Origin of the sequence: Paenibacillus sp. PastM-3, from assembly GCF_029893965.1 — a bacterium.
Taxonomy (GTDB): domain Bacteria; phylum Bacillota; class Bacilli; order Paenibacillales; family Paenibacillaceae; genus Paenibacillus_AQ.
Window position 1 is genome coordinate 1 of sequence record NZ_JARXXP010000001.1, and the last position, 57,671, is coordinate 57,671.

The 57,671-nt window shown below is 49.5% G+C and carries 42 protein-coding genes and 2 pseudogenes; 19 read left to right on the top strand and 25 right to left on the bottom strand.

The genetic code is table 11. The features are described from left to right. Nucleotides 1–253: 253 nt before the first annotated feature. Nucleotides 254–466 (bottom strand): hypothetical protein, encoded by a 213-nt coding sequence (locus M2108_RS00005; RefSeq protein WP_277471558.1) that lies wholly within the window; start codon nt 464–466, stop codon nt 254–256. 211 nt (nt 467–677) lie between these two features. Here M2108_RS00005 and M2108_RS00010 point away from each other — a divergent pair, with 211 nt between their 5' ends. Further along, nucleotides 678–1,091 carry a VOC family protein gene (locus tag M2108_RS00010; RefSeq protein WP_277471559.1) on the top strand — a complete coding sequence of 138 codons (414 nt, stop codon included), beginning with the start codon at nt 678–680 and terminating at the stop codon, nt 1,089–1,091. 29 nt (nt 1,092–1,120) lie between these two features. Here M2108_RS00010 and M2108_RS00015 read toward each other — a convergent pair whose 3' ends face one another. From M2108_RS00015 to M2108_RS00025, 3 genes are all read right to left on the bottom strand, one after another. After that, a complete protein-coding gene (locus M2108_RS00015) occupies nt 1,121–2,488 on the bottom strand; it encodes a hypothetical protein (RefSeq protein WP_277471560.1) in 1,368 nt (455 codons plus the stop codon). A gap of 509 nt (nt 2,489–2,997) precedes the next feature. Beyond that, entirely contained in the window at nt 2,998–4,164 is a 1,167-nt protein-coding gene (locus tag M2108_RS00020) for a GyrI-like domain-containing protein (RefSeq protein ID WP_277471561.1), read from the bottom strand. A gap of 53 nt (nt 4,165–4,217) precedes the next feature. Then, nucleotides 4,218–5,486 carry a helix-turn-helix domain-containing protein gene (locus M2108_RS00025; RefSeq protein WP_277471562.1) on the bottom strand — a complete coding sequence of 423 codons (1,269 nt, stop codon included), beginning with the start codon at nt 5,484–5,486 and terminating at the stop codon, nt 4,218–4,220. Nucleotides 5,487–5,594: 108 nt separating this feature from the next. On the opposite strand from M2108_RS00025, the gene M2108_RS00030 reads away from it, so the two are divergent. After that, nucleotides 5,595–7,562 (top strand): flagellin N-terminal helical domain-containing protein, encoded by a 1,968-nt coding sequence (locus tag M2108_RS00030; RefSeq protein ID WP_277547442.1) that lies wholly within the window; start codon nt 5,595–5,597, stop codon nt 7,560–7,562. Nucleotides 7,563–7,600: 38 nt separating this feature from the next. Here M2108_RS00030 and yaaA read toward each other — a convergent pair whose 3' ends face one another. The 3 genes from yaaA to M2108_RS00045 form a co-directional block, all read right to left on the bottom strand. After that, a complete protein-coding gene (gene yaaA / locus M2108_RS00035) occupies nt 7,601–8,368 on the bottom strand; it encodes a peroxide stress protein YaaA (RefSeq protein ID WP_277471563.1) in 768 nt (255 codons plus the stop codon). 162 nt (nt 8,369–8,530) lie between these two features. Continuing rightward, a complete protein-coding gene (gene gnpA, locus M2108_RS00040) occupies nt 8,531–10,690 on the bottom strand; it encodes a 1,3-beta-galactosyl-N-acetylhexosamine phosphorylase (RefSeq protein WP_277471564.1) in 2,160 nt (719 codons plus the stop codon). A 12-nt stretch (nt 10,691–10,702) separates the two neighbouring features. Beyond that, complete coding sequence (locus tag M2108_RS00045) at nt 10,703–11,722, bottom strand: glycoside hydrolase family 88/105 protein (protein ID WP_277471565.1); 1,020 nt, start codon at nt 11,720–11,722, stop codon at nt 10,703–10,705. 309 nt (nt 11,723–12,031) lie between these two features. On the opposite strand from M2108_RS00045, the gene M2108_RS00050 reads away from it, so the two are divergent. Together M2108_RS00050 and M2108_RS00055 are read left to right on the top strand one after the other, a co-directional pair. Beyond that, complete coding sequence (locus tag M2108_RS00050; protein ID WP_277471566.1) at nt 12,032–12,973, top strand: AraC family transcriptional regulator; 942 nt, start codon at nt 12,032–12,034, stop codon at nt 12,971–12,973. Between the two features lie 76 nt (nt 12,974–13,049). Beyond that, nucleotides 13,050–13,139: a putative holin-like toxin gene (locus M2108_RS00055; protein ID WP_221800447.1), complete on the top strand. Its 90-nt coding sequence runs from the start codon at nt 13,050–13,052 to the stop codon at nt 13,137–13,139. Between the two features lie 228 nt (nt 13,140–13,367). Here M2108_RS00055 and M2108_RS00060 read toward each other — a convergent pair whose 3' ends face one another. The 10 genes from M2108_RS00060 to M2108_RS00105 all read right to left on the bottom strand — a co-directional run bounded on the left by M2108_RS00060 (nt 13,368) and on the right by M2108_RS00105 (nt 27,420). Then, entirely contained in the window at nt 13,368–14,534 is a 1,167-nt protein-coding gene (locus M2108_RS00060; RefSeq protein ID WP_277471567.1) for a DUF4317 domain-containing protein, read from the bottom strand. Between the two features lie 136 nt (nt 14,535–14,670). Beyond that, the gene (locus tag M2108_RS00065; RefSeq protein WP_277471568.1) at nt 14,671–15,408 is read right to left on the bottom strand and encodes a hypothetical protein; all 738 of its coding nucleotides are present in this window, start codon (nt 15,406–15,408) and stop codon (nt 14,671–14,673) included. 313 nt (nt 15,409–15,721) lie between these two features. Then, nucleotides 15,722–17,143, bottom strand: a complete 1,422-nt coding sequence (locus M2108_RS00070; RefSeq protein WP_277471569.1) for a stalk domain-containing protein — start codon at nt 17,141–17,143, stop codon at nt 15,722–15,724. Nucleotides 17,144–17,374: 231 nt separating this feature from the next. Continuing rightward, complete coding sequence (locus tag M2108_RS00075; protein WP_277471571.1) at nt 17,375–18,631, bottom strand: carbohydrate-binding domain-containing protein; 1,257 nt, start codon at nt 18,629–18,631, stop codon at nt 17,375–17,377. 150 nt (nt 18,632–18,781) lie between these two features. Beyond that, on the bottom strand, nt 18,782–21,865 hold the full coding sequence (locus M2108_RS00080) for an EAL domain-containing protein (RefSeq protein ID WP_277471572.1): 3,084 nt from the start codon (nt 21,863–21,865) through the stop codon (nt 18,782–18,784). 181 nt (nt 21,866–22,046) lie between these two features. Further along, the gene (locus M2108_RS00085) at nt 22,047–22,841 is read right to left on the bottom strand and encodes a hypothetical protein (RefSeq protein WP_277471573.1); all 795 of its coding nucleotides are present in this window, start codon (nt 22,839–22,841) and stop codon (nt 22,047–22,049) included. Between the two features lie 77 nt (nt 22,842–22,918). Continuing rightward, nucleotides 22,919–24,022, bottom strand: a complete 1,104-nt coding sequence (locus tag M2108_RS00090; RefSeq protein WP_277471574.1) for a slipin family protein — start codon at nt 24,020–24,022, stop codon at nt 22,919–22,921. Nucleotides 24,023–24,801: 779 nt separating this feature from the next. Next, on the bottom strand, nt 24,802–25,719 hold the full coding sequence (locus M2108_RS00095) for a glycerol kinase (RefSeq protein ID WP_277471575.1): 918 nt from the start codon (nt 25,717–25,719) through the stop codon (nt 24,802–24,804). 80 nt (nt 25,720–25,799) lie between these two features. Then, nucleotides 25,800–26,516 (bottom strand): restriction endonuclease, encoded by a 717-nt coding sequence (locus M2108_RS00100; protein ID WP_277471576.1) that lies wholly within the window; start codon nt 26,514–26,516, stop codon nt 25,800–25,802. Between the two features lie 265 nt (nt 26,517–26,781). After that, the gene (locus M2108_RS00105; RefSeq protein WP_277471577.1) at nt 26,782–27,420 is read right to left on the bottom strand and encodes a DNA-binding protein; all 639 of its coding nucleotides are present in this window, start codon (nt 27,418–27,420) and stop codon (nt 26,782–26,784) included. Between the two features lie 167 nt (nt 27,421–27,587). Here M2108_RS00105 and M2108_RS00110 point away from each other — a divergent pair, with 167 nt between their 5' ends. After that, nucleotides 27,588–27,935, top strand: coding sequence for a helix-turn-helix domain-containing protein (locus M2108_RS00110; RefSeq protein ID WP_277471578.1), 348 nt, complete (start codon nt 27,588–27,590; stop codon nt 27,933–27,935). A 77-nt stretch (nt 27,936–28,012) separates the two neighbouring features. Here M2108_RS00110 and M2108_RS00115 read toward each other — a convergent pair. The 4 genes and pseudogenes from M2108_RS00115 to M2108_RS00130 all read right to left on the bottom strand — a co-directional run. Then, nucleotides 28,013–28,123, bottom strand: a pseudogene (locus M2108_RS00115) (TatD family hydrolase); the annotation flags it as partial. A gap of 91 nt (nt 28,124–28,214) precedes the next feature. Then, nucleotides 28,215–30,629, bottom strand: a complete 2,415-nt coding sequence (locus tag M2108_RS00120) for a restriction endonuclease-like protein (RefSeq protein ID WP_277471580.1) — start codon at nt 30,627–30,629, stop codon at nt 28,215–28,217. Further along, on the bottom strand, nt 30,601–32,787 hold the full coding sequence (locus tag M2108_RS00125) for an McrB family protein (RefSeq protein ID WP_277471581.1): 2,187 nt from the start codon (nt 32,785–32,787) through the stop codon (nt 30,601–30,603). Before M2108_RS00125 ends, M2108_RS00120 begins: the two co-directional genes overlap by 29 nt. A 315-nt stretch (nt 32,788–33,102) precedes the next feature. Then, nucleotides 33,103–33,336: a nuclease-related domain-containing protein gene (locus M2108_RS00130; protein WP_346780781.1), complete on the bottom strand. Its 234-nt coding sequence runs from the start codon at nt 33,334–33,336 to the stop codon at nt 33,103–33,105. 951 nt (nt 33,337–34,287) lie between these two features. On the opposite strand from M2108_RS00130, the gene M2108_RS00135 reads away from it, so the two are divergent. Beyond that, entirely contained in the window at nt 34,288–35,508 is a 1,221-nt protein-coding gene (locus M2108_RS00135) for an IS256 family transposase (protein ID WP_280776820.1), read from the top strand. Between the two features lie 119 nt (nt 35,509–35,627). Here the strand turns inward: M2108_RS00135 and M2108_RS00140 are convergent, their stop codons facing one another. Then, nucleotides 35,628–35,837, bottom strand: a complete 210-nt coding sequence (locus M2108_RS00140) for a NusG domain II-containing protein (protein WP_277469256.1) — start codon at nt 35,835–35,837, stop codon at nt 35,628–35,630. 85 nt (nt 35,838–35,922) lie between these two features. Between M2108_RS00140 and M2108_RS00145 the strand changes: the two are divergent. The 4 genes and pseudogenes from M2108_RS00145 to M2108_RS00160 all read left to right on the top strand — a co-directional run. Next, nucleotides 35,923–36,267 (top strand): annotated as a pseudogene (locus M2108_RS00145) (chromosome condensation regulator); the annotation flags it as partial. Between the two features lie 105 nt (nt 36,268–36,372). Beyond that, the gene (locus M2108_RS00150; RefSeq protein WP_277469015.1) at nt 36,373–37,293 is read left to right on the top strand and encodes a PadR family transcriptional regulator; all 921 of its coding nucleotides are present in this window, start codon (nt 36,373–36,375) and stop codon (nt 37,291–37,293) included. Between the two features lie 223 nt (nt 37,294–37,516). Further along, nucleotides 37,517–38,659, top strand: coding sequence for a chromate efflux transporter (gene chrA, locus M2108_RS00155; RefSeq protein WP_277469257.1), 1,143 nt, complete (start codon nt 37,517–37,519; stop codon nt 38,657–38,659). A gap of 187 nt (nt 38,660–38,846) precedes the next feature. Beyond that, nucleotides 38,847–39,266, top strand: a complete 420-nt coding sequence (locus M2108_RS00160) for a GNAT family N-acetyltransferase (RefSeq protein WP_277469016.1) — start codon at nt 38,847–38,849, stop codon at nt 39,264–39,266. A gap of 69 nt (nt 39,267–39,335) precedes the next feature. On the opposite strand, the gene M2108_RS00165 is transcribed toward M2108_RS00160, so the two are convergent. After that, complete coding sequence (locus tag M2108_RS00165) at nt 39,336–40,688, bottom strand: MATE family efflux transporter (RefSeq protein ID WP_277469017.1); 1,353 nt, start codon at nt 40,686–40,688, stop codon at nt 39,336–39,338. Between the two features lie 135 nt (nt 40,689–40,823). Here M2108_RS00165 and M2108_RS00170 point away from each other — a divergent pair, with 135 nt between their 5' ends. Both M2108_RS00170 and M2108_RS00175 read left to right on the top strand, forming a co-directional pair. Beyond that, the gene (locus M2108_RS00170; protein ID WP_277469018.1) at nt 40,824–41,507 is read left to right on the top strand and encodes a TetR/AcrR family transcriptional regulator; all 684 of its coding nucleotides are present in this window, start codon (nt 40,824–40,826) and stop codon (nt 41,505–41,507) included. A 406-nt stretch (nt 41,508–41,913) separates the two neighbouring features. Beyond that, nucleotides 41,914–46,707 carry a LamG-like jellyroll fold domain-containing protein gene (locus M2108_RS00175; protein WP_277469020.1) on the top strand — a complete coding sequence of 1,598 codons (4,794 nt, stop codon included), beginning with the start codon at nt 41,914–41,916 and terminating at the stop codon, nt 46,705–46,707. A 98-nt stretch (nt 46,708–46,805) separates the two neighbouring features. Here M2108_RS00175 and M2108_RS00180 read toward each other — a convergent pair whose 3' ends face one another. Beyond that, nucleotides 46,806–47,120: a winged helix-turn-helix transcriptional regulator gene (locus M2108_RS00180; RefSeq protein ID WP_277469022.1), complete on the bottom strand. Its 315-nt coding sequence runs from the start codon at nt 47,118–47,120 to the stop codon at nt 46,806–46,808. Nucleotides 47,121–47,326: 206 nt separating this feature from the next. On the opposite strand from M2108_RS00180, the gene zwf reads away from it, so the two are divergent. The 3 genes from zwf to M2108_RS00195 all read left to right on the top strand — a co-directional run bounded on the left by zwf (nt 47,327) and on the right by M2108_RS00195 (nt 51,268). Further along, entirely contained in the window at nt 47,327–48,853 is a 1,527-nt protein-coding gene (gene zwf, locus M2108_RS00185) for a glucose-6-phosphate dehydrogenase (protein WP_277469023.1), read from the top strand. A gap of 53 nt (nt 48,854–48,906) precedes the next feature. Further along, entirely contained in the window at nt 48,907–49,800 is an 894-nt protein-coding gene (gene gnd, locus M2108_RS00190; RefSeq protein ID WP_277469024.1) for a phosphogluconate dehydrogenase (NAD(+)-dependent, decarboxylating), read from the top strand. A gap of 187 nt (nt 49,801–49,987) precedes the next feature. Continuing rightward, nucleotides 49,988–51,268, top strand: coding sequence for an L-cysteine desulfidase family protein (locus M2108_RS00195; protein ID WP_277469025.1), 1,281 nt, complete (start codon nt 49,988–49,990; stop codon nt 51,266–51,268). Nucleotides 51,269–51,370: 102 nt separating this feature from the next. Here the strand turns inward: M2108_RS00195 and M2108_RS00200 are convergent, their stop codons facing one another. After that, entirely contained in the window at nt 51,371–52,126 is a 756-nt protein-coding gene (locus M2108_RS00200) for a DeoR/GlpR family DNA-binding transcription regulator (protein ID WP_068720942.1), read from the bottom strand. A gap of 385 nt (nt 52,127–52,511) precedes the next feature. Between M2108_RS00200 and M2108_RS00205 the strand changes: the two genes are divergently transcribed. From M2108_RS00205 to rhaD, 4 genes are all read left to right on the top strand, one after another. Then, the gene (locus tag M2108_RS00205; RefSeq protein WP_277469027.1) at nt 52,512–53,663 is read left to right on the top strand and encodes an iron-containing alcohol dehydrogenase; all 1,152 of its coding nucleotides are present in this window, start codon (nt 52,512–52,514) and stop codon (nt 53,661–53,663) included. A gap of 30 nt (nt 53,664–53,693) precedes the next feature. Continuing rightward, nucleotides 53,694–55,166: a rhamnulokinase gene (rhaB, locus tag M2108_RS00210; RefSeq protein WP_277469028.1), complete on the top strand. Its 1,473-nt coding sequence runs from the start codon at nt 53,694–53,696 to the stop codon at nt 55,164–55,166. A gap of 82 nt (nt 55,167–55,248) precedes the next feature. Beyond that, nucleotides 55,249–56,505, top strand: a complete 1,257-nt coding sequence (gene rhaA, locus M2108_RS00215; protein WP_277469029.1) for an L-rhamnose isomerase — start codon at nt 55,249–55,251, stop codon at nt 56,503–56,505. A gap of 90 nt (nt 56,506–56,595) precedes the next feature. Further along, on the top strand, nt 56,596–57,441 hold the full coding sequence (rhaD, locus tag M2108_RS00220; protein WP_277469030.1) for a rhamnulose-1-phosphate aldolase: 846 nt from the start codon (nt 56,596–56,598) through the stop codon (nt 57,439–57,441). The last annotated feature ends 230 nt before the right edge of the window (nt 57,442–57,671 follow it).

Below are 57,671 nucleotides of genomic sequence, written 5' to 3' on the forward strand. Positions count from 1 at the left end.
TACGTGGCATGGAAAAAAGAAAAAAGGTAGCTGAAAGTAACTATATCCGGCTAACCTCGTTTAAAGAGAATTTACACACAAATATGGACTTGACCCACGCGGGCGAAATCAGAGGCATTTTTCCCTTTATTATTCCACACTCTAGCCAACCGTCCATACTCCGCCACCCTAACACTCAAAATCCGTATGATTCACCCTATTGTACTCCTGGACCAGTTCTTCATACTTCTCTACCTCACGCTCCAGCATCCATTCAAATAGCGACTGCACCTGCCCAAAATATCGGGCGGCACCACTCCACGTATCCGTAAATTTTGTCCTGCTCGTCCGTATCCTTTTTGAGATGGGCATGCTCTACCCGACTTTGCAGCTGGACCATCAAGGTGTATATCGTGTCATCTTTACCGGTAAACGTATGTCTAATATCATAGAACAGCTCCAAGCCCTTCCTTCTCCACGTACTCATACCGGAACCCTCCACATTTTGTTCATTATAGTAATCATACCCCACATAAGCAATATGGTAGAATATTGAAAAAAGCACAGATGGAGCTGGTGATTTGTACACAGAGCAAGGTTACATACTAAGGGTACTGACAGCGCTAGAGCTTGAAGGGTTGTCCAGAACCATTCCTTATCTATTTGAACTTTTTCAATTATAAAGGAGCTGCATATCCATGCTTGTTACGCCTACCCTGCATTTTTACGGACAATGTGAAGAAGCAATCGGCTTATATCAAAAAGCGTTTGGTCTGCAAATGAATTACCTCCTGTATTATGCAGACGCCGATCCGCAGGACTGGAATTTCAGCTTAACTTCTGAGCAGCAAAGCTATGTATATCATGCAGAGGCTCTTATCGGCAAACAACGCATCATGCTGGCGGATGAAATCGGACGGGAGGCGCCCGGGAACACCGCTCTTTTTCTGACCATTATCTTTGAAACTGACGATCAGGTAAAACAGGCCTACGAAACGTTAAAGGAAAGCGGGAGCATCATCCAACCTTTGCGCACAACGACATACAGCTCCTGTATGGCTTCCGTTGTAGACAAGTTCGGCTTCCGCTGGGGACTGATGACGGAGGATTAAGAAAAGAGGGCGGATTACCGCCCCCTTCATCAAAGCTTGGACAGCTCGTCCAAAAAAGCCGGCTTGTTGAAATATTGCTCCTGCAGCTGCTGAATGATGGCGGACTGACTGGACTTGCCGGCCAGCTTTCCGTAGCGTTTAAGCATCTGACAGACATTCCAATACTTCTTCCTGTTGAAAGCTGCAGCGGCGGTGTCATAAATATACTGACTGTATACTTGTTCCACTTCCGCTTTATAATCTGACGACAACCGTGCTGCATACTCCTCTATCGCATTTGGATTAGCTTGTACATAAGATAGCATCTCTGCAAGGTCATTTTTATCCGAAATCAGCTGCAAATAGAGCGCATGGGTAGACCATGTGTCCGATTTTTTAAGTTCTGCCAGAATGCTGCGGTAAAAATCCTCCTTATTCCCATCAGACAATGCTTCAAGTTCAGCGTAATATTCATAGCCCCCATCTAGCAAAAGCTCCTTAGCCAGCAGCTTCTGCTCTTCCTTCAGCGATAATGCTTTATAGGCTTCGTATCTCGCCTTTTTAAAGTCGGATCTGTCTCCCGGATAGCTTGCTTTATGCCGTTCCCCTTGCTCTGCCAACTGGATTGCCCGCTGGTAGTCGCCCGCCTCCATGCTTTTCTGTATGGCCAATTTTCTAAATGATTTCAGATGAAGATGCTCCTGTATAAACTTATCTGCTTCTTCTGCGGGGCTATATTTTTCAATAAGCTCAAACTGAATTCCTTGCAACGCCTCATTTGAATACTCTACGTACTCCTTACCGGAATTGGCTGCAAGCTGCACTCCGATAGCTGCCAGCAATTGTTCTCTGCGCTTCTTCTCATCAGCAAATACAGTACATATCCGCAGCAGAGTAACCGGATAATCATCCCAACCGTCAAATACAGCATTTCGGCTCATTGTAATCAGACGTGTTAAAAAATGCTCCCGCACGGACTCATCCGCCGTCCGCTGACTTTCAGCAAGCCCGTCAATCTGATCCAAAACCTCATCTACCAGTGCCCCGACCTCACCGTCCGAGTCATCCGCATACTGAAACGCCTCCACTCCTTCTTCCAGCACCAATAAGGCCATTTCCAGCTTCACTGTATCATCGCTCACACTGCTCTTACTCTCCAGCAAAGCCATTAGGTCTGCTGCGAAGCTGCTTGTTTCCCGGTAAGGTATGAAGCCCTCCCTGCCTGTGTACTGCTTTACGATCGTTTTTATAAGCTTTTGGAAGGTTTTAAGCAGGCGCGGTTGATCCTCTGTACCATATTTTAAAAGAAGCGTATTCTTAAATACCTCATCCTGCCCGGCAGCCTCAGCAATAATTGCAATTAATTCTTCTTTGGACAAATCTCGCAGTACTTCTTCTAACTTGCGCTGGTTCGCCATAGCTGTTCACACTCCTGGAGGTTTTAGTCTGTTAGCTCCATCATACCAGCTATACTCCTGGTACTTTTCAATATCCATTCCTGCAGATTTCTTCACAATTTAAAAATATCACTGAGCACAGTTATTACATTCTCTTTCTCGTTTTTTTGATACAGTTATCTTCTTGCTATTAAGCCGATCACGTTTTAGTAGAAACATGAGCTCTATGCCGCCCTCTGCTCCATAGAACCGGATCACTTGAAATAATCCGATAGCTAAAAATACCACTCCAAAAATTACATCAAAATAAATTTTGCATCTCTGACGAACAGCAGCTGATCACCCATTGTTTTCCGGATTGCTTTTCTCCGTATGATTACAGTTGTACACCAGATTAATATAATTAGAGCAACTACAATAGGAACACCCTTCCCGCCGGGAAGGGCCTAATCTTTCATTCTTCATCTTTCATTCTTCATCTTTCATCCTTCATTCTTCATCTTTCATCTTTCATCTTTCATCCTTCAATCTCACATCATCATCGGCACAAACACCGAAGCCGCATTAGCCTGCCGGAACCGGGCGATCACCTTCCTGCTCCAGTCGCGCTGATACTCGGGGTGCCCGGACAGATACAGCTCCTCCAGATGATTGAATGCCGCATCATAAGGAATACCGGGATTATCGCCGTTCACCTCAAGCTGGCTGATGTGCAGATAGAGGCCGCCCGGAAGAGTAAGCTTTTCTACGCAATCCGGTAGTCCCGTGAAGGAGCTAACCCTTGTTCCGAAGCAGGAATTGTATTGCCCCTCCTGACCGCTGTCCACCGGAAACCCGTAGTAATCATGCAGATAATATTTTGCTGCTTCCGTGGCAAACACCTGATCCTGCACGCCAAAATACTTCGTAATCACAAACTCCTCGCTGTCCGGCAAAGTCATGCTGCAGGCGATCTTCATCTCGGGAAGAGTAACGGCCTTATAGCGCAGGGAGGCGTAGCGTTCAGCTACCGTCTGTGCCGTCATAACCGGTTCATATTTGGTAAGAATCTCCCCCGTGTCTTCATATGTATTGAACCCGCAGCCGGCAGGATTATACACATAGCTGGTATCCTTGCGGAAATCATTCACAAAATACTCATCCGCATGCATACGCTCCCCGTAACCCGGCTCTCCTTCCCGCCCGCCCTCATTAATCAGCACCTTGGCATACCGGCAAGCTGGCACTGTAAGCGTCTCCGTATACTCCGGCAAATAGTCAGGCAGGCCCTCCAGACTGTCCACCTCATAGCCCACAATCACCTTGTAGTTACCGTCACCTTTAACCTCAGTCCGCACGGTAACAACCTCTCCCTCGCCCTTGAGTCTGCTGCTGATTATGCCGGAGAGCAGGGCCATATCGCCTTCTGCGATCAGCTTTTTCGTATAAAAGTAATCATTCAAAATACAGCTGGCATGCTCGAATCCATTAAATCCCCCGTATCCCCGGCTTTCGAACGTTACCGGCAGCGCGATCCCGACAATTTGCATCTCCGGCCGATCCACAATCGTACATAATTCAGTAACCTGCTCTACGAACACTTCATTTGGAAGCACCATCTGACTCATCTCCTCCACCATTCTCAGGATTGCCGGCTTCACCCGTGGGCTGTAACCTTCCGAAGCCTGCTCCGTCAGGTCCTTTTTCCTTAAGTTCATTGCAGTCCAGCTCCTTTCATACCTCAACTTTATGTAAAATCAGGCTTAAAGTATTATCGGTTTTTAACAATTTCCAGCCTGATCCATACCCTCATCTGAATCTTCTCCGGGTCATAACTGCCGTTAATCTTATATGTAGTAAAAGCGGGCCCCTTCCCCCTATTCCATCCATTCTCTCTGATCCAGCTGTCCAGCCATTCCCCGAACACCCTGCCGTCACTGCAGCAGCTGCTCTCCAATACGGCATAATGGCCTGCGGCAAGCTGCAAAAGCTCAAGCCCGCAATCTGCCGGCAGCACCGGAGCTGATTCCACCCTCACGCCACACGTACAGTTCAGACCATTCTGAGATACGTAGAATTCCCCGCCTTTTCTTATCGCCCCGGGATTATGCATGGAAAAGGATGAGATTACCGCTGCAGCTGCCTGTTCCTCGGCGTCCTCTCCTGAGCGGCTTGCGGTCAGGAACAACCGGTCATCACAATACGCTACGCGGATACTGTTATAATCCGGCCGCTTGACTACCGGCAGGTACAAAACCAGCTTGTTCACTGCGCTGCCCTTGCAAATATACTCTTCGAAATAGCCGCCCTCGTCCTGCTTGAACATACTCAATCTCAGCCAATCCCCGTAAAGATAGTTCCAGGCCTGGGTAATCTCAGCCTCCTTATGGGCAACCGTTGTTTTGGCAAAGGTACAGGTGACCTCCGGATGCACAGCAGCTTCCTGAAAGACACTGTCAGCAAAAATGTCCATTAACTCATAGTCATATTCTACAGCGAGCTTATAACAGAACTCCCCGCTGCGCGGCTGCCCGCCCCGGCCAAAGATTCTTCCTTTATATCCCGGTAAAAGAGCGCTCAGCGCTTGCAAGGCCCGGTGTTCAATGCCGTCTGGTTCAGGATAATAAAAAGCGGTATGCAGAGTCTTGGGGATAGTGTCCGTAGTAACCGTTACCTGCCTTACAGGCTGGCTGTCATATGCGGGGAAGTAGTAGCAGGCATCATTCTTCTGGTATTCCAGCGGGGTCATGGCTGTGGCGGATTTCACATATTTGCATAAGGCCTGCTGGGAGCTGTAGCCGCAAGCATAGGCAATCTCGGCCAGCGGCAGCTCTTCTGCTCGGATCAGCGCAAGAGCAACCGACAGCCGGCGTTTGCGGATATACTCCTTTACCGAATGCCCGGTATAGGTGTAGCAGTCCCGGTATAGCTGCATCAGGGAGGTGTATCCGGCCTGCGCCGCCAGCTCAAGGCTAATCTCGCCGTGCAGATGTTCTTCTATATAAAGGATGGACTTCTTGAAACGGGCAGCTTTGTCCATTATGTTCCTCCGTCGGGCAGGGTAGAAACCCTCTCACAAAAAGGTTCTTTTGAAGATAGAATAGCAGAAAATGCACGAAAACACATTAACATATAGGATTACTCTGCTGTGGAACAAAGTATCTATCGTAGACGCTCAATCCATTACTGTGATAAAATGTATGGAAATATTTATAATAATTATTGTAGAGGTATAACTATGATCGTTACGCACAACTTAACTGCCCTTAATACAAATAACGCTCTGCGAAAAAATAATAAGGCGGTCGCGGACAGCACGGCAAAACTCTCTTCCGGAATGCATATTAACCAGGCTTCTGATGATGCGGCCGGCTTGTCCATCTCCGAAAAGATGAGAGCGCAGATCCGCGGGCTGAACCAGGCATCCAGCAATGTACAGGGCGGGATTTCGGTTATACATACCGCAGAGGGCGGCTTACAGGAAATCACCGATATGCTCCAGAGACAAAGAGAGCTACTCATTCAAGGATCTAACAGTACGAATACTGATGGAGATAAACGGAAGATCGATCAGGAAATCCAACAATTAAAGGATGAGATAAACAGCCTGACCAGCAGAACGGATTATAATACGATAAACCTGCTCGCACGCGACGATTATCAGATTCTTGAGGACCGTTCAAGTCATAAGGTTGAGGAGAATACAACAGGTCCATTTCCTGCAACCACTACCTCTTATGAACGGACCACGAGTTTTTTTCCTGCAGGAACTGCAGAAGAGCCGGCCAACGTAAAGTCTTCTCATACCAATACAACCATAGATGATGACTATACGCTTGTGTCTCATACTACAGCCATTACTTCTCCTGACGGCAGGGAGGGCTTTAACGATTACGCCAAAAACGTCCATACCCATACTGAGACAACAGCTACGAGCCAGAACTCCTACGAAAGGCTGCTGGTAAGCGATCCAAGATATAAAGAGCTTGCAACCGTATCTTTTCCCGGAACCGTGAAAAGTGTATTTTTTCAGACTGAGCTTATTCCTACTTCAATATCAGCCGGTCAATACCCTGACTTCGGAGGCCTTGAGGACAGATTTATCTCTGTAGATATTGATGGCGTTTCTACTTCGCTTGAGGGTTTCACTTTAACCGGTTCTACCACAACTGCAAGCTCTATTTCAGCTGTCTACGAGAAAGACGGGATTCAAATTGAAAAGATTTTTTCGTCGGATCCCTCCTCGTTTAAAGTAGAGTTTAATGTGCGTAATCTCTCGGGGATCGACGGAAGGCAGATTACGGTCAGCACCGGCTTTCAGCCCATGTACGACGGCCAATACAGCATATCGTCGCCAAGTGGGGTTCCAGTTGGCAGTACCGCCTCAAACGCACAAATACCGGCCTCAGGCACTGTATTTACTCTTTCGAATGCTCTTGTCGACTTTAACTTCTCTTTTTTAGACGGTGGAGCTTATGCTGTTCCAGAGTCTCTGACAACACCTGCAAGCGGGTATTTGACTTCCAGTAAATCACCCTCCGTCCAAATTACCCCTACCTGGGGCCGTACAATGAATGACGGAGAAGCTTTAAGCTTCGGCATTGCGCTGAATAATTTCAATTTCAAAAAAGACGTCTACCAAGTGACTAACGAAGCAACCAAGCAAGTCGATTCCATTGCTGAGACGGTAACCACCGATATTCAGGATATTGATTATATTCCGCCAAGAGTTCAGATCCAGTCGGGTGCTAATGAAAACCAGTTGTTCTCGATTCCTCTATTTGATGTAGATACAGACGGACTTGGAATTACGGGGATGGGTATTCTGCCGCCGTCCGATCCCGAGCTATCCCTGCAGCAGGCAGACAGCGCAATAGCCAAGGTTTCGAACTACAGGGGGATTTATGGCTCTTTACAGAACCGGATGGAGCACGCTTTGAATAATCTCGGAAGCACAGGCGACAATCTCACCGCAGCCGAATCCCGTATCCGTGATGCTGACATGGCCAAGGAGATGTCCGGCATGACCCGGGCGAACATTTTATCTCAAGCATCCCAGGCTATGATGGCTCAGGCTAACCAGAATCCTCAAGCCATATTACAGTTTTTAAAATAAAAAGAGAGGCTGTCAGTGACAGTCTCTCTTTCCTTTCATTAATCCGTCTGCTTGCTCTCCCCGCTCCCCTGCAGAAACACATAAGTCCCCTCATCAGACAGCTCCTCCGAGTAAGCGAAATTCAGCCCCTTATACTCCTTGATCTCCTCCACGCGGCTGATCTGCTGTTCGGCCATGAAGCGGACCATCTCGCCCCGGGCCATTTTGGCGAAGGTGGCTTTTTCGGTTACCTTGCCGCCCGCCTCCTGCCCGAACACGCATGTGACCATACGAATGTTCTCGCCCAAGTACGGAGAGATGCACTTGCTGTACTCCTTGGAGGCCAGGTTCACGATGCAGTCCGTTTCGGCAAACAGCTGGTCGGCCAGCTTCCGGTTCCAGAACTTGTACAGCGAGCTGAAGCCGGGTCCGGCCAGCTTGGCCTGCATCTCCAGCCGGTAAGGAACAACTCCGTCGAATGGCCGCAGCATTCCGTAGAATCCGGAGAGTATCCGCAGGTGCTCCTGTAGATACTCCAGCTCCTCCATCTGCAGCACGCCAGGTGCCATGTACTGGTATTGCAGTCCTTCATAGGAGAATACCGCCGGCGTCAGATTCCGCTCCAGATCCATATGGGTAATCCGCTCCACATTCTGCGCGGCGATGTCGTCATTACATTTCCAGATCTTTTTTAACTCGTCATAATTCAGTTTTTGCAGGGCCGCCAGCAGCGTTCCTGTTTCGCTGATAAACTGCGGCAGCTGCCGCTCCGCAAAAACATCTGTGTCGATCTTCATCTTTTTGGCAGGTGAAATAATGATTCTCATGCTACTCTCTTTTCTAGCCCAATGGCGGTAATAATGTACTCCTATCCTATCATATTTTTAGCCAAGCGGCTCCTGCTCCCCTCACACATCTATCAACAGCAAAAAAGCCCAAGCACCCGGCAGACCGCCGCATACTTGAGCTTTTTTTACCAAACAAATCTATTAGCCGATCGTCTTAATCACAGTATCGTAAGGAGCAAGCTCCAGCGTCTGCACACCGAACTCCGTCTCAACCGAGGTCTTCTGCGTCTCCGAGCTGTTGTTGATCACAACGAGAATCTTGCTCTCCGGATAGTAAGCGCACTCTGTGTAGAGGTTATCCGTGATGTACTTGTTGTCGTTCAGCTCGCCGCCCGCATAACGGATCAGGTTGAGCAGCAGTCTCGTATTCTCCAGGTTGAACTCGAAGGAAGGCAGGTAGATCCCTTTTCCTTTGCCAAAAGCGTTCGAGGACAGCGTGATTCTGCCGCCCGATTGCTGCACAACCGACGCCGCACCATCTGTCAGATAGATGCCCTGCTTCGCTTCGATGCTTGCTCCTTCCGGCAGCAGGCCCAGCTCATCATTGGCTTCAAAAGCCCACCGGCCATGTACCACTCTGGCACCTGTGTCCTCATCCACACCGAGCACATGGGCCATTCTGAAATACGTATCATAGCCTTCTACTGCAGATGGCTGATTCACCCCGATGAACGTACCGCCTTCATATACCCACTTGGTCAGAATATCGACCACTTTGCTGTCATTCCAGTGCTTGCCGCCGCTCCAGGCGGAACCGGCTAGACCGGCATTGATCACAACGTCAACGTTCTGCAGTACGCCCTGCCGGATGTCCTCGAAGTCGATGAACTGCACTTCCACCGGCGAACCGGACAATGCTTCATTGATATGAATCAGATCATGCATAAAGGTTTCGTGGAAGTGGCCGGACAGCGTCCACGATCTCAGCTTGCCCCAGCTGTGCAGCACCGCTACCCTAGTTTTCACCTGGTAAGGCTTGCCTTTGCTGTGCAGCTCTTTGATCTCTCTGAATTCGTCGGCAATCTTCTCGATGTAGTCACAGAAATCGGGGTATGGCTCAACCAGATGCAGATAGCCGCCTAGTCCAATCCGGTCAATCGGCTCACGCAGCAGGGCGCGGCGGATGTTGATCCAGTATTTTTTGGCATCCAGTGTAGGGTCTCCGCCCTCCATGAAGGTAGGAGCGCCACCCAGTCCAACCGGGAACAGGTAAGGATGCAGCCGGATTTCGTGCGTATCCACTTTGACACCGGAGCACATCCGCGCTTCATAACCGGAGAATACGCATTTGATCATGCCGTCGAAGCCAAACTCCTCGAACCGGTCATTGTAAGGCTCCATGCCGACCCAGCTGTCATCGTAGAAGACATAAGCCAGCTTGCCGTGACTGTGCACGATATCAATGAGCTGCTTGGCGAAGCCGATGACGAAATCATTGATAAACGCCATCCAGTCCAGCTTGCGCTGCTCGGCCGGAATATGGCTGACACGGTATTTACCGCCGTTAACGAAATCTTCAGCGGTGAGGGAATAGCCGTATTTTTTGGCAAACAGATCAAGCGCCCGTGCACTCACCGTAAAATCATATGAACCCCAGTCGGAGAACAGATGGCGGTTACGCTCACTGCTGCCCCAGATCCAGGCAAAGTTATAGAAGAGCGAAGTAAAGCGGACTACCGTTGTCTCTTTATGCTCCACGCACCATTGTTCCATCCAGTCCAGCATATACTCCTGAGTCTCAGGGTACATCGGATCAATCTGCATCAGATGATCTTTGGTCCAGTTGTTTGTGGTGTGGTTGTACATGGAGATTTCTTCCCAGATCCGGTAAGCCATGAAGCTGACGGTGTATTTATGCCAAGGCGTAATGCCGGTCAGCACAACATTTCCCGATTCACGTTCGTAATTCCATTGCTCGCGCGGGAGCTCTTCACCCGTCGTCCGGTCAACAACCTGCCAGTATTTAAACGCTTCCTTGGAGTCATTCACTCTGAACTGGTCAGCGAAGAAATCCTCCATTACATAGATGGACAAGTAATCCTGTACAGCAACCTTCGGATTGGTGATCAGGAAGCACTGCTGCAGCTTGTCCTGGTTCTGCGCCGCCCATGCATTATGATCACGGATAATACAGATCGTAGAATAGATGCCGTAGCCTGCATTGATAATCTCATCAGACAGCTTGGTGCCGTCACTGTCACGGATCACATCCGCGCCCCAGCGCTCAGCCAGCTCCAGTGTCAGCTTCTCATATCCGGATTCGCCCGGCAGGGTAAAAGAGCCCTTGGTATGTTTGGTCAAGTTGCTTACCTCCTATTGAATCATATCGGACAGGAAGGCAAGCGCTAAGCCTTGGCCCCAGCCCTGGATCCAGTCTTTTGGAATGTTGCAGTAGCCTTCACGGTCCTTCATGACAGCAGTGCCGCCGGATACATTAAGCACTCGTCCGTCTTCGCTGATGTTTTCGAGAATGCCCTTAAGTGCCTTTTGGACATACTTGGTGTGCAGCGGATTGCCGTTGTTGACCATTGCCGCCGCAATACCTGCAGACGCAGACACTTCCTCATAGGAACCCTCGTCATTCAGCACGGTCCGCCAGAGGCCGTTCTCGGTCTGGACAAGCTTCAGTGCAGCCAGCTGGTCGCGCAGCGAGCACTCGATGTCCATACACTGCGGGTACAGGTACCAGTCGTGCAGCAGCGGTTTAACCTGCGACATGGTATACGCACCCCAGGCGTTCGCTCTGCCCCAGTAGAATCCGGACATATGATCCTGCTTCACATTGTTGTAGCCGTGATACCAGAAGCCGGTGCTTGGATTTTGCAGATATTTGATATGCCAGTAGTAATTGTTCAGGGCATCTTTGATCAAAGTCTGGTCTTTCAGCTTGCTGCCGACACGCAGCAGGAAGAAGGCTGCCATGAACAGCGTGTCCGCCCAAGCCTGCTCAGGAAAATCATTGTTCGCCGATACGGTATGCTGCAGCACGTTGTCCCCGAAGCGGAGTGCGCTATTTTGCAGATAATCGACCTTGCTCATTACAATATCCCAGTATTTCTGGTTGCCTGTCTCTTCGTAGAGCGTAATCAGCATGTGCCCCATCGCACAGGTGTTAACCGTCCAGGTCGGCAGGCCCAGCTCAATATATTCATCTGCCCAGCGGATCAGCGTATCGAGGTACTCTTTGTTACCAGTAACCTTGTAAGCTCTGGATACCCCGTAATAAGCAACGCCGCAAGGCCAGTCCCATGTTAAGTCCATAGCCAGTGTCTTCTTGGTAACCTTGTCGATAACGCTCAAAATCAGTTCCTTGTCATAATCCAGTTGAAGCATATTGAAATTCCCCTCTCCTTCGCACACGGTCCCCCAATGGCGATTGAGAGCCGTCCGACAGTTTGTAAACGCTTTATGAATTCTATTGTAAGGTGTATAATAGTCATATTCTAAGCATATTCATAGCAAACCTGCGCAATTTCGACCATTTATAATCAGAAGAGGCTATCTATAACCTGTAACCAGAATATTTCGCAAAAAGTTGGGATTTCTCTCCCATTCTCTTACGCCCGGCACTTTGCTATCATTCTAGCTACCATAGTGTACCTTCAACTAATAATCAATATATGGAACGGGGGCCTTTCGGATATGCCCAGAAAAAAGAAGCCCGTCATCGAGTACCGCCACTACAGCCTGCCGATTCAGTTTCCAGTCCTGCTGCTGAGCGGGGACCGCTGGAGAATCTCCGACATCAAATCGGAGCATCTGCATTTTCACAACCATCTGGAAATCGGCATCTGCTATTCGGACAGCGGGATCATGGAGATTAAAGGGGAAGCCGTGCCTTTTAAGGCCGGGGATATCACCTTTCTGCCGCGCTTCCTGCCCCATACCACCTACAGTTCGAAGGATTCCGCCAGTCTGTGGTCCTATCTTTTTTTCTCACCGGAGGAGTTGTTTCAGCATTCCTTCAAAAGCGCTTACAGCAGCTTCGAGCCTAATCTCTGGAGGGTTCAGGGCCGAAATTGTGTTCTGAGCAGGGAACAGCACCCCAAGGTGTATTATCTGGCTACCTCTATCGTGGAGGAGCTGAAGCAGCAGCGGCCCTATTACCAGGAGAGTGCCTACGGTTTACTGCAATCGCTTTATATTGAACTGCTGAGAATATATTCGGCGAATGAACCGCTGCCTGAGCAGGAGGGTGATCAGAGCCTGAAGGGGGATTTTGTCATCTCTCCGGCGCTGGAGTACATTACGAAGCACTACATGACGCCGATCACGATTGATTTCCTGGCCGAGCTGTGCCACCTGAGCACCACCCATTTCCGCAGAAAATTCCATGAAATCATGGGCACCGCCCCGCTCGATTTTCTGACCAGTACACGCATTGAAGAAGCCTGCAAGCAGCTAAAAAGCACTGATGATTCCATCCTCTCCATCTCCGAGCAGGTCGGCTTTCATTCCATCTCCAGCTTTAACCGCTGCTTCTCCCGGCTGATGGGCGCTTCGCCCAAAGAGTGGCGCAAAAGCGCACAATCCGAAGCGCAGTCGGCGAAGGCGTCGATCCTGGAGTTTACAGGCTGGGTATAGTGAGGGATAATGTAGAACAAACTGATTTCTGACATGCAGGAGGAAATTGCTATCCTGAAGACAGCGGAAAAATTCTTTGGTGAGTCAAAAAAATGAGGGGCTCTCACTGATGTTCATGTTCGGCATGTTCATTATTGACCTGCTGAACTACCTCAAAAAGAAATAGACCGCCCTCACCAAAGGTAGCGGTCTATTTCTGCCCTATCCTGTTTTAAGCCTCCGCCCTTAAAAGCGGCTGTTGCAACGGAGAGTCGTGTTCGCGCACGGCTCTCTTTGCATTGTACGCTGTTTCTAAGCCGAGTATACCACAAAGATGGATTGATGTTAACTCCAGTTAACTGAAAGGATGAAATTTTAGAAAACAGCCTGTCGATATGCCAAACTCCTGTCTGGATTACAATACCTCCGTACTAAGCGTAAACCCTTCAATCACCACATCCTCATCCACCTCGATCATAATGCAGCGTTTCCCCTGATAGTTAACCTGCTTAACATACCGCAGATCCTGCGGGCTGACGGAGATGGTGGCTACCTTAGTCTCGATTTTGATCGATTTGGTGGTGAATTTCGGGATTACGCTGGCGGCCTTCATCTCGTAGTTCCGGTCGTCGATGATCGTTTCGAAGGCCCGCTCCACTTTTTCCGCCGTAACATCCTCTACGCCGCTTACCTTCAGGACCCGTTCCACATCCTTGAAATCCAGCGTAGCCGGCTCTTCCTCACCCTGGCCGTCCTCAATGACCTGCTGGATCTGCTCGTACACCTGGGCGATAGTAGTCGTATCCAGATGTTCGCCGGCAATCTCCTTTACGATGTCCTCGAAATAGGCTCTCTCTTCCATCGCCGTTACAGAAGTCTCCGCGTTCAGCACCTGCTCAATGAACCGCGGGTCCGGATAATTTGATTTGCCCGTACAGTACAGAACACGGTTCACGTCCGAATAATTGTCCGTCACACTCGGATAAAAGAACCCCTGCTCCGGCGAGCTCAGCTTCACAATCGGATCGACGATGACATTATACTTGAACTCCCGTTCGACATAGTCGAACATGAGGTTTTTACGCTGCTGCTCTGTGGAATTCACGCTGCACAGAATGAACTGGTGGGCAAATGTCTCGTTCTTCTCGCTCTCTTCGCTTTCTTCATTTCTGGCTTTGGTCGGCCGGTGGTATTGTCCGCGAACGAAGGTGATTACGGTATCTTTTTCATACTTGGTATCTGCCAGCATCCGGTCCACCAGCATCAGCATGAGGTCCTGCCACTCTTCCGGATCACCTGTGATCAGCCCCTGGTGCAGCATGACCTTGGCCGGCTCCTCCGCCTCCTCCTGAAACTTCAGCTCAAACAGCTTATGGTCCAGTTCGCCGGTCAGCAGTTTTTTGAAATTGCCCATGTACAGCTCCTGCTTCTCCCGGTCCACGAGGCCGAACGGCAGACGCTCCCAGTGATAAATCTCGTTGGTCTCCTTCATAACATATACGTTCAGAATATCGTACAGGCTTAGCAAATCATGGTCCAGCTTAAACTGCTTGCGGATGTGCGCTACTTCTTTTTTATTCATAATGGGTTCGAAGGCTCCTTAGATAAAATGTGCTTTATTCAGTATAAAGGATGGGAACGGAATTTTCTAAGTCCTTGCCGCGAAAAAAAACACCCGCAGCCTATCGCCACAGGTATTCTTTACCTTTCATTCCATCCTATAGCCGCTCCACATACTGCTTCGCCTCGCCCAGTGACAGACTGCTATGCTGGCGGACGAGCTTGATTGCCGGAATGAGCTTCCCGTCCTTCTTCATCTGGCGCACTGTGTCGAGAATCTCATTGGGAGGAAGATACGGTGTATTTCCTGCTTCCCCTCTGCGCTTCATTTCAGCGGCGGCCCGCTGCTCCTGTTCTGCTGTCAGCGGCTGATCTCCTGCGCTCTGAGTTAACATCATCCCCCGCTGCGGCCTCATACGGGAAATGGCGCCAAGCAGCGTCCCGACTAGCAAGTACAGGACCATATACTGCATGAACCGGTACAGATACAGCCAGACCGTACTGAGCTCCAGCACCTCACCACTCTGCTTCAGAATCGTAATATTATCCGTAATGACATATTCGCCGGGCGCATAATTATTGATGTCCTGCATGACCTGCAGCTCACCGACAGGCGAAACCATCCACTCCAGCGGTTTGTTAAAAACAGGATTGCCGGCCGTGTCGATCATCATGCTGAACAGTGTAAATACAGCGATGACATAAACGAGATTGTTTTTCCAGGTAAACCGTTTGGCAAGCACCACAATACTAAAAATCAGCAGCTGTGTAATTCCTCTTATGTATGTATTGTGGAGATAGTATTGGAACACCACAGGCAGGACCCAGCCGAACAAGATGATCATAACAACGGCAAATAAAAAGACAAAGAACAGAATTTTAGCGTTTTTCTTCATCTGGTAAAGCCTCCTTTCCGTGGCTCTGTTAACTATTTACCCAATCCTTTTGGCAATAGCCCCGATTATTGCTATAGTAGCCTTACAGATGTGACAAAATTATGCAATGGCTCGTATTGACTATTATTGAAGCGGAGGGTTCTCTATGCGTGAGCTTTGCGATTTGGGCGGAGTATGGATTGGTTCATTGATAACCCTACATCCTGCCCCAAAATAAAGCGGACTTCAGACCAGGTCTGAGTCCGCCTTTTCTGGCCGCTTGTCGGTACACTTGGAGAATTCCAGTCCAATCTACATCGTTAACACGCTTTATTCAATCTGCTGTTGTCACACTAATCTCAGCTTTATCCGCGTTCCAGCCTACCTTTGCTCCAAACAGCTCGCTGATGAAACGCAGCGGAACGTGCGTCTCATTGTTATAGATCCGGATCGGTCCCCCAAGCAGCACCTTATTACCGTTGACCGTTACCGTGGCGTCGCCGGGCTTCATCGTTACCTTTTGATTGCGGTAGCTGATCGTTACTTCCTTGGTCTGTGCCACAAAAGACAGCGCTGCCCCCAGCGGCTCAGCCAGCTTGCGCAGCGGCACCATCGTTACGCCTTCGCGGATGACGCCCGGATAATCCTGTTGAACACCGTCGATAATCACCGAACCGGTATCTAGAATCCGGACCGGCTGCTCCAGCCGACTTTTCCAGGTCATCAGCCCGTCACCCAGCCGCCCGAACGAGCTATTCCCCCAAGCATACAGGTCACCTTTGGCATCCAGGGCAAAACGCTGTTCTCCCCTTGAGGCCATGCCCGTAATTCCCGTTAAGGAAGGAACCGGGTGCGGACGCTGCATCTGCTCATACTGTGTCTGGGACAGATCGGGCTTGCTGTAATCCACCCCTGCTTCGTACACCGCCCCATCTGCCTTCAGGAACAATGCTGTAAGCCCAATCGAAACCGCCTCCACTTCCTCCAGGCCTGGAATCTGTACTGGAGCATTTAGAATTCCGTCAACGGTTCGGGGATTCAGCCCCAGAAAATTCTGGCCCCAAGTATAGACATGGCCTGAAGCATCGAGAGCCACTGCCTTCGTGGCGTACATATCGATCGCCGTAATCTCCGGAAGGCTGTATACCCGAAGCGGACTGGTCCGGAAGCCATTCGGATTGGAAGAAGTAACCCTGCTCAGATGGGCCCAGCCTCCCCAAGTGTATACTTCACCGCGGCTGTTAAGCGCCAGACTGTAGTCTCCGGCGGCAATGGCTTTAATACCGGTGAGTCCGGGAACCTGCTGCGGTGGATTATCCCATGAATCGCTAATCTGTCCGTTTCCAAGCTGCCCCTGGGAGTTAATGCCCCAAGCCCAGACTGTACCGTCCTCTTTCAAAGCCAGATAGTGATAATTGCTGCCCGCAATATCGACAGTACCGTTTAGAGCCGTCATCTGTGATGGAGCGCCGCTGCCCTCTGAGGGATATTTCCATACCGTTCCATCCTCGAATAGCACCAGAGTATCGTAAGCGTCCATAAGGAACTTAACAGCCCTCTGCGGTAGCTCAACACGGTGCGGAACCGACTCATACATCCCGAACCTCCACAGGCTGCCGTCGCTTTTGTAGAAATACGTATAGCTGCCCGAAGTATGAAACTCAGTGATTTTGGGCGAAGCTGCGTATGTAGGCGAAGGATGAACCGTCAGGCACAGGATCGTAAGGATGAAAGCCAGAATAGACCCTTTTTTCATAGAAATGTCCTCCTCTTGGATTTGGAATATCCGCAAAGCTTGGTTAGTTCCATTATACACCATGGGTATTTTTACCTTTAAATATAAAGAAAGAAACATCGCCTACGACTCCCATGAAAAAAAGCGGTATTTCGCATCCGGAGGCAGCTTCAACCTGCTGTCCGTGCAAAATACCGCTGTGTTGCTCACCTTTTTAAAAACCAGATCAAATGTTGGACCATCATCCCATTATTAATGCCCCATCCCTCCACCGCCGCCACGGAATCCGCCTCCGCCGCCGCGTGACTGGGTAATTTCAGTGATCTGCTCGCCGTTAACGGTGACCGTGCCGCCGTTCAATTCAGCTGTACCGTCCGCATCAAAAGCGGAAGTGGCTTCTACATCAATAACGCCGCCATTAATATAAAGATTGCCGTTCGAGTCAAAAGCATCCGTATCACCGCTGCCCATGCTCACTTTAATCGTACCGCCGTTGACTTCAATCGACGCATTATCGTTCACTTTTGGCGTGGCATTGATCCCGTCATCCGTCGCATACACTGTGATCTGGCCGTCATTCACAATGATAGTATTGCCCTCGATACCTTCCACAGCGGTCTCAATATTAATAATGCCGCCGTCAATCTGCACAAGGTTGTTGGCTGTAATCCCGTCATCAGCAGCCTTGATATTCAAAGTACCGCCTTCAATATAGATATTTCCGAGGGTAGTGTCCTCTTCATTTTCGCTATGCAGCGCATCCTTACCCGTATCAATCGTAATCGTTCCGTCGTTGATCAGAATGGCATCATTGGCTTCCAGTGCATCCGCAGAGGACTGAATGGTATACACGCCTCCGGTGATTTTGAGATCATCCTTGGAAGAGATGCCGTTGCCTTGAGCCGATACTATATCCAGGCTTCCGGTTCCGTTCAGGGTCACATCGGCTCTGGAGAAAATCACCGCATCCAGATGGGTCTCCCCATCCGCCACATAGCTTCCGGTAACCTCCATATGGTTCTCACTGTCAGTGGAAGTAACGAACACTTTATCCGCTGCTTTTACATAAATGGCAGGTGAATCCGTATTGGTAATGCTAACACCGTCCAGGACGATTTGAACCTTCGCTTCTTCAGCAGCTTCTACCGTTACCGTCACATTGTCCACATCACCGCTTAAGACATATACGCCTTCCTCACTCAGGGTCACATCCTGATTGCTTACCAGCTTCATCTGTGTTGCAGCTGTCAGATCCGCGGTCTGTTCCAGATCCCGGTCACTGAATAAGGCCGTTGTGTCAGTGGAAGTTGTGGTAGTGGTAGTGGCAGCTTCCGTTGATGAGGTTGTCCCGGATGAAGCGGTAGACCCTGCCGCCTGCGCAGCCGCTGCTTGTGTACTTGTAACAACTGCTGCATTGCTGTTCTGCGCATTCGAGCATCCCACGACGGATAAACTCAGTAACGCGGCAAACGTTAGGACTTTTATGCTGATAAGACTGTTATTCTTCATTATTAACACTCCTTGTATAATCGGTTGCAATCTCTTTATAAAAACATTATTGCGTCCTGGCTTACACAAAGAATACTCCGTAGACCTTTAACCAAGCTTAAATGGGGCAAAAAAAGAGATTTGTAAAAAAGATGATGGCATCAATGGCTCTCATGAAGCAGGAAGATGCTTCGTGCTTAACAAAATGGACTCTATTTCTGGCGCAGGCATCGGCTTATAAAAGAAGTACCCCTGAATTTCATCGCACTTGTTTTTGTCAAAAAAGGCGAATTGCTCCCCGGTCTCAACACCCTCGGCAATGACATGAAGCTTCAGGTTTTTAGCCAGCTGAATGATCGTTTTGGCTATAGCTTCATCGTCATTGCCTGTTGAAATGCCGCGCACAAACTGCATGTCAATTTTGATCCGGTCTACAGGCAGAGTCTTTAATCTGCTTAGAGAAGAATACCCCGACCCAAAATCATCAATAGAGATGCTGACACCGAGCTCCTTAAGTGCATGAAGCACCTCTACAATATAATCATCTCCGTCAGCGGCAGCACTTTCAGTGATCTCCAGCTCCAGGTACTCCGGCTCAAGGCCTGTCTCACTGAGTGTTCGTTCAACGATGCTGAGCAGGTTCCGGTCCTGGAACTGGACAATCGACAGGTTCACTGCCATGCGTATACCCTGCACCCCCAGCGCCTGCCACTCCTTCATCTGCCGGCATGCGGTCTCGAGTACCCACTTGCCGATGGGAAGGATCAGTCCGGTCTGCTCAGCCAAGGGAATAAAGACTGCCGGGGAAATCATGCCCAGCTCCGGGTTATTCCACCGGACCAGCGCTTCCAGACCCACGATTTCTTTGGTCTGCACACACACCTGCGGCTGGTAGTACAGAACAAGCTCATTACGCTCCAGCGCCCGGTACAGGCTGTTCGTCAGCAGTGTTTTCTCCAATACCTGCTGCTTCATGGCTGATGAGCATAGGGCGTACTGATTTTTCCCCTTTTCTTTGGCAGCGTACATCGCCAGATCGGCATTTCGGATCAGTTCTTCTGTACTTTCACCATCTCCGGGGTAGACCGCGATCCCCGCGCTGGCCGTAATAAAAAATTCCTGGCCTTTGACAATCACGGGCCGCGCAATCGATTGGATAATGGCTTCAGCAATATCCCTAATGTCTTCTACCCGCTCTATCCCGGCCAGCTTGATGAGAAATTCATCTCCGCCAAAACGGGACACCATATCCTGTTCACCCAAACATCCGGCTATTCTGCCGGTCACCTCTTTCAGCATCTCATCTCCGCCAAGGTGTCCTATCGTGTCATTCACATTTTTAAAGGAATCCAAATCTATAAAAAGAACACCAATAGGCTTGCCGGTCTCCCCGGCAGCCCCAATACTCTCTTCCAGCTGATTTTTGAACAACGTATGGTTCGGAGCCCCTGTCAGCGCATCATAATACGCCATGTAGCTGATTTCCCGCTCCGCTTCCACCTTTACCAGCGCATCTGACAGTAAATTGGCAAGTATCCGCAGCAGCTCCTGATGATTCTGCCCAAAGGTCCTTGCTGCCTTGACGGAGGCAAAGAACAACAGGCCGAGAATCTTCCCTTTATTTCTTACAGGAACGGAGATCAGCGATTTCAGCTTATAAGAGCTGAATATCTCATGCTCTGCAACTGCTTCCTGCGGCAGCATGTCTACGTCCGTTATTTGTACAAGGTCCTTCTGCAGGATGTCGTTCAACCACCAGGGGAGCCCCTCACCGTTCAGCCAGGGAACGAGGTCAACAGCCGGTTCAACCCCATCTCTGCACCACTCATAGGATTGCGGATGCTCCGTTAAGTGAATATAAAAAGTCCGATCTACCTGAAAATGCTCTCCGCACAGCGCTATCAGTTCACTGATTTTCTCATCAAGATCAGATTCTGAGACCTTTACAAACTCACCCGATATCCGGGCAACCAGCTTCTGAAACCTGATTTGGGCTTCATTGTCTTCAAGACGCTGGATATAGACCCGATTAACAAAATAGGCCAGCCAAAGAGTGATGCCCAGAATACCGATTCTGGCCAGATAATCCGAGCCATCCACCTGGACCGTCGCCACGGGTATCCTCACCCAAATATAGATTTGCGTAAGTAGCATGGGTACCCCTATCCAAAGGATCATTAGCCGTTTGTTGAAAAGAACCGACAGCATCACTACAATGAACGGAGCCGCCCATGCGGTAACACTGGCAGTTTCAATAAAGTTGAGGGCTATCAGAAGGATGGAGGCCAGCATAATGCTAATGAAAACGTATTCCTTAACATCTGCTCTAACCGGTATATGTTTAATAATGGTCAATACTAAGCCGGTGACAAAAAAGAACAGACTGAATAACAGAATAAAGCCGAACCGGGGGGGCTGCTGATTAAAAAAGTACTGCGAAGCAAAATTCAGCATCCCGCCGATAACGTAGACGAAAGACATAATTTTAATAAATCTGTCCATGTTAACATCGCTTAAAATTTTGCCAGGCTCAGTTCTTCCCTTTTTCCCCAGCCCCATGAGTCCATACCGCTTGATCGCATAGAACATTGCTGTTGTCGGGAGCAGCACAATGACCGGCGCCAGCTGAGGCACCTTAACAGATGCGTATGTATTCATAATGACATCTGTTGCAGTACCCGCTATCATGGCCATACTATAGGACAGCATAAAGAGATAGCCCTGCTTTTTCTTAACCGGGTCCTTCGACCTTCTCGCCCAATTCCAGAGCAGCAGCAGACCCGCAGTGGTAACGCAAATATAGTACAGGTTAAAATAAACATCCCCCCAGCCGCGGGCAGAAATGTTAACCCAGCCTGTTGCCGTATAGATTAGATTGTACTGCTCCTTGGCAGAATCACTATAGCCAAATGTAAAAACGTTCACCACGGCCGGAAGATACAGCAGCACATAAATCCATTTGTGTCTCAGCACTGCCGTTCTTTCTGTCAGAATCAGAAAAAAATGCAGCAGTAAGCCATACACAGTGCCGTAGCCGAGTGAAGCCAGCCTGCGCCAAAGAATAGCCGTCTCATAATCGGGTGCAGAATTGGTGATTGAGAAACAAAAGGACCAGATCGAAAGAGACAGACAGGCTAGACAATAGAGCCTGTTTAACCTGCTGCTGATATTAAGGGACAGGATATACATTCCCAGAATGAAATATATGGCGAAAGCAATAAATAAAATTAATGAAAAAATATAAGACAACGTCATGACAGGCCCCTCCATGATTGCCGATAGATTCTGTGTGTCTGAGAGAATCATGCATTGATACTTTATACCTATATTTCGGCAGAAACGCGAAGTTCTATTAGTATTAATTTCATACGAAAGACCCCTCCTATCCAAGGAAGGGACTTAACAACGGTACTTCATATAATAGATCACAAAACTTTCACAAAAACCCACCAAAATAAAACTCCACCGCCTCCTGAGAGTACCCGTCATCCCCCTGCCACTCCGCCATGGAGTTGTAATCCGGGCTCCCGCCTCTGCGCTTCCGGGGTGTACACCCAGGCACCAGTATTCCGGCATACCCCCAAATCTCCATCAGTACATCCCGTTCATTCTTACTGGAGGGAATCACGTCCTTCCACCGCTTCTCCAGCATCCGTGCACTCTCATGGTCAGCACAATTCTTAATCGCTTCGAGCATTCCGGTGAGTATGGCAGCATCCTCGGCAGTACTCTCCAAAGGAGCTTCCTTACTGAATAATTCAAGATCCAGCCAGCAATATAAAAGCCAGTTGAGACGAATCCCACCCCACTTGACCCGTTCGAAATTCAGCACATTCAAATCCTCGTTGTTATAGTCCCTGTCCGACATTAATCCATGAACATTGCAATCCCCGCAGCTGCTGTAATTCGGCCGCACCACACTCCGCTGCTCATAGGTATGCACAGGCAGACGGGAAGTCAGCGCCCAACTGGAGAGGGCACTGCGCAGATGGACTTTTTTCGTAGAGAGACTGTGCAGGAAAGCGGCAGCTACCCGCTCCTTGGTAATCGTCTGATGCAGCTCATGCAGCCGTAAGATGATCTCATCGTGAGTAATCGTTACAGGATCGAACATCAGCCCTTGGGCCTTGGCATACTCAAATTCCTCACCGGCAAAAGCACCCGGAGTGCTCCTCCAGCCGGCTGAAGTCCAGAAGGTGTTCATTAGTATTTTTTTCGCTTTTTTGTCCATGCTGTCACTCCTTGGGAATGGATTAATCGGCAATAAAAGCTTGATTCTATAGTATAATAGACCGCCAGGGTAGCGGTCTACTTATTAACGCTGATTAGCGAGCTTAACCGCTCCAGGAGGTCGCCGCCGCCTGTTACCGAGATGGAGCCGATTTTGTCACAGATCTTCTCGAGGAATTCAAGCTCCTTCAGCCGGAACAGGGTCTGATTCTCGTCCATCAGCTTCGCCGTATTGAGCAGGCTGCGCGTCGAGGCTGTCTCTTCCCGGCGGGTGAGCAGGTTCGCCTGCGCCTTTTTCTCTGCGAGCAGGACGGTGTTCAGAATGTCCTTCATTTCACCCGGCAGAATGACATCCTTCACGCCTGCACCGAGGAAGCGTACCCCGAACTCTTCCTCCTTATCCTGAATGCGGGACAGGATGAAGGAGGCAACATCCTCCTTCTGCTTCAGAAGCTCATCGAGTTTCAGCGTTCCGACATATTCCCGGAGCAGCAGCTGAAGCTGGATATGGATCTGCTCGCTGAAGGATTTCAGCTCCAGAACGCGGTGCGGATTCACGATCTTGTACTGGCATACGAAGTTCAGACGCAGTGTAACCTTATCCTCTGTCATCATCTCCTGGCCGATCAGATCCATCTGCTGCTGTCTTAGATCGACCGTCTTCGTCAGCACCGAGACCGGGCCCTTCCAGAAATAATACTTACCAGGCGTCAGCTCCCGCTGGAGAGTGTGATCATAGAACAGGAAGCCCAGCTCGTAGCTTGCGATTTCACAGCACTGCACATACGGAGTAAGCTTCGCTATAATCGAGCGGTCGATCCCGGCCGGTAGCTCCGGCTGCCGGATGTCCGTATGCACGAAGGTGTGCTTTTTCAGGAGGTTCCAATAGGCATACACACCCGGCTTCAGCACCTGGGCAAATTGGCCGTCCTCATAGTGCAAAACAATCTCATGATCCTGTACACGTACGACATCAAGCTCCCGCAGCAGTTCTTCATCCTGCAAAAATAGCTGCAGCTCCTTGCCCTCAACGCTAAACGGTTTGGCAATACTCAATACCGCCACCGTATGCTGTGACCAGGATAAGTACCGGTAGGTTCCCGGAAGCAGCCGTTTCACATAACTTCCCTTATGAAAGAGCAGACCCCGCTGGTCCGCTTGAATCGTGATTGTCTTTAACATAGTTGTACCCCCTTCATGTTTGACCAATGGATGACAGAATCCCCCTGCGTTCCGGCGGAATCACGTTTGAGACAGACGGTCTGCCGGGAGGTTCGGGAGGGCATTGTGATTTGAAAGCTAAACCCTGCTTCAGCCAGCCTTCGTATCCTTCTGTCCTTGCCAAAGCCTCCCCTGCTTGCCGCACTATCGGTATCCACGGATTGCAAAGCCCTTCCGCAGTGCGCTATAGTAGCCGCCTGGGATTCTGCCCCTTGGTCTGCTTAACTCAAATTTAATGCGCTTATCGCTCGATTTACAGTCGAGTAATATACCAATAATCGCTCCCAAGGCGATTGGGGAATCGAACCCCAAGTGGGATTCCTACCGAAACGAACGGTACAGGATACCGTAACATACATGCCGGCACTGCGGGATCTTCTTGAGATCCCCGCCTCGTTACGCCCGTCCGGATAAGAACCAAATGTATGATGAACGCGCCCGGCGTTATCAACCTGCTAAGAGGTAAAGCTGCTTCTTACAGGTTCTATCTTCGCTGAAATCCGGCGGAACGAACATGGCGAAAGTATTACGACGGGAGAAAAAATTTCCAGAGGGGGAGATTTTGGGAGGGATAGGAAAAAGCTCAAGGACAGGTGTGTGAGCCTGGTCTTGAGCTTTTAAAGTGAGGATTGGGTTTGTGTCTTGATAAAAAATAGAGGACGGACCTGATGGATCTGGGTTACCCGTCTCCATTTATCTGATCGCCATTCTATACATTGCTTTGTAATATCAAGGTTATTCTAATAGGCTTGAATACCGAACTTCAACAATTTCTTAGGCAAGATGTCATCCAAATTTTGAATATCAGAATCCTCAAGCTCAATTAGTTTAAACCCGTATTTACTGTATATATCCAACTTAACCTTTTTGCGCTCCGTATATCTTTCATCATTTTCCAATCCCCAGTATTCAATATATACCTTACCAATTGGAAGATAAAAATCACAATATAGATCTTCCTCTACAGGTAGCTTTCTTTCATAAGCATGTACAATCTCAGACATATACAACCAATTATCTATTAACATTTCGGCTCGGGAACGCACATAATGCCCATCTGTAGTACGGTATTTAGCTTCAAACTTCTCACGGAACCCAACATTAGACTTTAATGTTTTCACTTCTGTATCTTTGCTTGTCGCAACACTTTCTTCATTACTTTCAATTATGTTTCCTTGAACAGATTGAATGGTTTCAATAAGTCGTTTATTAGTCAAAATGCTGACGTTCCAGGATACAGAAGGAATACCCGTTTGAGCATGCTCAAATTGTTTTCCACCCAAGCTTTCACCCAAACGCGTTACTGTCCATCCTTTAACTGATTTCTGAATCATACCCAGCTCTGATAATATTGGATTCATGCGAAATTTAGAAATTTTAAAATGCTGACTCAACGCTGTAGCATTAATTAATTTATTTTCTTCTAAAGTGGCAGTCAGCTCGTTTTTTATGTTTTCTTCCCAAGCAATATAAGTCCCATGTTGTGGATGAGTCTTTAGAATACCCCCTATTTCTTTACCTTTATCAGTTAACACCCAGTTATCATTATCCCGATCAATGAATCCTTTTGCCTGCAATGTTCCAAATAAATCTTTAGCTTGTAGCTTTAACTCTTTGGCCAGTGCAGAGGTTGATAAATATTTCTGTGGCTGTGACATCTACTTAGAACACCCTCGCTCTCTATAAAATTATTTAGCCTATGATATAAACAAATCACTGCATTCGTTGTTTGAAAAGATTACATCGCCTTTGTCTTTCGGCAGCTTGGATAATTACTGCAACCCCAGAAAGCGGTGCCCTCTTTACTCTTGCGATGGACCATTGGTGCTCCACATGCGCAGGTTACGACTTTAATTGGGGTACCACTAGCTTTTTTAGGCTTTACTTTGCCTTTAGCAGGCTGCCATTTCCCCCAAGCCCGGAGCTTATTTTCGATCAGCGCCCCATGCCAATAATCAACCTTAAATTGCTCCGCCTCTCGTTTAGCTTCTGCTGTAAGATCGGAGGTAGTTATAAGCAGCGATAAGATGCAATCATGATTTCTTTTAGCACCTACCAATTCGCGAACCGTCATAACTTTTACTTTGTTATGCTCAGCGTAACACTTGGCTTGTACCGCCGTTTTCTCACCACGCTTATCAACAATAACTAAGTCTACGCCCCCATCCTTGCCGCCTACTCCCACTTCCTTTACGGTATAGCCTTGATCCCGGAAATATAAAGACAGCAGTCTTTCAAACTCAGCGCCGTTAATTTGATCTAAAGGTGCCTTTAAGAGCAATTCATCCGGTCTGCATGTTGTAGAAGATCGGTTAAACGCCGTAGTAGTGCTTTTCTTAACAGGGGTTTTCCGCTTGGCTGAACTACGACGTTTTGTCTTCTTACTACCTTGCAGCAGCCCAGACAAGATAGATAAGACGATGATGACTACTACAAATCCAATTGTTGATGCCATAAAAAACTCCTCTGATTCATTAGTATAATTGCTGCTCCCAGTTCCTGTTTTCCTGAAATACCAAGTTTGTTTATACACCCTTCTTTTATCGGCATACTCCTATCAAAATAGTAAGCAGACAACGCAAAAAGAGGCGGCTCTCCCTGGCCTAGGTTACGCCTCTGAAGGTTCGCTCATGATCATGCCTTGAACTTGTTATATGTTTCTTAAATAAGAATATTATGGTGACTTTAAATAGTCAAACTAAATAAGACTCACTACTACTTTAGGTTTTCTGTACCTTATATAAATCCAGTAGATTACAGAACATCCTGTACTTCGACTCCCCAGTTTTATCCCCATCTGACTTGATCTCATGTATACCATCATTTAAGCAACTCAACTGCTCATCTACGTTCACCCCATAGCAAAGTGCAGTCTGCATAATTACAATCAGCCCATCGAGTAGTCCCTTAGGATAGGTTTGAAGAAAGCGAGCATAGTTAGCAAGGAGTTCTATTTTTCCAGATAAAATCTCAACGGCATATAAATTCACCTTGGCCAAATGTCGAAATTCACGAGCAATCTCTTTCCCGTCCGTCCCTAAATCCTCCAACCACCCAAGTTCTGCGTATCTGTAAATGCTATCTCTGGCCTGCTCGTAATCCCCCAGATGTTGACATGCTACTCCTCGCATCTGTTGGCTGAACCCGAAATAATAAACAAGTGGATGCTGCATCTTAACTAGAGGGATTGTCATCCCCATCGCCTTATAATACAACCGCTCTTCATAGATACGCTGGGCAAAGCTATGCAAAATATCTGCAGTATATAGCAGCTTGCCCCACTGTTCGAAATCATGTGCAGTTTCAAGCATTTCGACAAGAAAATCAGGGTTAAAGGCTTTAAGGATGGAGAGATGCAAGTGTGAATCCTCCTTTTTTATCCATTTATACCTTCATTGTATATTTTGTATTCTGGAGGGTCAATATAAAAAGTACTTATAAGTACAATTAAAAACATATTTCGATTGCCTTTAATGGTCTGTAACGGTTAGCTTCCCTCTTCTAACCTTAATGTAGAGGTGATCCCATGAATTTACCAGAAAACGTCGGTAATCGTATTCGTGAGCTTAGAAAAGCAAAAGGATGGACACAAGAACAACTTGCAGAAGCAGCTTCACTTCACTACAGCTACATAGGCGGTGTCGAACGAGGAGATCGAAACATCTCATTAGAAACACTGGAAAAGATTATTGCGGCGTTTAATGTTCCCGCTATAGAGTTATTTCGCTTCGAGGATGAGACACAGCGCCGCAAGGCGCTGGATGAACATATGGCTTTGCTAAGCAGTAAAAGTGCAGAAGAAATAACAGCGCTCACTCGGGTAACTCGGGAAGTGATTGCTGCTATGGGGTTAGGTATTGCTCCATCTGATTAACTAGCCCAGCAATAATATTATAGAGGTTAGCAGATAAAATCTCGTTCAAATACTGATATAGGAGTCCCCCCTTTCTCAGCATCCGTCTCGATCATAAGCCGACTGAGCGGTATCATTCGAACAAACTCTCTCAGATGTTTGCCTCTTCGTTCATCACAAATCCATCCGGTGATCCCGATATACAGCCCCGATACATTAGATTAACGCCGATAACAAATATCCAGAGGACGGGAATGTTTGTTTAAACTCAAACGTTCCTGTCCTCCGACCGCTGAATGATTATATATTCCTTACCTCCACAACCCGCCCCAAATCCACATACTCCTCATGATCCAGCTTCACCTGCACTCTGCCCTTGCGGCGCTTCTCCCGCCATTCCCGCAGTGCTTCCTCTGTTTCCAGACGGAGCTCGGCAAGCTCCAGGGCCCGGTCCAAGATGTACTTACTGGTGTAGAGCACGGTATAAATCCCTTGCCCGCCAAGCGCAATAGGAGCAGCAAGCCGCTTCCACTCCTCAACCGTAAAACGTACATACAACTCTTCCTCCGTACCCGGCCGACAAGGGACTTCCGTAATCTCCTTACGCCGCAGCACCTTCCAATCCGCTACCTTTCCTACCCAGTGGATGCCTGTTTTTGCAGGATCAACGAACTTTTTACGGGATTGGCACATGGCCACGTATTCGATTTGGGTAAGGCTCTTCTGACTGGCAAGATTCCTTAACGGCATATGGTAAAAAGCTTTCCGAACCGCCACCCCCACCTGCTCCGGCCCCCGGACAGAGCCAACCAGCACATTTTTGCCCGCAAGCTGATCCGCATAATATTCTCTCGTGCCGCGTGGACGTGTGGACCGCTCGTAGGCTTTTTCCGGACTGTCCCGGATAATCTCATCCAGGAATTGCTCCACCAGGCTTGTGGCATTTGGCAGAAACGGCAGCGCGCCAATGTTCAGCAGCTCGATGCTTTTATAGAAACGGTGGTCCTTGAACCGCTCCTCGTCAGGATAGGGAAACAACACATACGCTCCGAACATGCTCCGCTCGTATTCCCCAGAGCCTTTCTCCTGATACACAATCGCATCCCGATAACGGTGCATCGTATTAATATCGTCTTCTTCCGGCCCAGGCTGCCCATACTTCCCTTGGTAAGGAGTACCTTCATACGCAGGATTCAAGCGATATTTAGCGTCAAAAACATACTTATACTCCTTGATCTGTCCAGCATCCTTCTTCTTCAGGGTTAGCACATTATCCGGGCGCTGACTTAGCGTTGGCGTCTTGTCCGTCCCAGGAATCGCATTGTAGTACAGGATGAATTGCTCCCCGTTCACCGGGTTCTCATAGACCATCTTTGCGCTCTGCGAGCGGTCCAGCGTCACAAAAATCCCGTTCCGGTTCACCTTAATAATATCCTGCTTCACCAGCTTATACTTCTGCCCCAGCAGCTGATTGAGCTTGAGGAAACACCAGTATTCATAGAGCTGAGCGACATCCTTCATGGATAGGCGGAACAGGTCGCTTTGGATAGACAGGCCTTTGAGCAGCATGAGATAACAGCGATAGACCTCACGGTACCCGGGCGCCATCTGCAGCACCAGCGTAACCGACATCTGCTTCAGCACCCCAGCCTCACGCAAAAAATCCATCTTAAGCACCCGCTCAATTTGCGTAAGCATCGTATCCAGCCTTTTGATCAGCTGAGGATCTGCGGTCCGGCTTTTCGTCTTCCAGCGGGTTTTGAGGGCCTTCAGCTTGCCATGAATACGTTCCAGCATCCAGCGGATGAACCGGTTCTCGTTCGTATCATAGGCGAGGCGCTTCCGCGTCTCCATTAGATGTGTGGCTGCGTAGCTCCGATTGCCGATGGTAATGAATCCATGATTCATGTCTTCTCTTAACCGTTCCGGGTGCTTCGCGAGCTCACGGATGTTCTCTCTTCCGGCCCTTTTAACCCGATTGGCATCCACCAGCCGGCGGTCCTGGAGCAGCGCATAATTAGGATTTTTGTTGATTCGCTCAACGGCATCCAGAAGCTGTCTAAAGATATATTGCAGGATCGAAAAAAACTCCGTTAGGCTCTGATGCTGCGTCTCCCGCAGGCCTGTTAGCTGGTAGGTCCGGCGCAGGAAGTCGAATGCCAGATTATAAATCTGTGCATTCACCTCATTCAGAATGTTCTGGTAATCCAGCTTGTAATCCATCTTCGACGGAAAAATCTCCATCTCCACCCGCAGCAGCATCTGCCCCTCACTCCGGATCTCCCACTCCGTCAGACCAACCTCATTGCCAAAGTTCAGCACACCCGCGAGAAGCGATCCGCCCAGAGGCTTAACTGCCTGCCGCAGCAGCACATTATCATGGTAAAAAGAAAGCTTAACCCCCGTCTTGCTCTCAATCACCAGCTCATACGACTGAGTCTCATAAAAGCATGGAAAGACCGCCTTCCCCGGCTGCCAAGCCACCAGCCCGTAAGTCTCCGGCGAAAAAACCTTGATCTGCACATCCCCAAGCCGCTCCGAGCACACAAGCCCAAGCTGCGCATTCACCCACTCCTGACCGGCAGAACGATGAAGCTGCAAGGCCTCCACCGTAGGATGAAAGGGCCTTCCTGACACATAAAGCGTAAAAGGCTCCGTCTCAATACGGAGCAATTCCACCGCCTGATTAAGAGAGCCAGAATGAGGTGAATCCATCTTCCTCCAGCCTCCTCAGCATAAAAGCTAATTTACGCGCACTTTGCGGATGCTTGATCCCAGGCGGATTCTGCCCGGCAGCCCATCTCGTATAGAGCGGAGAAGCATCCTCCGTTAGGTCCTGCACATTTACCGTTATGCCAGCACCGCTACCTATCGCGACCTTCATCAGGTTGAGCAGAACCCGGCGCACAGAGGAATGACTACCTTGAATGCGCGGCAGAATCTTTTGCAACAGCTGCCAGTCGAACGCTTCTTCTTCATCCATCAGGCCATAACGGTCGTTATAAATCATATAAAAGCATATCGCATCCCGTACCCGGAAGCCCACATGAGCATGAATGTCCTCAAGCAGCGTATTAATCTTAACCAGTCTCTCCGTTGTCCGGACAACGAGTTCCTTGTGAGTATCATAGGCGTCTACCAGCTGCAGATAATCCGAGCGGACAAACAGATGATTCAGCTCCGTAAGCTCAGCGGGATCACCCGCCTCCTGCCCAGTCTCAAGCGGATACTGCTGCAGATTGATGTAATTGAACTCCAGGGTGTTGGCGCGGTCGAGCACTTTTTTACTAAAAGGATGCGTCGTCTCGTCCATATTCACCGTCCCGATCAGGAACACATTCTCCGGGATACCAAGGCCACCATAGGTTTCTTGATCCTCAGGCGTATCCAGCAAGGTAGGAGAGATAAGGTCCTGCGTCTGAATGGCCCCTTCCCGCCACTCCTGCGTCTCCAGCACACTAAGCATATCACTGAAGTAATGCTCCACCCGGGCCAAATTCATCTCATCCAGGCAGATAAAATAAGGCTTATGCCGATTCTCCGGTTGCCGCGCATCCACTAACACCTTCGTAATCGGACCCGGCTGGAACCTGCCCGACAGATCCTTATACCCCAGCAGATCCGCAGGATCACTCCAATCCGGCCGCACCGGAATCAAGCTAAACTGCCCATTATCCCGCGTCGCCCCCAGCGCCTCCGCAAACAGCTTCACCAGCCGCGTCTTCCCTGTTCCTGAGATACCCGCTAGAATAACAAAAGGCTTGGCTTTTAACGAGAGGTAGAAATTTTCGATAAGGTGTTCAGGGAAAAAGAAGCCTTGGCGGCGGATGTGGGATTGGATTTGGTGGAGATACGTTGAAATTGTAGGATCGGATGGCGGCAAAATAGGAATCACCTCACGCAAACTCTCCATACTGGAGGCAGTCTCATCTTGATCTAGAATAGTAAACTCCGGCCAAACCACTTCTGTCGTGAGTGCTTGAAGCACGTTAAGTCCTTGTCTGGAAAAACGGAACAAATACCCTTGATTCACTCCACCTCCTGAATGGAGCGGGCCTTGGGTTATATTCAGTTGCATAATTTGCTGATTAAACTGTTGTAATGCAATGGGTGGAATAAGCTCCATATAACGAGTCCGAACCAGTCTACCGTCCTCTTGCCAGCTCGTATTAGCCATAGAACCTGGCTTGGGTGCTTCGACTGCTGCATCTGTTACCTGGCTAACATATCGAATAGCTTTATTGGAGTAATGGAGAATAATATCACCTTGTTTAACTTCTTTCATGGTCTCCCAGTGATATAGCTTTCGGCCTTGAGTATTCAGTAGGGGCGCCCACATAATCCCCTCATCTTTCTCTGCTTGAATAGTAGTTCCTTGATTCACCCACCATACACTAGGTTTTGGCTGATATGTAATGAATTCTAAACGGTATTCGAATGGCACTCCTGTCGCATAGAAATCAATATATTCAGCTTGATCTTCAGGTACGACAACCTGAGGTTTCTTCACATCATCCGATTGTTGATTCGTTCTCTCATCCATTATGAAGGAATAGGAGTGCGAGAAGGTTTTAATTAGGAAGTCCTTCAGTATCTGATTTCCGTTATAGCGGAGTTTAAGGGATTCACGGCTTGCAGTTCTTTGGTCAATTTTCACTAAATTAGCATCAAAGTTTTGATCTTTATAAATAAGCTTAGCCTTTATTCCCTCACCCAAATTAGGCTGCTTCCCTTGGTTAGCTCCTAAAAAATCCTGTTGAAATTCAACAGGAATATGTGAGCCCTCAATAAATACAGAATAGTCCACTTTTTTGCGACCAATTAAGTTAGGAATCTCTGTATCTTTCCACCAACTTCGTAGTTGCTTGATCATTTATGTTAACTCCCTTATTCCATTGATAGGTAAATTTCAGGTGCTTCTAGCTCTTCTCCTTTATTCTCTTTACATGAAGCTAACGAATTTCCGAATAGGTAATATTAGCTTGAACTAACTGCTCATAAATCTTCTGGATCTGTGCTGCAGAAATAGGAGGTTCAGGAGTGGTCATTTTTAAGCTGAGCAGCTTCCTGGAGATAAACTCATTTAACTCCACATTATAGACAACCAGTTCATCAGAATGGATTTCCCGAAGCTCCGGATCAATGCTGAATCGACATCTCGTCGCGAATGAGACCATAGAGATAAATTTCACTGCAACAAAACCTTGTACCAGGCTTTCAATGGCTTTCTTTGTCCATAATTTTGCTTCACCGGATTATACATCTTATAGCGGTTGTTCAGCGACCATTGCTGATCCGTCCGTCCACCTTTAATCTCCCCATTGTAGTTTTTCGTTTCGACGACAAATATGCAATATTGAGAAATAAGAATATGATCAATCTGGGCGTATCCTAATCGAGATTTGAGATTAAGTAGCAGCAGATCACTTAACGATTTACACTCCTTAGGAGGTTAATCGAGTTGGATATTGATTTTTTGTTCGCCTTGCTCGTCAACTCGTGTGGGAGGAGTCTGTACCTTCTGCACAGCCTGTGAGATCTTAGTGTCCGATCTTCTGAAGAGAGACATTAGAGCTTTAAACATATCAGAACCTCAGATTATTTGAATTTACAATATGTATGGTTATTCGACAATATGAAATGTATCCCTTCTAAGATATGTCCAAGAAAAAAGACTGTCGCGCGGACAGCCCAAGCATTAGTATATGTATGTTTTCATGATGATGTCTTAATCCGAAATAACAGAAGGAGCATTAAAGACATTCGCAAGTTGCATACCATCCTTTTATCCTTTTAGATATAGACGTTCATAAATAACTGCCTACTTCAATTGACGCTTATCCTCCCAGTACTCAAACTCTGGTATAAAAACAATATCCACGGACTCTAATAACGCCTGAAAAGCCTTGCGCTCTTCTTCAAAAGCGTGCCTAGTCTCGGATATTCTATCTGTGTGGTTACCTCATTCAATCGAACCTAAATCGTTTGTATGAACCACGTTGGAAAGCTCATCACATCTCCCCCAAGACAGGTGTCAAATAACTGCTTCAGGCACCTAGTACTTGGTTTTAAAATCCCCTTGGTTTATACTCGTAGGCGCCAGCAATGGACATAGAAATGCAGGTGTTCGATGCGGAAGAAGAAAAAGTAAAATACTATTACAGCTAGTGGGCGAACGCGGCCGTAAGAGGACGGCACAGTCGCGTAACTATTTTAAGTGCAATCGTCAATACTATTCGGTCCGTATTTCAATCGAATTCAATCGGCATCGTTTATTAAAATATAAGAATCATACCAAAAGAGTCTGTAAAATATATTGTGTAAACTCTCAAACCCATTAAAATGGAAGTAAGAGAAAGGTTGGGGAGAACACATGGGACTTTGGTCAAAACAGCAACTTCGGGAATTCATTAAGGAGAACAACTTGGTCACCGCACAAGATGCGCAGAATGCCTTAAAAGATCTGTTTGCAGAGACGATTCAGGAGATGCTGGAAGCCGAAATGGATACCCACTTAGGCTATGGAAAGCATGAAGTGAAAGCGAAGCTCACGCCAAATAGCCGCAACGGGAAGAGCCGTAAAACGGTAGTCAGTGAGTACGGCGAACAGGAAATCGCCATCCCTCGGGACCGGCTGGGTGAGTTTGAGCCCTTGGTCGTTAAGAAGCATCAATCCAATGTAACCGGCATCGAAGAGCAAATCATTGCCCTATACGCTAAAGGGATCAGCACCAGGGAAATCCAGGATCATCTGGGGCAGATGTACGGCATTGAGGTCTCGCCTACGCTCATTTCCAATGTCACGAATAAAATTGTCCCTCTCATTAAAGAATGGCAGAATCGGCCTCTGCAAGGGGTCTATGCAGTCGTCTATTTGGATGCGATCCACTTCAAAGTCAAGCAGGACGGGGCAATTGTCAACAAAGCTGCCTACATGGTCATTGGCATTGATCTGGACGGAAACAAAGACGTGCTGGGCATGTGGATTGGGGAGAATGAGTCCTCCAAGTTCTGGCTGAGTGTGCTGAATGAACTGAAGAATCGCGGAGTTCAGGATATTCTCATTATCTGCGTGGATAACCTGTCTGGGTTCTCTCAAGCGATTGCAGCCTGCTACCCCCAAACTGAAATCCAGAAGTGTATTATTCACCAAATCCGCAGCTCCACGCGGTACGTGTCTTACAAGGACATTAAAAAGGTGACTGCCGACTTAAAGCCCATTTACAAGGCAGCTACCGAGGAAGGCGCCTTACTTGAACTTGACCGTTTCGAGGAGGTCTGGGGAACAAAATATCCGCTTATTATCCGTTCTTGGCGAACAAATTGGGACGAGCTTGCTACCTTTTTCAAGTACCCGCCTGAGATCCGCAAACTCATCTACACCACCAACATGATCGAGAGTTACCACCGTCAGCTTCGTAAAGTGACGAAGGGAAAGAGCATCTTTCCTACGGATGAGGCATTGCTGAAGATGCTCTATCTGGCCACCGTAGACGTCACTCGGAAATGGACGGGACGTGTCCAAAACTGGGGCCAAATGCTGCTCCAGCTGTCGGTCTTCTTCCCGGATCGGGTCGGTCAACACTTGCGTTAGATTCGCGACTTCCCCCTCGGGGGAATCTGTGCTTAAAAGAGTTTACACAAAATTATTGACAGACCCTCACCTAACAATTCAACTACGAACGCAGCCATACAAAATCGTTCCTTTTTTATTTATAGAATCGCATCTATATCATCTGTTGGGCAGTCTGATTCAATTACTTCTACTTCGATCCCCCTATCATGGACTTTAAGTATATCGTATCCTCTTTTTGTTTGCACTTTGATAACTTGGGGCTCATCCGTGAGTTCTATCTCTTTGTATAGTTTATTATCAATACGTATACTTGCATATGTACCGGTATCGGGCCGGTCCTTTCTTATGGTTTAATGAAGATGAACTAGTTAATGGGCAGCATCTGATTATGATATAGGAGCGGTATTTATGATTGTAAGGCAAGTCTTGCCTTCCCTGGCAGCGGGATACCGTCACACGGCCGGTCTGAAAGCGGATGGTACATTAACGGCTGCAGGGGATAATAAATATGGCCAATGCAATGTGGACGATTGGACCGGTGCGGGGAGCCATCATACCGTCGGCCTGAAAGCGGACGGTACAGTAACAGCTACAGGCTGGAATAAGTACGGCGAATGCGAGGTAAGCGGCTGGCGCGATATTGTGGCTGTAGCCGCCGGCTGTACCCATACTGTCGGTCTAAAAGCCGACGGTACAGTGGTCGCTGCAGGCAGTAATGAATATGGACAATGCGGGGTAAGCGGCTGGTATGATATCCGCCTGCCCTTCATTGGATAATGAATAGCCATGTGCCATTTCCGGGGCATGGCATATTTTTTTTGTTTGTGTTTTGAATAACCTATGTTACTATTAACATAGGTTATTCGTATTGGAGTGAATGAAATGTCCATCAACTATGCCATTTTGGGACTGCTAAGCAGTCAGTCCCTGACCGGATATGACCTAAAGAAGATCATTCAGGATTCTTCGTTCATGTATTGGTCAGGCAATAACAATCAGATTTATAAAGCGCTGGTTGAGCTTTTGAAGGAAGAATATGTGACCAGTGAGGTACAGCATCAGGAGAGCTCTCCCTCCAAAAAAATCTATACTATAACCCCCGCAGGCCAGGCGGAACTGAAGCGCTGGGTGTTGTCGGCGCCGGAGCAGCCGGAAGCCAGAAATACCTTCCTTATTCAGCTCGCCTGGAGCGACCAGCTGGAAACCGCGGACATTCTCGGCATGCTGGATGCTTATGAGCAGGAGATTATGAGCCTTATCCACCTGGAACAGGGCCGTGAGGCCAAAGGGCAGTATGCGCCCGGGCGGAGCCCGCGGGAAGCTATGCTCTGGAAGCTGATTCAGGCGAACAGGCTGTCGGCGCATACGAGTGAATTGCAATGGATCGGAGAGGTCCGCAGGGCCCTTACTAATGAGAATGGGAATGGAGTGAAGCAAATGAAGGTTGAAGTGATGACCCGTGAAGGACAGAAGTATCTTGAATTACGCCCCAGTGACAGTATGCTTAGTACAGAGCAGGATATTCTGGATCTGATCGGCGCCTGCATGGAGCATGATGTCTATAAAGTTCTGCTCCATGAAGCGGTGCTGCCGGAGGAGTTCTATAATCTGCGGACCGGGCTGGCCGGAACGCTGCTGCAGAAATTCATGAATTACAGAGTGAGAGGTGCGGCGGTCATTGGCAGCGGGCAGGCAGACAAGGGCAGATTCAAAGAGCTGCTCTCCGAGCTGAACAAGGGAAGCAGCTTCCGGACATTCGGCAATGAGGAAGAGGCGGCGGCCTGGCTGCTGCAGAACGATTAAACGTTATAGTGTATAGCTGTGAAGGCCGTCTCTTTGACGGTCTTTTTTGCTGCAAGTGTAAGAGCAATGTTAGCGGAATGTCATTTTTCAGTCAATTCGTTGTGGGAACGGCGGTATGAAGGTAACATTCAATCTAGGTATTTGATATCATACAGGGGTGATTGAAGTGGATAAGCAGGTACAGCGGGAGCAGGGGTTATTCAAGACGCTGCTCGAAATTTTGATGGTATCAGGCAGATTGGGTTTGACCTCATTTGGCGGTCCGATAGCCCACCTTGGTTATTTTCATGATGAATATATCCGCAAAAGAAAATGGATGGACGAAAAAAACTACGCTGACCTGGTGGCGCTGTGCCAATTTTTACCCGGGCCGGCCAGCAGTCAGGTTGGGATTGGCATGGGGATTATGCGGGCCGGGGTACCGGGCGGAATTGTCTCATTCCTTGGTTTTACATTACCTTCTGTAGTGGCCTTAATCCTATTTGCATTGATCCTTCAGGGCTTGGATGTAAGTAACGCAGGCTGGATTCATGGCTTGAAATTGGTGGCTGTCGCCGTTGTCGCACACGCGGTTATCGGCATGGCCCAGAAGCTGACTCCCGATTTAAAAAGAAAAGCCATCGCATTATTGGCACTGGTCATTACATTATTATGGCAGACCGCCTTTTCCCAGGTCGGAATGATTCTTTTATCAGCAATACTGGGTTTCCTGATCTATAGCCGGCACGAAGCAGAGGCTGACAGCAGAATCAGCTTTCCGGTTAAGCGCAGCCTGGCTGCGTTATGTTTAGCTTTATTTTTTGGGTTGCTGCTGCTTCTTCCGGTGCTGAGAGAAATGACCTCCATTCGCTGGATTGCAGTGTTTGACAGCTTTTACCGTTCCGGTGCGCTTGTGTTTGGCGGGGGACATGTTGTTTTGCCGCTGCTCGAACGGGAATTCGTAGCCTCAGGCTGGGTGAGTAAAGAGGCCTTTCTCGCAGGATACGGGGCGGCTCAGGCTGTTCCGGGGCCGTTGTTTACTTTTGCCTCCTATCTGGGTGCCGTAATGAACGGATGGGCCGGAGGCCTGCTCGCGACAGTCGCTATTTTCCTGCCTGCCTTTTTATTGATTCTGGGAACCCTTCCTTTCTGGGATGGCCTGCGCCGGAATCCAGCAGCAAAAGGGGCTTTAATGGGCGTAAACGCTGCAGTAGTAGGTATATTAATCTCTGCCTTTTATCTGCCGATTTGGACCAGCTCCATCCTGGCGCCTGCAGACTTTGCTTTTGCCGCGATATTGTTCAGTATGCTGGTATACTGGAAATTGCCGCCCTGGATCGTAGTGTTGACAGGTGCGCTGGGGGGGACTGTACTGGCGTTGATATAGATGGAAGAGTAGCGTTACCAAGAGGACATAATGGATTGAACCTGAAGATTAAGGCAGCCTGTCTGGATGATTGGCTGCTTTTTTGCTGTGATAACGGCAGTAGAGTTTAATTATATCTGTTATTTATAGACTCCGAATTACAGAAAAGAGGTATAATTGTACCAATCTTTTATCTGGAGGAAACCTGATGCACATTGCTTTCGCAAACGATTCTGACTATGACTACATAAGAGATCGTGACCGGCATATTCCCGAGAACCTTATACCGGGTAAAATGAAGCGGAAGGAAATCTATATTCTGCGGGACGGGGACGGAGGAAATATCGGATGGATGCGGTATGGATACTTCTGGGACAATATCCCGTTTATGAACCTGATCTGGATAGATGAACCCCATCGGGGCAAGGGTCTAGGAGCAGAAGTTGTTCACTTCTGGGAGAAGCAGATGAAGCAAAAGGGGTTTGATATGGTAATGACATCCACCCAGGCTGACGAAGGAGCCCAGCATTTTTACAGAAAATTAGGATATAAAGATGCGGGCTGTTTAATCCTTGATTCGCAGCCGCTCGAGATACTGCTTACCAAGAAGCTGGATCTTATAACTTAAAAATAGAAAGCCCGTTTCCGCCAATCTGCCGGCTGAGAACGGGCTTTATTTTTACCTGGAAAACAGTCTTCACTGCGCCAGGCTCTCCAGATCCGGCTGTAATTTGTTCCGCAGAATATACAGCATGCCGGCACCGACGAGGAATGCAGCAGCATCCGCAATGACCAGTGACCAGACCACCCCGTGGAAACCGTTCATCCGGTTGGCGATGTAGAGCACAGGGATCAGCGTCGCGCCTTGAATAATAGACATAATAAATGCGGCGGTACCTTGCGCTGTTGCCTGGAAGATTCCCGTAAACAACGCCGTCGTGCCTGAAATGAACAGGGATAAGAAGGTCACATGCAGGATATAGCTGCCCATTTCAATTAACTGCGGGTCATTCGTAAACATGCCGATTAAATGGTCGGAAATCAGATAGACGATAAGACCGAAAGCGACTGCCAACACTACAATCGTTTTGACCGTAAATCCGATGCTTTGCTTCATCCGCAACCGGTTGGCTGTAAAGGAGAAAGCGATAAGCGGCACGACTCCCTCACATAAGCCCATAATAATAAACTCGGGAAACTGTAATAATCGGGATGAAATACCGTAAGCGGCTACGGCGGAATCGCCATATTCCACGAGATAATGGTTGAAGATCAGCGACATTGCCCCCATGAAGATACTCATAATGAAGACGGGAACTCCGATTTTAACAACATTGCTGACAGTTTCTTTACTGGCTTTGAACCACCGTACGGAAACCGTTAAAAATTGGCTTTTATACCCCATATGGAAGGCGTAATAGACACACGCAACGAGGTTGGAGACAACTGTCGCTGACGCAACGCCGATAACATCCCAATGGAACACGAAAATGACCAGCGCATCGAGGATTATATTCACAGCAACGCTGATAATCATGCCGATCATCGACGTAATGGCTGCCCCCTCAGAGCGCACAATATTCTCCAGCGTGAAGCATAATACGAGGAAGGGTGAACCGATCAGCATGACCGTGACATAATCCTTGGTAAAGCCAAAGGACTCAGGCGTTGCTCCAAGGCTATGGACAATGGAATCGATGAAAGGGAGGCCAACAGAAATAACGATAAGGCCGAGTGCCAAGCTGCTGTAAAAAGCGAATGAGGACACATGCTTTACGTCATCGTATTTCTTCTCACCCAGTAAACGGGAGATGAAGGTGCCGCTGCCCATGCCGATAAAGTTCCCCAGCGCCATAATAATTGCGAATAACGGCAAGGTTAGCGCAAGTGCGGTTAACATCGCAGTATTGTGGAGTGTACCGATAAAATAGGCATTCAGGATGGAATAGATGACACTCATCGACATGCCCAGCATCATGGGGACGGCAAAGTGGGCTACGGCTTTGGCAACAGGGGCTTTCTCGAAATAATGGAGGTTTTCTGCATCCATTTAAATCACTTCTTTCTGGTTTATTAAATGCTTATCTAACAGTGTTAGATTTAACCTTACAGTGTTAGATGATATCATGGGGATAGGAACTTGTAAAGTATAAACTTACACTGTTAGATAAAAGGGCGGATAATGATGAAAAAGCAGCAGCCTCAAGTTTCAGAGGAGCGGATTTTGGAAGCTTCATGGGAGCTTCTTGGCGAGGAGGGCATCGAGAAATTCAGCATGAGACGGCTGGCAGACCGAGTAGGGATTCAGGCTCCCTCTCTATACTGGTACTTCAAGAGCAAACAGAATCTCTACCAGGGCCTGGCTAATCAAATATCCAAAATTATACTGGAAGAATTTCACGCTGAGGGGGATTGGAAAGCGCAGCTGACCGGACTTGCAGTAACGGTACGCAGCGTGCTTAGCCGGTATCCCTGCTCTACACAGCTCATGATGATGACACTGCCGCATGAGCCGGATATTATCCGGTTTACGAACCGGATGCTGCTCTGTGTGGAAGAGACGCCGCTTGAGCCGGAGCAGAAAATGCAGGTGGCTACTACGCTTATGAACTATGTGTTCTTTTTCGTTCTGGACCGTTATCAGCATGAGCGTAATATCTCAGCTATGATTAAGGATCAGGAAACACTCCCGGGTGAAGAAATGCTTCAGCTTTTGGATTCTATGAGTGATAAGGACGCGGGGCTGTTCCGGAGGATGTTTACGACCGGCCTGTTCGAGCTGATGGGAACCGACCGGGCGTTTGAATTTGGCCTGAAGCTGATTGTGCTGGGGATTGAGCAGGTGATAAAGGAGCAGGAAGGACAGTAAGGATCCATACGTGTCAGATGAGGGTCTGGCGGTAAAAGAATACTGAAGAGGGCAGCACCTTTCCGGATTATGCCGAAGGGCAATTGCCCTTTTTTGGTTTTGCAATTAATAAATAAAAGTATAAAAAGATTCATATTATTTAAAAATTTCAATTGACTAATATAGGATTTCCGCTATAGAATAAAAGCGGTTACAGAGTTTCTTGAAGGTTTTGTTTTAGATATGAATGAAACAAATAAAGGCCGAAAAGAAACTTTTTTATCAAATTTAAATTGTAAGCGTTTTATTTATACTGGCGATAAGGAGGTGCTTTCCGGTACCTTAAATGCTGCTTATGGCTTGTGTGCGAGAAAGGGAATGGTTAGGAAACCGTTGAGGCCAAATTTAGAAACGGAGGGATTTACTTTTGAATAAATGGACTGGCAGGCTGACATCTTCACTTCTTGCACTGCTGCTGCTTGTTCCTTCACCGGCATTGGGGGCTTCGGGAACAGTAATGGACGGCAATTCTGCGGGACAGCAGACGGCTGCAGCACCGGATTATACAGGGCATTGGGCAGCCGGAGATTTGCAGACATGGGCTGACAAAGGGCTGCTGTCGGGGTACGGAAACGGCGTATTTAAGCCGGATCAGAACATTACGCGGGCGGAATGGGTGACCCTTGTAAACCGGGTATTTAATCTGCAGACTATGGCTGCTTCAAACGGCTTCAGTGATGTGGAGCAGGGCAAGGCATACTACAGCGAAGTTATGAAAGCGGTATCTGCAGGATATGTGTCAGGTTACAGCGATGGAACCTTCCGCCCCCAGCAGACGGTCAGCCGTCAGGAAGCGGCAGTTATGCTGTACCGGCTGTACCGGCTTGATGCCGCTGCGGCTGCGTCAGGACCGACGGATGCTGAAATGCTGCCTTCGTTCAGCAGGGAAGCCGTTAACACCCTCCTGAGCAGAGGATTCCTTAGCGGATATGAGGACGGCAGCTTTAAGGGAGGACGTCCGGTAACACGGGCAGAAGCTGTCCGGATGATCGGGAAGCTGTCAGGTGAGATTATTATGCAAAGCGGCAGCTATACGCAGCTGCAGGCAAAGAATCTGGTGATCAGCACCGCAAGTGTGACGCTGAAGGACACCGAAATTACAGGCAATCTGTATCTCACCGAAGGGATTGCCGGAGGAGATATTCTGCTGGACAATGTGAAGGTTGCGGGCAAGATAATCGTCAGCGGCGGCGGTGAAAACAGTGTCGTGCTGAACAATACTTCAGCAGCCTCGCTTATTGCAGACAAGCCGGACGGCATGCTGCGGATTGTTCTGAAGGGCAGTAGCAGCATACCCGATGTAACAGCTGAGTCGGGTGTCAGACTGGAAGAAGATACGGCACTTGGCGGAGCGGGCTTCAGCCGGGTCAAGCTTGAGACCGCACTGCCTGCGGGTTCGCGCATCCAGCTTAGCGGCAGCTTTGATTCTGTTGTAGTCAATGCTGCCGGGGAGCCTGAGCTTGTGCTGGTTAGCGGAACCATCGCGGAAATGACCCTTAACCGCATGGCGGCGCTGCGTGTCGAGGCCGGAAGCGAGATCAGGAATGTGATTCTTGGTCTGAACAGTCAAATTACGGTTCAGGGAACCGGCAAGATAAGCTATGATCCGAAATTCAGCGGTTTAATCAAGCTGGAGACTCCAGCAGCAACGGCAACAGCTACGGCTGCACCAGTAAGCAGCGGCGGAAGTACTGTATTACCGACGTCTACGCCAAGCTCTGCGGCATCGCCAACGCCGGCAGTGACTCCAGAGGCTACACCGGTACATACGCCGGCAGTGACTCCGCCGGCTACACCGGCGCCAACACCGGGAGCATCCCCGGCACCGACTGCTCCGGTGTTCAGCAACGTATCCGTGCATGACCCTTCAGTGGTGAAGGACGGCGGGACGTATTATGTTTTTGGTTCGCATATTGAAGCGGCCAAATCGCAGGATCTGCTGAACTGGAGCACGTTCACCAACGGCTACAAGACACCGGACAATGCCATTTACGGTGATCTGTCTGCCAATCTGGCGGAATCCTTCGCCTGGGCCGGAGAGAACGACTCCGACAGCAAAGGCGGATACGCCGTCTGGGCACCAGATGTGTTCTGGAATGCGGATTATGTGAACGGCGACGGCACTAAAGGCGCATATATGCTCTATTACAGCACCTCATCCACTTATATCCGTTCTGCAATCGGTTTTGCCGTCTCGCAGAAGATTGAAGGCCCTTATGTTTACGGCGGCACTGTGATTTACTCCGGCTTTACGCTGGATGAGCAGTATGATGGTAGCAGCACGGTCAACAAAAAATGGACCAATACCAACATTCAGACGCTGATCGGCAACGGAACGCTGGAAAGCATGAATCCGGCCTGGTTCAATGCCAACGGCACATATAACAATAAGCAGTATACCAATGCGATTGACCCGACTCTGTTCTATGATAAGGACGGCAAGCTGTGGATGACCTACGGCTCCTGGTCAGGCGGCATCTTCCTGCTCGAGGTTGACCCGGCGACCGGACAGCCGGTATACCCCGGCAAAGACGGGACTACAGCAGACGGCAGAATCATCGACCGTTACTTCGGCACCAAAATTTCCGGCGGAAATTATAAATCCGGCGAAGGTCCTTATATCGTCTATGACCAGACAACCGGCTATTACTACCTGTATGTAACCTATGGCGGACTGGCTGCTGACGGCGGCTACAATATGCGGCAGTTCCGCTCCGTGAATCCGGAAGGTCCTTACAAGGATGCGGCAGGGCAGAATGCAGTACTGGCGACGGACGGGGATCACTCGAACATCGGCAACAAGCTGATCGGTAATTTCCTGTTCAGCAATCTGAACGGAGAGGCAGATTTCCCGGTATACGGCTATGTCTCCTCAGGGCATAACTCGGTCTTCTATGATGAGGAGCAGGGCAAGCTATTCAATTTCTTCCATACCCGATTCCCGCTGCGCGGGGAAACCCATGAGGTGCGGGTGCATCAGATGTTCATGAACGAGGACGCCTGGCCGGTTGTGGCTCCGCACCGTTATTCCGGCGAGACGCTTACCAAGGTTCAGCGTGCAGATGTCGTGGGAGCATACCAGTTCGTCAACCACGGCAAGGATACCTCGGCCAAAATCAAGCCGACCGTCGATGTCGAACTGCTGGAAGACGGCACGCTGGGCGGAGCGGTTAGCGGCAGCTGGGAACTGGCAGGTGATTATTATGCCCATCTGCTGATCGACGAGACAGAGAACGGCAGTACGGTGCAGCGCCTGTACAAAGGTGTGTTCGTGAAGCAATGGGATTCCACCCGGAATGAACAGGTGATGGTCTTCACAGCGATGTCAGACCAGGGGGTTGCTGTCTGGGGCAGTGCCATCAAGCTGCTCAGCGATGAGGAGCTGGTCGCTAATATCGCCGGCGGCCTGACACTTGGAGATACCAGCAAGGTCTATAGAGACCTGACACTGCCGGTGTCCGGTGTGCATGGAGCTGTCATTACCTGGACATCCTCCAGCCCGGCGGTTGTTGCCGCAGACGGCAAGGTTACCCGGCCGCAGGCGGGAAGCGGCAATGCCGAGGTGCAGCTGACAGCTGCCATTAAGCTTGGCAATGCTTCGGTCACGAAGACGTTCACTGTCGTTGTCATTCAGCTTGGCGGCACGCTGCTGGAGGACGGACTGGTGGCAGCGTATGACTTTGAAGACAGCCTCGCGGAAAGCGCCGGGCGGCAGGCTGCCGGCAGCGCAACCGGCAAGCTGCTGAACACAGCAGATGGAGCAGTGGAGTATGCGGCCGGCCAGGACGGCCAGGCGCTCAAGCTTACAGGCAGCTCCGGTGTCCGGCTGCCGGACGGTCTGATTAACGGCAGCGCCTATACGTTCAGCCTGTGGCTGAATCCGCAGGAGCTGACAGCCTTCACTTCGGCCTTTTTTGGAGCCAAAAGCACCAATAACTGGATGAGTCTGCTGCCTTACGGCAACGGAGGGGCAACGACCCGGGTATGGTTCGGCAGTGAAACCTGGCTGGATGCCGATGCCGGCCTGCAGATCGGGGCCGGCAAGTGGTCGCATATTGCATTCACCTACGATGCCGGAACGGTTAAGCTGTACCTGAACGGAGTGCTGAAATATACAGGGACGAACTATACCGACCTGTTTGACAGTGAAGACAGTGTCTTTGCACTCGGCGTCAACTATTGGGATATCCCGTACAAGGGGCTGATTGACAAGTTCCGCGTCTATGAAAAAGCGCTGACGCCTGAAGCCGTCGGCTGGCTGGTGAACGGTGAACCGGATGCCAATGTGAAGGTGAGCGCGATTGCTTTTGCTGATGCACAGAAAAATATTGCTGTCGGAAATACCTTTACCCCAGCGGTCTCCATCCTGCCGGCCAATGCCGGCAACCGGGCCTTGGCCTGGACCTCAAGCGCACCTGCTATTGCTGAGGTTGATAGTGCATCCGGGGTTGTAACGGCAAAGCAGGTAGGCGATGCCATCATTACCGCCGCCTCCACCGACGGAAGCAATGTAACTGCAAGCTTATCTGTGAAGGTTACGGACGGCCGGGTCGCGGTGTACTCTTTTGACGGCAATTTGAAAGATTCGCTACAGCTCTCGGGTGAAGGCAGAGTAACAGGGGCGCTGGTCGGCAGCGCTACTGTAGGCAGTATTACTTACAGTGACGGGGTAACGGGCCAGGCGGCATTATTTGACGGGGCTTCCGGTATCCGGTTGCCGGACGGACTGATTAACAGCAACACTTATTCAGTCTCGATGTGGCTGAAGCCGGATCAGCTGACGACTTACACGACTGCCTTTTTTGGGGCAAGCTCCAATAGCAGCTGGATCAGTCTTGTGCCGAAGGGGCTGTCGGATGCCACCATGCTTTGGTCTAACGCTGTCTATGAGGCAACTGCAGGCTATATTATTCCTGCCGGAACCTGGACACATGTCACTTTTACAGTCAATAACGGGACAGTCAAGCTGTACATTAACGGGGAGGAAAAGTTCTCGGGCAGCGGATTTCCGGATATTTTTACGAACAGAAACGGGGTTTTCGCGCTTGGGGTCAACTATTGGGATGTTCCATTCAAGGGCCTGATTGACGAGCTGAAGCTGTATAACAATGTGCTTGCACCGGAAGCGGTGCTGGCTGATTACCAATCGGCTGATCTTTAAAAGGCCGGATCATTTAGAAAAAATAAAGAGAAGGAGCGGGACGCGATGTCCTGCTCCTTTTTTGTCTATTCGTAAAGCTGATCCTGTGCAGCAAGCTCTTACAGCCATTTTATCGCCCATTTCTCAACATGGCTGAGCGCTGCCCCTAACTCCTGTCCCTTGACTGTCAGCGAATATTCCGTCCGGACCGGCCGGTCCGGAATCACGGCACGGGTAAGCAGGCCGCAGCCCTCCAGCTCCTTCAGCCGCTCGTTCAAAATACGTTTGCTCAGATCCGGAATGAGGGTATGCAGTTCACTGAACCGTTTGGGGCCTTCCATCAGCACATGAAGGATGAAATTCACCCATTTTTTCCCGACGATATGATAAGCATGTTCCACTTTGGCTAGTAACGGCCTGATTTCCTGATCCATCGTACATCCGTCCTTAGCAGTTATTATTAATATCCCACTTACTATACCATAGCAAAAAAGCGAAAACATCGTGAAAATAAGTACTTTTCGTAAATGTTGAAATGAGGTTGACGAAAGGTTTTTGGAGGCGTATGATGAGTTTTGTTAAGTTTGTGAGTAATTAATAGTAACCTAATAAATAATATATAATAACGGGAGGAATGAAAGTGGAATCATCTACCTTTGTGCTGTTTGGCGCTACCGGGGATCTGGCGAAGCGCAAAATCTACCCGGCTCTATATAACTTGTTTGCCGATGGCAAGCTTTCCGGTCCTCTCTCCGTGATTGGTCTGGGCAGAAGAGAGCTTAGCAACGAAACGTTCCAGGTGCAGGTGCTGGATTCACTGCGTACCTTTTCGCGCCGTCCTGTCGTAGAATCAGCGGGACTGCAGCGTTTCCTGCTGGCTTTTGAATATAGCGTGCTGGACGTTGGACGTCCGGAGGATTATACGAAGCTGCTGGCCCACGTGCAGCGGCGGGAAGCGGAGCTCGGCATTCCGGGTAACCGGATGTTCTATTTGTCGGTCGGCCCTGAATTTTTCGGTCCGATTGCCGCGAATATTCATGAGAGCGGTCTGGGTGATACTACAGGCTGGAAACGTCTGATTATCGAGAAGCCGTTCGGCCGGGATCTGCAGTCCGCGCGGGAGCTTAATGAGAGCCTGAATGCCGCTTTCCGGGAAGAGGAGATTTTCCGGATCGATCATTTCCTCGGCAAGCCGATGGTGCAGAACCTGGAAGTGCTCAAGTACTCTAATCCGGTGCTCCGGGCGCTCTGGCAGAACCGTTACATCGCTAACGTCCAGATTACGGCTGCCGAGACTGTAGGAGTGGAAGAACGGGCAGACTATTATGACAAATCAGGTGCGCTGCGTGACATGTTCCAGAACCATATGCTGCAGCTGCTGATGATGATGGCCATGCAGCTTCCTAAAGACAGCAGTCCTGAGGATGTCCGCAGCAAAAAGCGTCATATCATCCGTTCCGTGCGGCCGCTGCTGAAGGAAGAGGTGACGCGGCATGTAGTGCGCGGACAATACGGCGCTGGCTATCTTAAGGGCAAAGCTGTGCCGGCCTACCTTAATGAACCAGGTATTGATGGAAGCTCGCAGAATGAAACATATATCGCCGCACGGCTGTGGATCGACGATCCGATGTGGAGCGAAGTGCCATTTTATATCCGCACCGGCAAACGTTTGAAGGAGAAATCAACCAGAATTGTTATTGAGTTCAAGGAACCGTTTAATGACTCTCATAACGTTAACAGAGGCAAGCTTCCGCTTGATCCTAATCTGCTGGTGATTGAAATCGGGCCTGGTGAAGGGATTTCGCTGCAGCTGAATACCAAAAATCCGCGCCAGCATGGGGCGCTTGAGCCCGTAAGCATCCGGCATAATTCGGCCAATCCGGATCTGCCGGAAGCCTATGAGAATCTGATCTATGATGCGCTGCTGGGCGATGCAACATTCTTCGCACATTGGGAAGAGGTGGAGCTGAGCTGGCAGTGGGTGCAGCCGATTATCGATGCCGTAGAGGAAGGCAAGCTTCCGCTTCATACGTATGCTGCGGGTTCTTACGGTCCGGTTGCAGCGGATGAGCTGCTGGGCGAAGATCATTGGTGGCTGGATGAGCCTGAGGTAGATGTTGAAGCATCCGGCAGACCGGATGAGCAGGCGATCCGGGCAGGAGCGTAAGTTAGCTTTAACGGACATAATAACCAATCAGAAAATAACCGGAGGGATATCTAATGAAAGTCGGATTAATCGGACTGGGTAAAATGGGCTTCAATCTCGGACAGAACCTGCTGGAGCACGGGCATGAGGTAGTGGCATATGACGTCAATGCTGATGCTGTTGCCGAGCTTGGCGGCAAAGGGGCGGCTGAAGCAGCAAGCCTGGCTGAGCTCATAAGCAAACTGGATGCACCGCGGATCGCCTGGATTATGGTGCCGCATCCATTCGTCGATTCCGTAATCGCCGAGCTGACACCGCTGTTGTCCAAAGGCGATATTGTTATAGAAGCGGGGAATTCCCATTACAAGGAATCGATCCGCCGTCACGGTGAGCTGGCACAGTCAGGGATCTACTATCTGGATGCCGGAACCTCGGGCGGTATGGAAGGAGCACGCAACGGTGCGTGCTATATGATCGGCGGGGACGAGGAGGCATGGGCTGTGGCTGAACCGCTGTTCCGTGATACCTCTGTGGAGAACGGCTACCTGTATGCCGGCAAGTCCGGCAGCGGCCACTTCCTCAAGATGGTCCATAACGGGATCGAATACGGTATGATGGCAGCCATCGGCGAAGGCTTTGAGGTTCTGGAAAAAAGCGGCTATGACTTCGATTTCGAGCAGGTTGCCCGCGTGTGGAACAACGGATCGGTCATCCGTTCCTGGCTGATGGAGCTGGTAGAGCGGGCCTTCTCGAAGGACGCCAAGCTCGATGATATCAAAGGCGTCATGCACTCCTCCGGCGAGGGCAGATGGACGCTGGAGACAGCGTTTGACCTGCAGGCGGCCACTCCGGTCATTGCGATGTCACTGCTGATGCGCTACCGGTCGCTGGAGACGGACACTTTTACCGGCAAGGTGGTTGCTGCGCTGCGTAATGAATTCGGCGGACATGCCGTGGAAAAGAATTAACCATCCAACACGACTGTATGATGAGAAAGCGTCAAGTCTCAAAGCCCCCGAGCGGGTATTGGGATTTGGCGCTTTTTGGTGATTCAGCAATGAGATTGCACCCGCCCACTGAATAAACGGTTCCCTCAGTCTTCAGTCTGATGTAGTATATAGAGAAAGCTCAGACATTGAAAAGGGGGGATCCTATATGGTTAACTTACTCGAAGTATTGAAGAAGGAAATCGTTCCGGCTGAAGGCTGTACGGAGCCGATTGCCGTAGCCTATGCGGTCTCTTTGGCGGCAGAGCTGCTTGAGGAGGAGATTACTGGGATTCAGCTGTTCCTCAGCGGCAATATTATTAAGAACGCTATGGGGGTCGGTATTCCAGGGACAGGACAGACCGGGCTGCCGATCGCAGCTGCGCTTGGTGCTGTAATCCACCGTTCCCACAGAAAGCTGGAGATTCTCTCAGGTCTGACGGCTGATGAGCTTAGTCAGGCTAATGCGATTATAGACCGTAAGGTGCTCTCCGTGGAGTTGAAGGATACAACGGAGAAGCTGTATATAGAAGCAAGGGTGCAGAGTGCGAATCACCGGGCAACAGCGGTGGTTGCCAAGGAGCATACTAATATCGTTCTGCTGGAGAAAGATGGAATCCCCATTGATATCCAGAAGGATAAGGGGGATTGCGGAGAGGACGAGCAGTTAAGTCATGAAGGCTATGCTGTTTCACTCGAAGGGATTTATGAGTTTGTCTGCGATACAGCTTTCGCTGATCTGGAGTTTCTGCTGGAAGGCGCAAGAATGAACAAGGCTATTTCAGATGAAGGCTTGCGGGGAGATTACGGACTTCAGGTCGGCAAAAAAATGAGCCAGCGCTCTGCAGTCAATCTGTTCGGCAACGATGTGGCCAATTCCGTAATCGCAGCGACGGCTGCAGCTTCCGATGCGCGGATGGACGGCAGTGCGATGCCGGTCATGACGACGGCGGGCAGCGGTAACCAGGGGATCGCTGCTACGCTGCCTGTCATTAAGCTGGCCGAGCTTATGGGTAAAAGTGATGAGTTGCTGGCCCGGGCCATCGCCCTGAGCAATCTGGTTACCGTTCATGTGAAGCATTACATTGGTCGCCTTTCACCGTTGTGCGGCTCAGGAATCGCCGGCGGAGTAGGGGCAAACAGCGGGATCATCTACCTGATGGGCGGCAGCCTGGATCAAATCAAGCATGGCATCCAGAATACCATTGCTTCCTTGTCCGGCATGATCTGCGACGGGGCCAAATCCACCTGTGCGCTCAAAATCTCCACCGCCACCAATGCCGCAATCCAGGCGGCGACGCTGGCGATGAATAACATTTCACCGACAGACAATGACGGAGTCATTTTTGAAAAGGTAGAGGATACCATCCGTAACATGGAGCGGCTCGTCCAGGAAGGGCTTGCCGCTACAGATGAGACGATTCTGAATATTATGCTGTCCAAAGCTTAATGCAGGCTGCAGGAGCATCATTTAAAAGGACATTTCCCGTGAAGCGGGGAGATGTCCTTTTTTTTGGATACACATATTATAGAAGAAACACAATCATCCGCACTAGCAGAGAACCTCAATATTCTCCTTGGCCAGGCGCTTGAGCCAGGCTTCAGACGGCTTGCGGTCAGTGATCAGCACATCGATCCGGTTCAGCTCCACCAGCTTCGTAAAAGCGGTCTTGTCAAACTTCGTATGATCCGCCAGCAGCACAACCTTCTCCGCCTGGCGCAGCATGTATTTCTTGAGCTCGCATTCCGGCTCGTTGGAGTCTGTAATGCCCCGGTCCATATCAATTCCCTTGCAGCTTATTACGGCGGTGTCCACATTGTAGCGCTGAATCGTATCATGGGCGACCGGACCAACCAGCGAGAGGGAGCGGTGGCGGAGAGAACCGCCGGTAGAAATAATGTTCATGCCGGAATTGGAGAACTCCTGCAAAATATTGATCGAGTTCGTGATGAGTGTCAGGTTATTTTTGTTGCCCAGCAGTTTAAGGAATTCAAACGAGGTTGAGCTGGGGTCTACCATCAGGGTATCCCCGTCATTAATCAGATCAAGCGCCTTGAGCGCGATGTTGCGTTTGATGTCCGTATTGAGCGCATTGCGGGTTACAAAAGGAAGATCCTCGTTCGTATGCCTGTTAAGCATAGCCCCGCCGTAAGTCCGGCTGACAATCCCGTCCTTCTCCAGCTTCTCCAGATCCCTGCGGATCGTTTCTTCCGTTACTTCGAACATGCGGCTCAGGTCGGAGACCAGTACTCTTTTATCCTGATGGACAAGATCTATGATTCTGTTGCGTCTTTCGGCAGCCAGCATTTGTAATCACCTTTCCGGAGCTATACTCTGAATCTCAATAGATATGTATAAATATAGACCTAAATATCTGTGTTTTGCAATAATTTAGTCGAAAACCACATAAAATTTATTATAATATTCATTATAATCTGCGTTTTGTAAACATTAAACAAATAAAAACAACATAAATAATATTTTATTTGTTGACAACACAGAATGTTGGAGCTACGATAAGAGTGTTCATTTTCTCTTTGAAAGCGCATGCTTCATAAGATTAAGCGCCTGAGCATAAGGTCCGCTGCGAAGCCTACAGAGACCAGCCTGAGGTGCCGCAGCCGGGATAACCCTTACAGAGAAGAAGATAACCAACTGTGCAACACAATATTATCAGGAGGCTGGTCAATCAATGAGTACCCGTGTTTATTATGTTCCTTCTATTAACGTTATGGGAAAAGGCTGTCTGCAGGAAATCGCTCCTTACATTCAAGAGCTGAATCTGAAGAAAGCACTGGTAGTTACCGACAAGTTCCTTATGAAGAGCGGAATCGCCGGCAAATTGCTGTCCGTGCTGGATGCAGCCGGTATTGAGTATGTGGTATATGATGAAGTAAAACCGAATCCGACCTGTAAAAATGTTCACGACGGCGTGGATTTCCTCAAATCGCATGAATGTGACTACCTGATTTCGATCGGCGGCGGATCACCGCAGGATACAGCCAAGGCAATCGGTATTGTGGCTACCAACGGCGGACACATTGCTGAATATGAAGGTGTACACAAATCCAAGAACAAATCGCTGCCGATCGTTGCGGTTAATACAACTGCCGGAACATCAAGCGAAGTTACCATCAACTATGTCATTACAGACGAAGAACGCAAGGTGAAGATGGTAATGGTTGATAAGAACAGTATCGCCACCATTTCTGTAAATGATCCTGAGCTGATGGTCGACAAGCCTGCTGCACTGACTGCAGCAACCGGTATGGATGCGTTGACCCATGCAATTGAAGCACTGGTAACTCCGGGCGCCTATCCTGTCACGGATGCTACGGCTCTGGCGGCTGTTGAGCTGATCTTCGGCAATCTGGCTAAGACTGTGAAGAACGGCCATGATATCGAAGCACGTGAACAGATGGTATACGCGATTTTCCTGGGCGGACTGGCGTTCAACAATGCCGGACTCGGCTATGTGCATGCAATGGCGCATCAGCTCGGCGGTGTATATGATCTGCCGCACGGCGTATGTAATGCGATGCTGCTCCCTTATGTAGAAGAAGAGAATGCCAAATATGTGCCAGAGAAATTCCGGGCGATCGCCAAGGCAATCGGCCTTCAGGTAGAAGGCAAAACCGATAAAGAATGTGCAGACTTTGTTATTGAGTCGATTAAGGAGCTGTCCAAGGAAGTTGGCATCCCGGCCAAGCTGTCCGACCTTGGGGTTGACGAGGTAGACCTTGACCTGCTCGCCGAGAATGCAATGAAGGACGCTTGTGCGCCTGGTAACCCGTTCATTCCGACCAAAGAAGAAGTTATAGCCCTGTTCCGCAAAATTCTCTAAATTATTATTTTTTAGTTGAGGAGATTCCCTATGAACTATCATATCGCCGTCGATATCGGCGCCTCCAGCGGGCGGCTTGTGCTCGGCACCATTGCAGACGGAATTCTCTCGCTGGAGGAAATTCACCGTTTCGGCAACGGTTTTACCGAACGGGACGGTTCCTGCTTCTGGGATATTGATTATTTGTTTGAAGAAATTCTGCGCGGCCTGCAAAAGGCCAAGGCAGCCGGCATCTCCAAATGCACACTGGGTATTGATACCTGGGCTGTAGATTATGTGCTGCTGGATGCTGAAGGTAACCGTCTGCAGGAGGTATACGCCTACCGTGACCGCCGGACAGACGGGGTAATGGAGAAAGTAGCCAAGCTGATTTCTCCGGAACAGGTGTATGCCAAGACCGGAATTCAGCAGTTAACCTTTAATACGTTATACCAGCTGTACGCTCATGATTCTAAAGAGCTGGCTGCAGCAGACCAGATTCTGCTTGTCCCGGATTATCTCTACTATAGATTATCCGGCTGCAAGATTAATGAAGTAACCAATGCCTCGACAACACAGCTGCTTAATCTTGCTGAACGAGAGTATGATGCGGATCTTCTGTCATTGCTTCATCTTAATAGAGAACAGTTTGCACCGCTTACTGAGCCCGGCGAAGTGCTCGGCAGCCTCAGGGATGACCTGAAGCAGCAGTATGATCTGCCGGACTGCGAGCTTATCTGCGCGGCTACTCATGATACGGCCTCGGCTGTACTGGGTGTGCCTGTCCGGGACGACCGTGCTGCTGCTTATATCAGCAGCGGAACATGGTCCTTGCTCGGTGTTGAGCTGGATCATCCGGTGAACACAGAAGCGGCGATGCAGGCTAATTACACGAACGAGTGGGGCGCTTTTGGAACCTACCGTTTCCTCAAGAACATTATGGGACTCTGGCTGATCCAGGAGGTACGCAGGCTGGACGGAAAGCGTTACACCTTCGCTGAACTGGCTGAGCTGGCCGCAGAAGCTGAGGGCTACCGCAGCCTGATTCCGTGCAATGATCCACGGTTCCTGAATCCGGACAACATGATTGAAGAGATCCGCCTTGCCTGTGCAGAGAGCGGCCAGCCTGTCCCGCAAACGCCTGGCGAGCTTGCCCGCTGCATCTTCGACAGCCTGGCGCTCTCATACCGCAGTTATCTGGGCGAGCTGGAACAGCTGACCGGCAGACCGGTAGAGGTGCTGCAGATCGTTGGCGGCGGTGCGAACAACACGCTGCTGTGCCAGCTGACAGCCGATATCATCGGCCGCGAGGTACTGGCTGGCCCTACAGAATCGACAGCGCTCGGTAATCTTGCAATCCAGCTGATTCACACCGGAGAAGTTGCGGATATCCGCGAAGCCCGGACGATCATCGGCAAGTCCTTTAAGATACAGTCTTACCTGCCGCGCCCGCTTCCGCAGCTTGAGGGCCTGCTGGCCCGCTGGGAAGCCCTGCATGCAGGTTCTGCAGGCGGCAGCCAATAGATATAACCTTAGTTGAAGACCGTTTTGCACGAAGTAGATCAGATGGAGCAGATGCTCACAAAACTTTTAGGAGGACCCCAACATGGATCAGAGCATCATCAACAGTTATAACGAAGCGAAGAAATTATACGCAGCCCACGGCATCAACGTGGATGAAGTATTGGAGAAGCTGGCGGAGATCAAGATTTCCCTTCACTGCTGGCAGGGAGACGATGTCAAGGGCTTCCTGTTCAAGGACAAGGAGCTGAGCGGCGGTATCGCTGTAACCGGCAGCTACCCTGGACGCGCTGGTACGCCGGATGAGCTCCGCAAGGATCTGGAAAAGGCCTTGTCGCTGATTCCGGGTAAACACAAGGTCAACCTGCACGCCATCTATGCAGATACAGACGAAAAGGTGGATCTGGATGAGCTGGAGCCGCGCCATTTTGCTAACTGGGTAGAGTGGGCTAAGGAACAGGGACTGGGTCTTGATTTCAACCCGACCTGCTTCTCCCATCCAAAAGCGGCAGACGGCTTCACACTGAGCCATGCTGACGAGGAGATCCGCAATTTCTGGATCAAGCACTGCAAAGCTTCCCGCAAAATCGCCGAATCGTTCGGCCGCGAGCTGGGACAGCCTTGTGTGACTAACTTCTGGGTGCCGGACGGCTACAAGGATACTCCGGTTGACCGCCTGGCTCCGCGTGCACGCCTGCGTGATGCGCTGGATGAAGTGTTCAGTGAAGAGATTGATCCGCAATACAACATCGATGCAGTTGAGAGCAAGCTGTTCGGCATCGGCTCCGAGAGCTATGTTGTCGGATCGCATGAATTCTATATGGGTTATGGTCTGACCCGCGGCAAAGCCATCTGCCTTGACGCCGGACATTTCCACCCGACTGAAGTTATTTCAAACAAACTGTCCTCGATCCTGATGTTCAGCGAGCAGCTGCTGCTGCATGTGAGCAGACCGGTACGCTGGGATAGTGATCACGTAGTAACTATGGACGATGAGCTGCTGGAAATCGCCCGTGAGCTGGTCCGCGGAGATCTCTTGCCGCGCACGAACATCGGCCTGGACTTCTTTGACGGCAGCATCAACCACGTTGCCGCTTGGGTAATCGGAACACGCAACACCATCAAAGCGCTGCTGCGCGCTATGCTTGAGCCTGTTGCCGAGCTGAAGAAGATCGAACTGGAAGGCGACTACACTTCCCGCCTGGCATTGGTAGAAGAATTCAAGTCCTATCCGTTCGGCGCAATCTGGGATTACTACTGCGCTTCCCAGAACACACCGGTCCGCGAGAACTGGCTGGCAGAAGTGAAGACTTACGAGAAGGAAGTACTGTCTGCCAGATAAGGCTATTTATATAAACAAACATTAACTTGAGTTTTGAATGGTTGTCATATTTACCACCAACAGATCTGCATCCAAAAGGAGCGAAAACATATGAGTACTTCAGTTATTGAAACCAAAGGTTATATCGCCAGCAAGGAAGCCCCTTTTATCCAGGAAATGTCCGAAATCACCCACCACATGTGGTCCCTGGGCTGGGATGAGCTGAACGGAGGAAACATCAGCTATCTGCTGGATGAAGAAGAAGTAGCCAAGTACATTAATATTCGTGAGCCGCTGCGCACTATCCAGCTTACTTTCCCTGTAACTGAGCTTGCAGGCAAATATTTCATTGTTACCGGCTCCGGCAAATACTTCCGTAATGTGATCAAAGACCCGGAAGCTAACCTCGGCGTACTGCGCGTATCCGCTACAGGTGAGAGTGTTGAAGTGCTGTGGGGCCTGCGCAATAATGCTGTACCGACAAGCGAGCTGGCTTCCCACTTCATGAGCCACATTGAACGCCTGAAAGTTGATCCTACGCACCGCATTGTTCTGCACACTCACGCTACTAACGTTATTGCTATGACGTTCACCCATGATCTGGATGAGCTGAAATTCACCAAGACGCTCTGGGAAATGTGCACAGAATGTCTGGTTGTATTCCCTGACGGCATCGGCGTTATCCCTTGGATGGTTCCGGGCAGCAGCGACATCGGCCGGGCAACGGCCGCCAAGATGAAGGACTACCGCGTCGTAATCTGGCCGCAGCATGGTATCTTCGTGACAGGTGCGACTATGGATGCTACCTTCGGCCTGGTAGAAACGATCGAAAAAGCAGCCATCATCTACAACCTGATCGGCGGCAGAGAAATCAAACAGACGATTACCGACCAGCAGCTGGCTGATCTGGCTGCAGCTTTCCGTGTAACACCAAAAGCAGGCGTTCTGGACTTGTAGAATATCATTTATATAAGAAAACCGGACATCCGCAAAGTTTCTGCGGGTGTCCGGTTTTTTTTGTCTGCTTGGCTTGATGGGCCGAAACGGCCAAATAAAAGGCAAAAATGCTTTGATCCCGGCCCGACCCGCTCCCGCAGCCCGACCAGCCCACGCAGGTCGGCCCCAGCCCGGTACGCTGCTCTGGCAGTTTAGCCGCTAACCAATAAGCGTCTCTGATGGGGCTCTGG

Coding starts and splice junctions, on each gene's coding strand:
- M2108_RS00005 (WP_277471558.1), bottom strand. CDS start 466: ATGAGTACGTGGAGAAGGAAGGGCTTGGAGCTGTTCTATGATATTAGA.
- M2108_RS00010 (WP_277471559.1), top strand. CDS start 678: ATGCTTGTTACGCCTACCCTGCATTTTTACGGACAATGTGAAGAAGCA.
- M2108_RS00015 (WP_277471560.1), bottom strand. CDS start 2,488: ATGGCGAACCAGCGCAAGTTAGAAGAAGTACTGCGAGATTTGTCCAAA.
- M2108_RS00020 (WP_277471561.1), bottom strand. CDS start 4,164: ATGAACTTAAGGAAAAAGGACCTGACGGAGCAGGCTTCGGAAGGTTAC.
- M2108_RS00025 (WP_277471562.1), bottom strand. CDS start 5,486: ATGGACAAAGCTGCCCGTTTCAAGAAGTCCATCCTTTATATAGAAGAA.
- yaaA (WP_277471563.1), bottom strand. CDS start 8,368: ATGAGAATCATTATTTCACCTGCCAAAAAGATGAAGATCGACACAGAT.
- M2108_RS00045 (WP_277471565.1), bottom strand. CDS start 11,722: ATGCTTCAACTGGATTATGACAAGGAACTGATTTTGAGCGTTATCGAC.
- M2108_RS00050 (WP_277471566.1), top strand. CDS start 12,032: ATGCCCAGAAAAAAGAAGCCCGTCATCGAGTACCGCCACTACAGCCTG.
- M2108_RS00060 (WP_277471567.1), bottom strand. CDS start 14,534: ATGAATAAAAAAGAAGTAGCGCACATCCGCAAGCAGTTTAAGCTGGAC.
- M2108_RS00065 (WP_277471568.1), bottom strand. CDS start 15,408: ATGAAGAAAAACGCTAAAATTCTGTTCTTTGTCTTTTTATTTGCCGTT.
- M2108_RS00070 (WP_277471569.1), bottom strand. CDS start 17,143: ATGAAAAAAGGGTCTATTCTGGCTTTCATCCTTACGATCCTGTGCCTG.
- M2108_RS00075 (WP_277471571.1), bottom strand. CDS start 18,631: ATGAAGAATAACAGTCTTATCAGCATAAAAGTCCTAACGTTTGCCGCG.
- M2108_RS00080 (WP_277471572.1), bottom strand. CDS start 21,865: ATGACGTTGTCTTATATTTTTTCATTAATTTTATTTATTGCTTTCGCC.
- M2108_RS00085 (WP_277471573.1), bottom strand. CDS start 22,841: ATGGACAAAAAAGCGAAAAAAATACTAATGAACACCTTCTGGACTTCA.
- M2108_RS00090 (WP_277471574.1), bottom strand. CDS start 24,022: ATGTTAAAGACAATCACGATTCAAGCGGACCAGCGGGGTCTGCTCTTT.
- M2108_RS00095 (WP_277471575.1), bottom strand. CDS start 25,719: ATGTCACAGCCACAGAAATATTTATCAACCTCTGCACTGGCCAAAGAG.
- M2108_RS00100 (WP_277471576.1), bottom strand. CDS start 26,516: ATGGCATCAACAATTGGATTTGTAGTAGTCATCATCGTCTTATCTATC.
- M2108_RS00110 (WP_277471578.1), top strand. CDS start 27,588: ATGAATTTACCAGAAAACGTCGGTAATCGTATTCGTGAGCTTAGAAAA.
- M2108_RS00120 (WP_277471580.1), bottom strand. CDS start 30,629: ATGGATTCACCTCATTCTGGCTCTCTTAATCAGGCGGTGGAATTGCTC.
- M2108_RS00125 (WP_277471581.1), bottom strand. CDS start 32,787: ATGATCAAGCAACTACGAAGTTGGTGGAAAGATACAGAGATTCCTAAC.
- M2108_RS00135 (WP_280776820.1), top strand. CDS start 34,288: ATGGGACTTTGGTCAAAACAGCAACTTCGGGAATTCATTAAGGAGAAC.
- M2108_RS00150 (WP_277469015.1), top strand. CDS start 36,373: ATGTCCATCAACTATGCCATTTTGGGACTGCTAAGCAGTCAGTCCCTG.
- chrA (WP_277469257.1), top strand. CDS start 37,517: ATGGTATCAGGCAGATTGGGTTTGACCTCATTTGGCGGTCCGATAGCC.
- M2108_RS00160 (WP_277469016.1), top strand. CDS start 38,847: ATGCACATTGCTTTCGCAAACGATTCTGACTATGACTACATAAGAGAT.
- M2108_RS00165 (WP_277469017.1), bottom strand. CDS start 40,688: ATGGATGCAGAAAACCTCCATTATTTCGAGAAAGCCCCTGTTGCCAAA.
- M2108_RS00170 (WP_277469018.1), top strand. CDS start 40,824: ATGAAAAAGCAGCAGCCTCAAGTTTCAGAGGAGCGGATTTTGGAAGCT.
- M2108_RS00180 (WP_277469022.1), bottom strand. CDS start 47,120: ATGGATCAGGAAATCAGGCCGTTACTAGCCAAAGTGGAACATGCTTAT.
- gnd (WP_277469024.1), top strand. CDS start 48,907: ATGAAAGTCGGATTAATCGGACTGGGTAAAATGGGCTTCAATCTCGGA.
- M2108_RS00195 (WP_277469025.1), top strand. CDS start 49,988: ATGGTTAACTTACTCGAAGTATTGAAGAAGGAAATCGTTCCGGCTGAA.
- M2108_RS00200 (WP_068720942.1), bottom strand. CDS start 52,126: ATGCTGGCTGCCGAAAGACGCAACAGAATCATAGATCTTGTCCATCAG.
- M2108_RS00205 (WP_277469027.1), top strand. CDS start 52,512: ATGAGTACCCGTGTTTATTATGTTCCTTCTATTAACGTTATGGGAAAA.
- rhaB (WP_277469028.1), top strand. CDS start 53,694: ATGAACTATCATATCGCCGTCGATATCGGCGCCTCCAGCGGGCGGCTT.
- rhaA (WP_277469029.1), top strand. CDS start 55,249: ATGGATCAGAGCATCATCAACAGTTATAACGAAGCGAAGAAATTATAC.
- rhaD (WP_277469030.1), top strand. CDS start 56,596: ATGAGTACTTCAGTTATTGAAACCAAAGGTTATATCGCCAGCAAGGAA.